50 protein-coding genes and 2 tRNA genes (1 of these 52 running past the window's edge) are annotated in these 57671 nt (G+C 54.4%); 13 read left to right on the top strand and 39 right to left on the bottom strand.

Annotated features, from left to right (window positions below; translation table 11 throughout):
- Nucleotides 1–1646: the 3' portion of a formate C-acetyltransferase gene (gene pflB, locus B7994_RS00260; RefSeq protein ID WP_088636499.1), read on the top strand. Its footprint begins 613 nt before the window's first position; only the last 1646 of its 2259 coding nucleotides appear in the window; the start codon falls outside the window, past its left edge; it ends in the stop codon at nt 1644–1646.
- A gap of 69 nt (nt 1647–1715) precedes the next feature.
- On the opposite strand, the gene B7994_RS00255 is transcribed toward pflB, so the two are convergent.
- From B7994_RS00255 to B7994_RS00215, 9 genes are all read right to left on the bottom strand, one after another.
- Entirely contained in the window at nt 1716–2639 is a 924-nt protein-coding gene (locus tag B7994_RS00255) for a hypothetical protein (RefSeq protein ID WP_144063683.1), read from the bottom strand.
- A 25-nt stretch (nt 2640–2664) separates the two neighbouring features.
- A complete protein-coding gene (locus tag B7994_RS00250; protein ID WP_144063682.1) occupies nt 2665–3564 on the bottom strand; it encodes a DUF6345 domain-containing protein in 900 nt (299 codons plus the stop codon).
- A gap of 253 nt (nt 3565–3817) precedes the next feature.
- Nucleotides 3818–4276, bottom strand: coding sequence for a hypothetical protein (locus tag B7994_RS00245; protein ID WP_088636496.1), 459 nt, complete (start codon nt 4274–4276; stop codon nt 3818–3820).
- Nucleotides 4277–4310: 34 nt separating this feature from the next.
- Entirely contained in the window at nt 4311–5462 is a 1152-nt protein-coding gene (locus B7994_RS00240) for a glycosyltransferase family 2 protein (RefSeq protein WP_088636495.1), read from the bottom strand.
- Complete coding sequence (locus B7994_RS00235; protein WP_088636494.1) at nt 5459–5950, bottom strand: thioredoxin family protein; 492 nt, start codon at nt 5948–5950, stop codon at nt 5459–5461. The genes B7994_RS00240 and B7994_RS00235 overlap by 4 nt, the downstream gene beginning before the upstream one ends.
- Nucleotides 5947–6321: a hypothetical protein gene (locus tag B7994_RS00230; protein ID WP_144063681.1), complete on the bottom strand. Its 375-nt coding sequence runs from the start codon at nt 6319–6321 to the stop codon at nt 5947–5949. The genes B7994_RS00235 and B7994_RS00230 overlap by 4 nt, the downstream gene beginning before the upstream one ends.
- Before the next feature lie 31 nt (nt 6322–6352).
- Nucleotides 6353–7276 carry a signal recognition particle-docking protein FtsY gene (gene ftsY / locus B7994_RS00225; RefSeq protein ID WP_088636492.1) on the bottom strand — a complete coding sequence of 308 codons (924 nt, stop codon included), beginning with the start codon at nt 7274–7276 and terminating at the stop codon, nt 6353–6355.
- A gap of 15 nt (nt 7277–7291) precedes the next feature.
- Nucleotides 7292–7873, bottom strand: a complete 582-nt coding sequence (locus B7994_RS00220; protein ID WP_088636491.1) for an ATP-dependent Clp protease proteolytic subunit — start codon at nt 7871–7873, stop codon at nt 7292–7294.
- Between the two features lie 461 nt (nt 7874–8334).
- Nucleotides 8335–10284 carry a carbohydrate-binding domain-containing protein gene (locus B7994_RS00215; RefSeq protein WP_088636490.1) on the bottom strand — a complete coding sequence of 650 codons (1950 nt, stop codon included), beginning with the start codon at nt 10282–10284 and terminating at the stop codon, nt 8335–8337.
- A gap of 138 nt (nt 10285–10422) precedes the next feature.
- Here B7994_RS00215 and B7994_RS00210 point away from each other — a divergent pair, with 138 nt between their 5' ends.
- The 10 genes from B7994_RS00210 (at nt 10423) to B7994_RS00165 (ending at nt 20498) form a co-directional block, all read left to right on the top strand.
- Nucleotides 10423–11187 (top strand): type I 3-dehydroquinate dehydratase, encoded by a 765-nt coding sequence (locus B7994_RS00210; RefSeq protein WP_088636489.1) that lies wholly within the window; start codon nt 10423–10425, stop codon nt 11185–11187.
- 118 nt (nt 11188–11305) lie between these two features.
- Nucleotides 11306–11770, top strand: coding sequence for a PTS sugar transporter subunit IIA (locus tag B7994_RS00205; RefSeq protein WP_088636488.1), 465 nt, complete (start codon nt 11306–11308; stop codon nt 11768–11770).
- 48 nt (nt 11771–11818) lie between these two features.
- Nucleotides 11819–11893: transfer RNA gene (locus B7994_RS00200), tRNA-Val, on the top strand.
- Between the two features lie 92 nt (nt 11894–11985).
- Nucleotides 11986–13278: a TolC family protein gene (locus B7994_RS00195; RefSeq protein WP_088636487.1), complete on the top strand. Its 1293-nt coding sequence runs from the start codon at nt 11986–11988 to the stop codon at nt 13276–13278.
- Nucleotides 13279–13428: 150 nt separating this feature from the next.
- Nucleotides 13429–14970 carry a carboxypeptidase regulatory-like domain-containing protein gene (locus tag B7994_RS00190; RefSeq protein ID WP_088636486.1) on the top strand — a complete coding sequence of 514 codons (1542 nt, stop codon included), beginning with the start codon at nt 13429–13431 and terminating at the stop codon, nt 14968–14970.
- A gap of 199 nt (nt 14971–15169) precedes the next feature.
- Nucleotides 15170–16660, top strand: coding sequence for a T9SS type A sorting domain-containing protein (locus B7994_RS00185; RefSeq protein ID WP_088636485.1), 1491 nt, complete (start codon nt 15170–15172; stop codon nt 16658–16660).
- Nucleotides 16661–16964: 304 nt separating this feature from the next.
- Nucleotides 16965–17345, top strand: a complete 381-nt coding sequence (locus tag B7994_RS00180) for an Hsp20/alpha crystallin family protein (RefSeq protein ID WP_088636484.1) — start codon at nt 16965–16967, stop codon at nt 17343–17345.
- Nucleotides 17346–17491: 146 nt separating this feature from the next.
- On the top strand, nt 17492–18382 hold the full coding sequence (locus B7994_RS00175; protein WP_088636483.1) for a DUF58 domain-containing protein: 891 nt from the start codon (nt 17492–17494) through the stop codon (nt 18380–18382).
- Nucleotides 18383–18402: 20 nt separating this feature from the next.
- On the top strand, nt 18403–19125 hold the full coding sequence (locus B7994_RS00170; protein WP_088636482.1) for a hypothetical protein: 723 nt from the start codon (nt 18403–18405) through the stop codon (nt 19123–19125).
- A complete protein-coding gene (locus tag B7994_RS00165) occupies nt 19122–20498 on the top strand; it encodes a hypothetical protein (RefSeq protein ID WP_088636481.1) in 1377 nt (458 codons plus the stop codon). The genes B7994_RS00170 and B7994_RS00165 overlap by 4 nt, the downstream gene beginning before the upstream one ends.
- A gap of 2 nt (nt 20499–20500) precedes the next feature.
- Here B7994_RS00165 and B7994_RS00160 read toward each other — a convergent pair whose 3' ends face one another.
- From B7994_RS00160 to B7994_RS00140, 5 genes are read right to left on the bottom strand one after another with little or no spacing between them, the layout of a single operon-like run.
- Entirely contained in the window at nt 20501–21334 is an 834-nt protein-coding gene (locus B7994_RS00160) for an FISUMP domain-containing protein (protein WP_088636480.1), read from the bottom strand.
- Nucleotides 21331–22638 carry a CCA tRNA nucleotidyltransferase gene (locus B7994_RS00155; protein WP_088636479.1) on the bottom strand — a complete coding sequence of 436 codons (1308 nt, stop codon included), beginning with the start codon at nt 22636–22638 and terminating at the stop codon, nt 21331–21333. The genes B7994_RS00160 and B7994_RS00155 overlap by 4 nt, the downstream gene beginning before the upstream one ends.
- 14 nt (nt 22639–22652) lie before the next feature.
- The gene (locus B7994_RS00150) at nt 22653–23126 is read right to left on the bottom strand and encodes a hypothetical protein (protein WP_198957807.1); all 474 of its coding nucleotides are present in this window, start codon (nt 23124–23126) and stop codon (nt 22653–22655) included.
- Nucleotides 23127–23137: 11 nt separating this feature from the next.
- The gene (locus B7994_RS00145; RefSeq protein ID WP_144063680.1) at nt 23138–25258 is read right to left on the bottom strand and encodes a hypothetical protein; all 2121 of its coding nucleotides are present in this window, start codon (nt 25256–25258) and stop codon (nt 23138–23140) included.
- 49 nt (nt 25259–25307) lie between these two features.
- On the bottom strand, nt 25308–25871 hold the full coding sequence (locus tag B7994_RS00140; RefSeq protein ID WP_088636477.1) for an RNA polymerase sigma factor: 564 nt from the start codon (nt 25869–25871) through the stop codon (nt 25308–25310).
- 107 nt (nt 25872–25978) lie between these two features.
- Here B7994_RS00140 and B7994_RS00135 point away from each other — a divergent pair, with 107 nt between their 5' ends.
- On the top strand, nt 25979–27763 hold the full coding sequence (locus B7994_RS00135; protein ID WP_233142894.1) for a thioredoxin family protein: 1785 nt from the start codon (nt 25979–25981) through the stop codon (nt 27761–27763).
- Nucleotides 27764–27766: 3 nt separating this feature from the next.
- Here B7994_RS00135 and B7994_RS00130 read toward each other — a convergent pair whose 3' ends face one another.
- The 12 genes from B7994_RS00130 to B7994_RS00075 all read right to left on the bottom strand — a co-directional run bounded on the left by B7994_RS00130 (nt 27767) and on the right by B7994_RS00075 (nt 43038).
- Nucleotides 27767–29482 (bottom strand): DUF4832 domain-containing protein, encoded by a 1716-nt coding sequence (locus B7994_RS00130; RefSeq protein WP_088637180.1) that lies wholly within the window; start codon nt 29480–29482, stop codon nt 27767–27769.
- A 96-nt stretch (nt 29483–29578) separates the two neighbouring features.
- Nucleotides 29579–30439 carry a hypothetical protein gene (locus B7994_RS00125; RefSeq protein WP_088636476.1) on the bottom strand — a complete coding sequence of 287 codons (861 nt, stop codon included), beginning with the start codon at nt 30437–30439 and terminating at the stop codon, nt 29579–29581.
- 21 nt (nt 30440–30460) lie between these two features.
- The gene (locus B7994_RS00120; protein ID WP_088636475.1) at nt 30461–31210 is read right to left on the bottom strand and encodes a hypothetical protein; all 750 of its coding nucleotides are present in this window, start codon (nt 31208–31210) and stop codon (nt 30461–30463) included.
- Entirely contained in the window at nt 31197–32033 is an 837-nt protein-coding gene (locus tag B7994_RS00115) for a TIGR02147 family protein (protein WP_088636474.1), read from the bottom strand. The genes B7994_RS00120 and B7994_RS00115 overlap by 14 nt, the downstream gene beginning before the upstream one ends.
- Nucleotides 32034–32226: 193 nt before the next feature.
- Nucleotides 32227–33987, bottom strand: coding sequence for a glycoside hydrolase family 9 protein (locus B7994_RS00110; RefSeq protein WP_088636473.1), 1761 nt, complete (start codon nt 33985–33987; stop codon nt 32227–32229).
- A gap of 157 nt (nt 33988–34144) precedes the next feature.
- A complete protein-coding gene (locus B7994_RS00105) occupies nt 34145–34954 on the bottom strand; it encodes an ABC transporter ATP-binding protein (protein WP_088636472.1) in 810 nt (269 codons plus the stop codon).
- Complete coding sequence (locus B7994_RS00100) at nt 34944–35945, bottom strand: ABC transporter ATP-binding protein (RefSeq protein ID WP_088636471.1); 1002 nt, start codon at nt 35943–35945, stop codon at nt 34944–34946. The genes B7994_RS00105 and B7994_RS00100 overlap by 11 nt, the downstream gene beginning before the upstream one ends.
- 11 nt (nt 35946–35956) lie before the next feature.
- The gene (locus B7994_RS00095; protein ID WP_088636470.1) at nt 35957–36802 is read right to left on the bottom strand and encodes an ABC transporter permease; all 846 of its coding nucleotides are present in this window, start codon (nt 36800–36802) and stop codon (nt 35957–35959) included.
- Nucleotides 36803–36804: 2 nt separating this feature from the next.
- Nucleotides 36805–38187 carry an ABC transporter permease gene (locus tag B7994_RS00090; protein ID WP_088636469.1) on the bottom strand — a complete coding sequence of 461 codons (1383 nt, stop codon included), beginning with the start codon at nt 38185–38187 and terminating at the stop codon, nt 36805–36807.
- Nucleotides 38188–38211: 24 nt separating this feature from the next.
- Nucleotides 38212–40038 carry an ABC transporter substrate-binding protein gene (locus B7994_RS00085; RefSeq protein ID WP_088636468.1) on the bottom strand — a complete coding sequence of 609 codons (1827 nt, stop codon included), beginning with the start codon at nt 40036–40038 and terminating at the stop codon, nt 38212–38214.
- A 381-nt stretch (nt 40039–40419) separates the two neighbouring features.
- Complete coding sequence (gene eno, locus B7994_RS00080; RefSeq protein WP_088636467.1) at nt 40420–41829, bottom strand: phosphopyruvate hydratase; 1410 nt, start codon at nt 41827–41829, stop codon at nt 40420–40422.
- A 117-nt stretch (nt 41830–41946) separates the two neighbouring features.
- The gene (locus B7994_RS00075) at nt 41947–43038 is read right to left on the bottom strand and encodes a hypothetical protein (protein WP_088636466.1); all 1092 of its coding nucleotides are present in this window, start codon (nt 43036–43038) and stop codon (nt 41947–41949) included.
- A 238-nt stretch (nt 43039–43276) separates the two neighbouring features.
- Between B7994_RS00075 and B7994_RS00070 the strand changes: the two genes are divergently transcribed.
- On the top strand, nt 43277–44485 hold the full coding sequence (locus tag B7994_RS00070) for a glycoside hydrolase family 26 protein (RefSeq protein WP_088636465.1): 1209 nt from the start codon (nt 43277–43279) through the stop codon (nt 44483–44485).
- Between the two features lie 116 nt (nt 44486–44601).
- Here B7994_RS00070 and rpsG read toward each other — a convergent pair whose 3' ends face one another.
- The 13 genes from rpsG to B7994_RS00005 form a co-directional block, all read right to left on the bottom strand.
- The gene (rpsG, locus tag B7994_RS00065) at nt 44602–45078 is read right to left on the bottom strand and encodes a 30S ribosomal protein S7 (RefSeq protein ID WP_088636464.1); all 477 of its coding nucleotides are present in this window, start codon (nt 45076–45078) and stop codon (nt 44602–44604) included.
- An 11-nt stretch (nt 45079–45089) separates the two neighbouring features.
- Nucleotides 45090–45479 (bottom strand): 30S ribosomal protein S12, encoded by a 390-nt coding sequence (gene rpsL, locus B7994_RS00060; RefSeq protein ID WP_072809591.1) that lies wholly within the window; start codon nt 45477–45479, stop codon nt 45090–45092.
- Between the two features lie 69 nt (nt 45480–45548).
- Nucleotides 45549–49991, bottom strand: coding sequence for a DNA-directed RNA polymerase subunit beta' (gene rpoC / locus B7994_RS00055; protein ID WP_088636463.1), 4443 nt, complete (start codon nt 49989–49991; stop codon nt 45549–45551).
- 1 nt (nt 49992) lies between these two features.
- Nucleotides 49993–54282, bottom strand: coding sequence for a DNA-directed RNA polymerase subunit beta (gene rpoB / locus B7994_RS00050; RefSeq protein WP_088636462.1), 4290 nt, complete (start codon nt 54280–54282; stop codon nt 49993–49995).
- Nucleotides 54283–54385: 103 nt separating this feature from the next.
- Complete coding sequence (gene rplL / locus B7994_RS00045; protein ID WP_088636461.1) at nt 54386–54763, bottom strand: 50S ribosomal protein L7/L12; 378 nt, start codon at nt 54761–54763, stop codon at nt 54386–54388.
- 51 nt (nt 54764–54814) lie between these two features.
- Nucleotides 54815–55369 (bottom strand): 50S ribosomal protein L10, encoded by a 555-nt coding sequence (rplJ, locus tag B7994_RS00040; protein WP_088636460.1) that lies wholly within the window; start codon nt 55367–55369, stop codon nt 54815–54817.
- Between the two features lie 8 nt (nt 55370–55377).
- Nucleotides 55378–56064, bottom strand: coding sequence for a 50S ribosomal protein L1 (gene rplA, locus B7994_RS00035; protein WP_088636459.1), 687 nt, complete (start codon nt 56062–56064; stop codon nt 55378–55380).
- 40 nt (nt 56065–56104) lie between these two features.
- A complete protein-coding gene (gene rplK / locus B7994_RS00030) occupies nt 56105–56530 on the bottom strand; it encodes a 50S ribosomal protein L11 (RefSeq protein ID WP_088636458.1) in 426 nt (141 codons plus the stop codon).
- Nucleotides 56531–56559: 29 nt separating this feature from the next.
- Nucleotides 56560–57102, bottom strand: a complete 543-nt coding sequence (nusG, locus tag B7994_RS00025; protein ID WP_088636457.1) for a transcription termination/antitermination protein NusG — start codon at nt 57100–57102, stop codon at nt 56560–56562.
- 5 nt (nt 57103–57107) lie between these two features.
- Nucleotides 57108–57293 carry a preprotein translocase subunit SecE gene (secE, locus tag B7994_RS00020; protein ID WP_088636456.1) on the bottom strand — a complete coding sequence of 62 codons (186 nt, stop codon included), beginning with the start codon at nt 57291–57293 and terminating at the stop codon, nt 57108–57110.
- Nucleotides 57294–57314: 21 nt separating this feature from the next.
- Nucleotides 57315–57387 (bottom strand) — tRNA-Trp (locus B7994_RS00015).
- 12 nt (nt 57388–57399) lie between these two features.
- Nucleotides 57400–57552, bottom strand: a complete 153-nt coding sequence (rpmG, locus tag B7994_RS00010; RefSeq protein WP_014545993.1) for a 50S ribosomal protein L33 — start codon at nt 57550–57552, stop codon at nt 57400–57402.
- Nucleotides 57553–57564: 12 nt separating this feature from the next.
- On the bottom strand, nt 57565–57671 hold a 107-nt coding region (locus B7994_RS00005; RefSeq protein WP_144063679.1), incomplete at its 5' end, for a hypothetical protein.

The following is a 57671-nucleotide window of genomic DNA, read 5'->3' as shown; positions in this document are numbered from 1 at the left end:
TGACCGACGACGTCATCCGCCTGCGCGAAGAAGTCGCCGAACAGATCAAGGCCCTCAAGGCCATGAAGGTGATGGCCGCAAGCTACGGCTTCGACATCTCGAAGCCCGCCACGAACGCCCGCGAAGCCTTCCAGTGGCTCTATTTCGGCTACCTTTCCGCCATCAAGACGCAGAACGGCGCCGCAATGAGCGTTGGCCGCATTTCGACCTTCCTCGACATCTATATCGAACGCGACCTCAAAAACGGCACGCTCACCGAAAGCGACGCGCAGGAACTCGTGGACCACATGGTCATGAAGTTCCGCATGGTCAAGTTCGCCCGCATCGAAAGCTACAACCAGCTCTTCAGCGGCGACCCGGTGTGGGCCACCCTCGAAGTGGCCGGCATGGGCCAGGATGGCCGCTCTATGGTCACCAAGAACGACTTCCGCTTCCTGCACACGCTCGAGAACATGGGCCCCTCTCCGGAGCCGAACCTCACCGTGCTCTACACCAAGCGCCTGCCCGAGAACTTCAAGGAATACGCCGCCTTCATTTCTGTGACGACCAGTTCCATCCAGTACGAAAACGACGACGTGATGCGCCCGGTCTGGGGTGACGACTACAGCATCTGCTGCTGCGTTTCTGCAACGCAGACCGGCAAGGAAATGCAATTCTTCGGCGCCCGCGCGAACCTCGCCAAGGCGCTCCTCTACGCCATCAACGGCGGTAAGGATGAAGAAGGCGGCCTGGTGCCCGGCATGCAGATCGGCCCGGAACTCGCTCCGATTACCGGCGACTACCTGAACTACGACGAAGTGATGCACAAGTACGACATCATGCTCGAATGGCTCGCAGGTATCTACGTGAATACGCTGAACCTCATCCACTACATGCACGACAAGTACTACTACGAAGCTGCGGAACTCGCCCTTATCGATACCGATGTGCGCCGCACGTTCGCGACGGGTATCGCAGGCTTCAGCCACGTGGTCGACAGTCTCTGCGCCATCAAGTATGCAAAGGTGAAGGTCATCCGCGGCGAAAACGGTCTCGCGAAGGACTTCGAGGTCGAAGGCGACTTCCCGAAGTACGGAAACGACGACGACCGCGCCGACGAAGTCGCAGTCTGGCTGCTCAAGGAATTTATCGGCAAGGTCAAGAAGCACCACACCTACCGCGGTGCCGAGCCCACGACCTCCATCCTCACGATTACCAGCAACGTCGTCTACGGCAAGGCTACTGGCAGCCTCCCCGACGGCCGCCCGGCACACGCCCCGTTCGCTCCCGGTGCAAACCCGAGCTACGGCGCCGAAAAGAACGGTTTGCTCGCCTCGCTCAACTCTGTCGCCAAGCTCCCGTACGAATACGCGCTCGATGGCATCAGCAACACGCAGACGATTAGTCCGAATGCTCTCGGCCACAGCGATGACGAACGCGCACAGAAACTCGTGACTGTGATGGACGGCTATTTCGCCCAGGGCGCACACCACCTGAACGTGAACGTGTTCGGCGTGGAAAAGCTGCTCGACGCTCAGGCTCACCCGGAAAAGCCCGAATACGCGAACTTCACCATCCGCGTTTCCGGCTACGCTGTCAAGTTCCTCTCGCTCACGAAGGAACAGCAGGACGACGTGATCAGCCGTACCTGCCACGGCGTGCTGTAATCATCGCCATTATCAAGAAATCAAAAAAGCCCCCTTTCGGGGGCTTTTTCGACAAACACAATAAACAAACTATCGATTGAAGCGGTGGAACTTGAGAGGTTTCTTGCCCTGACGGTTGTGGCGCCAGGACCCGCGGGAATGCGGCACGTCGATAATGCGAGAAACTGCGTTGCCGTCTTCAAGGCTCACCTTCGTGGCATAGGACAGGCAGGGGAACAGCTTCTTGTCGGAACCGTCTTCCACTTCGCAGTATGCCTCGGCGACGCTACCGACATTGATGCTCTTCATCTTTGTCTTCTTGAAACCTCCATTATCAATAATAATGTCAAGTTCTTCCGATTCCGTATTGATCAGAGAATCAAGAGTAGCCTCGTTTTCTTCAGCATCTCCATCCGTCACAACCGTTTCCGTTGTCAAGGCGAGATCCTGCAAGGCAACATCGGCGCCCTTGAACTGGCCGTCCTTGCCGATATCGATAGACAGGAAGTTATCCCCATTACGAACTACACGGCCATTAAAGACTCGTTTGAAGTTAAAGGTATAGGTAGTCACTTCGGCCGATTCCGTCTCGGAGAAGCCCCATTCCTCGTCAATCGAGACAAGCTTGAACTGGTTAGCATACTTGACAGGCACAATCTTGTTCAGAATCCTCTGGGCGCACTTTTCTCGGTTGGTCTTCACATCGGAAATATCCACCCGAAGCCCTTCGTTCTTGAAGTAGGCGACATTCTTCTCGGTCTTGTACATGCCGACTTTGTACCAGCCCTTCAGATAATCCTTGAAGTCCGACATGGTCTTTTTAGAACCCTCGTCAACCTTGACCACGTAGGAGGATGCTTCCTGAGTAGCTTCGGCACCCTGCTGCTTGTGCACAAGGTGATGACGGTTCTTCAGGAACTTCTTTGCATTTCCGCCCATGACGACATTCGGCTTCGCAAAGCCAAAGGAACTCATCAAGGCCACCGTTAGGATTGCAACAAATACTTTTTTCATTATAATTCCTCTGCTTTTTCGTTAATTAATACTCCGGCGTGCCGTATTTTTGGGTGTAGAACTTTACATCGTAGTTTCTGCCACTCTGGTGCGGGTTCATCGCGACCTCGTACGTACTCGAAATCTTTTCGGTACTGCCATCGTGCTGACGGCCATACTGGTCCGTCCCCTTGATATAGGCGATTGCAGGCTCGTATCCAGCCAAGTATTCCTTAGCTCCATCATAATATGTCTTATGAGCTTTCTTGTAAGCTTCCCAGATTCCCATATCATTTTCAATGAAGTACTGTGCGAAATACTTGTATTTCGTTTTTGAACTGTACGTTTCACTACTTGAACGGAGTCTTATTCCAATCGAATAATACCCCAAAATTGCATGAGTACCGATAAAGGCATTCTTCAACTTTGTAAACTTGTCCGGATCTCTGTACGAGTTTCCGGGACCCATATTCAATTTATCACTCTTATTGACATTCAGGACTAAGCAAGCATCGAGAAAGACCCACTTGATGTCACCACCAAACGCCTTGTAATCCACATCAGCAATCCTATCATAGAAAGCAAGAGCCTGTTGGTTGCCATGACCGGCAAAGAAAACAATATTCGAATGATAAAGTTGAGCGCTCTTGAAACTATCGGCTTTGGCAGTATAATTTGTAAAGACATACGGCTGTATGACCTGATAACTAGGATAGCGCCTATTATAGGACTGAGTCATATAAGTGACAAATGCATCACGAGCCTCAATGGATGTCGTGAGATTCGTAGCACCCGGCAAATGCGAGTAATCATCAATCGCCGCTGACGATATCTTGAGCATCGTAATCGGATACCAATCCGCTCGACGCCATGAAGGTTCATATTCCAAGGCAAACAAGTTTGCCGCCATTAATAAAACAATTGAGGTAAGTAGTATTTTTTTCATAGTGCTTCAAAATATATTTAAGAACAAATTAACGGTCAAGAAATTGCATCGGGTTTTAGAATACTTTTTACTTATAAATTAATACATACAAATTATCAAAAGTAGTACATTGTACAACAATTTCTTCGCATAAATAACAAAGTGCAATACAGTATATTTACTTTGTAGCCACAACAGCAATACAACAAAAAACAGACACAGATTATTATCTGCGACCATTCAATATGCTTCTAGAAAAAAAGAAACAGCGATTCTAGATTTCTACGAGGATACCGGCATGGAGATAAACATACCCATGCCCGACGTGGTTGAGGAACTGATATCCGGCCATTACCAGGATAGAAGAAAGGTCTCCGTTCTTGATATCCAGACCACCGCCTGCACGCCAAAACATCTGATGGCGGCTGCCTATCATGTAGCCGAAATCGCCCGTAGCAACGGGGAGCACCTGCCGCCCGATGGGGAGGCGCACCCACAGGCTTCCAGAAAGCGGTACGTACCCGACATTGTCCAGTTCCTGATAGCCGCCGCCGACGCCCACAAAGAGCATCTGGTCGATAGGATACCACCAATGTCCATAGAAGCTCATGTTGAAACTTGAAAGTTCGCTCACGTGGTTCGCGATACCGCCCTGAAAATCCATAGTAAAGGCATTCGCCGGGACAAAGGCGCATGCGATTGCGAACAGGACGGCTGTCAGGACTCTTTTCATACTGCGAACACTCGAACTAAATATAACCTCACACTTACTCGTCGGTTCTCGCTTCGCGCGCCCAACCGCCGCTCTTTTCGCGACAGAACGAGAGGAAGAACCCCTTTAACAAGGCGAGATTCATCGTCATGAAGTAGTAACCGCTGGGCACAACCTTCGTCACGCAAAGGAGCGCGATCAGGAGCATAAGAGCGAAACTCACGCAATATACCATACCACAGGGGAGCAACAAGGCGTTCAGAATGAACATGAGGATAATAATATGCGGGGAAAACCAGCGCAAGAACTTGTGCGAGAAGAACAGGTAGGCAAGCAGCGGGCGGAACGGATTCAGTAAAGGCAGGTAAGACCACAAGTAGTTGAAATTCGCACGGCCAATGCGCACCTTGCGGCGGAATTCGCCGATACTTTCCTTAGACGTCTGTTCCGTACCGATGGCGCTCGAGACAAACGTACAGAAACTGCCCTTCTGCAAAATTTTCGTGGTGATGAAGAAGTCGTCCATGACGCTCTTCTTGACCGGAAGTTCCGTATAAAGTTCACGCCTAATCGCATAGAGGGCGCCGTTTCCACCGATAAGCCTATCGAGAATTCCCTCGAACTTCTTGATTTCGGATTCCAGATCCCAGTAGGAACTTTCACCCTGCCCGAGCACGCTGCCACTCTTGTCCGAAAGAATCAGGTGACCGCAAGTACACCCGATTTTCCTGTCCTCGAAGGGCGCCACGAGTTTACGCACCACATTGGGGAAGAACATCGTATTCGCATCGCAGAACACGAGGATGTCGCCCTTCGCAATTTTCTGCAGGCGGTTGAGCATGGCTGCCTTGCCCGCATTCTTCGGAGCCTTCACCAGAGTGATGCCCTGGTCGGCATAGCGCGCGATTATTTCTGCAGTGCGGTCGGCAGAACCGTCATCACCAATCAGTACCTCGAGTTTTTCCTTGGGATAGTCAATCTCGAGGATATTGTGGATTTTACGTTCGATGACTCCTTCCTCGTTGTACGCAGAAATCAAGAGCGAAACGGTCGGCAGTCCAAAATTCTTGTCGATGTCGCGGCGACGGCGCTTGAACAGTTCGCTCACAAACGGGAGCGTTACCGGGAAGATTCCGTAACAGAGCGCAAGCAAGAAAACGAGCGCCCAGAACGCCACCTGCAAATAGAAATAGATATCTCCGCTCATCTCTTTATCCACTCCTCTTCTTTAATAAGAAACTGCAAAAGAAGAGACTTCATTTCTTGCGGACTCATGGAATCCGATACCGTCAATATAGTAAGACCTTTTGGCGCCACGAGCACGAACGCCGGCAAAACGCTCAATTCCCACACGTCGAAGTAGCAGCGCTTCACGGTTTTCTTCTGTCCGTCGCACACGATGGAGTCCTGCGATTCGGCGTCGAGCTTGACCGCATAGAACCTGTTGTTCAAAAGCGCAGCGACACTCGGGTCCGAATAGACGGTCGCATCCATCGCACGACACGGAATGCACCAGTCCGCGTAGAGGTCTACAAAGATGAGTTTCGGGTTTTTCTTCGCCTTCTCAAGCGCGGCCGAGTAGTCCATCCAGTGAACAAGTGCCTGGCCCTTCATGGCGGCAGAGGATATTCCGGCCATCAGCAAAAGGAAAACGGCCAGAACGCGGGCAACACGTACGCAACGCATGCGAATCATTTCTTGGCCTCTTTCTTTTTCGGGTCCTTCACAACCGGTTTCGGAATACCAAGCAGCGAATCAATCCGCTCGACAACCGCCTTCTGGAAGGGTATCCACTGGGCATCGTCTTCGAGAACCTTGTCACAGGCGGCTGCAAATGTCTCGCGGGTATAGCCGTGCCTTTCCAGTACTCCCTTGCGGGCAAGGCGGCCCGCCGGAGAATCGGGCCCATAGGTCTGTTCCACCATGCGGATTTCCACGAACGTGCTCACGAGCCTCTCGTCGACATCGGGGGCATCGCCGCTGCAGCCCGCAAGCAGCAGGGCGGCGAGCAGGGCAAAAGCAAAACGAAACGCGTTTGACCGCGTTCCATTCACCCTATTTTGCAACAATCCCGCCATCGAGAGGTCTAGCCCCGCATCAAGGTTCCTGTTCTTCGAGAGCGTTCTCGAAAAGGCCTTCCACGTATTCGGCCTTGCTGAAAGGCACCAGCTGGTCAATGCGTTCGCCCATGCCAATCCAGCGGATGGGAATCTGGAGCGAACTTGCTATGCTGAGGACAGCACCGCCACGTGCAGTCCCGTCGAGCTTTGTGACTATGAGCCCCGTCAGCGGGAAGCTCTGGTTGAAAATCTTCGTCTGGTTGATGGTGTTCTGCCCGGTATTGCCGTCAATCACGAGCCACATGTCCTGCGGGAAGTCCGGGTTCACCTTCTTGATGACGCGGACAATCTTCTTGAGCTCTTCCATCAGGTAGTCTTTATTGTGAAGTCGGCCGGCGGTATCGACAAGGACCACATCGCAGCCTCGCGCAACGGCGGCCTGGCAGGCGTCGAACGCCACGGCCGCCGGGTCGGAGCCTTCCTGGTGCTTCACGAATTCCGCACCACTGCGCTCAGCCCACGTTTCCAGCTGCTCGATGGCGGCGGCGCGGAACGTATCGCACGCGGCGATCATCACCTTCTTGCCTTCACCAATAAAACGGGCGGCAAGTTTGCCAATGGTAGTCGTCTTGCCGGCGCCGTTCACGCCTATCACAAGAATCACGTGCGGCTTGCCCTTAAGTTCGAACGACGGCGGATCTTTCAGCAATCGCTCCGCCTCGCCCCGCATAATATCAAGCACCTGCTCGGTAGTGAGCGACTTGCCCAGCGCCTGCTCGCGGAGCGCATCCGTCAACAAGAACGCGGCTTCCACGCCAACGTCTGCCTTGATCAGATGTTCCTCGAGTTCCTCGAGCGTGTCGTCGGTAATCTTGCCCGCACCGACAATGCCCTTGAGTTCGCCCATAAGGGCGTCGCGGGTCTTGGCAAGCCCGCTCTTGATAGCGGAAAACAGTCCCATTACAAAACTTCCGTATTAAACCAGGCTTTCGACCTTGTCGACCAGGCCGTATGCCTTGGCCTCTTCGGCGCTCATGAAGTTGTCGCGTTCGGTGTCGCGGTCGATTTCCTCGATCGTGTGGCCCGAAGTCTCGGCAAGGATCTTGCCCGTGATGCCACGGATGCGCAGCATCTCTTCGGCCTGGATCTGGATATCGCTTGCAGGCGCCACAATTTCGCCGTGGATGAGCGGCTGGTGAATCATGATGCGGGCGTTCGGCCATGCAATGCGCTTGCCCTTCGCACCGGCAGTGAGGAGCACGGCGCCCATGGAAGCCGCCTGGCCGCAGCAAACCGTCACGACATCGCTTTCAATGGCGTTCATGCAGTCGTAGATGGCAAGGCCGCTGGAAATCACGCCGCCCGGGCTGTTGATGAAGAACACGATGTCTTCGTGGTTCAGCGAATCGAGGTACAGAAGCTGCTTCACAATGCGTTCGGCGCTCTCATCATCGACACCGCCCCACAAAAAAATGCGGCGCTTGGAGGCGAGGAATTCTTCCGCCTTCTTCATCATCTCGGGAACTTGGTTCTCTTTCTTCTCGTTACAATCGGCCATAATAAATCCTTTTTGTTCAGGTACAATTTAGAAATTTATTCCTCGGTCTTTACGCTACAGGCTGGGTTCGCGACGTTCGCGTGCCGCCTATTACGCCCGCGACACCAATATTATCACAGAATTTTTGCCGGCGTTACCTACTTTTTGCAGGGGGGTGTCGATTTAGTCCGTAATTTTGCGACAGCCAGAGGGGTGCCCGCGGGTTGCTTTACGGACTAAATACAGCGGGGTCGCGTATTAGTCCGTAAAATTCCGTCCGATTGCAAAATATTTCACTTATAACAAAGTAATAAATCAGAATTTTTACAGACTAAACACCCCCAAAGGCTATTTTAGTCCGTAAAGGTTAACTTCTGAGCTAAAAATGAGCATCGATTTTACGGACTAAATGACTACGGAAGTCACTTTAGTCCGTAATTTAGAACAGCTCATACGATTTTTAGAAAGTTTCGTACAGATTGCTATTTGTACATGTAGCTCACGCCGTTGGGGAACTTGAATTCCTTCATGCCGGTGGTATTTACCTGCGACACCGACTGCACAGACCCGCCGTACAGAATGTAGTTGCCCTGGTGAGTCGGCTTGACCGCCGCACTGCTAGAACCGTAGTAGTTGCTGTTGTTGTAGGTCAGGGCCGTACATCCGGGAACATCCATCGTGTAGTTGCCGAACGCGAGGAGGGTGCCGCCAGTAATTGAAAATCCGTCGTCGGTATCGATAAGCCCCCCGGCAAAGTTGTAGGCCCCGCAGTTGTTTCCGCCGCCTTGCTGGCCGCCCATGCCCGGCATGCTCCAGCCACCGCCGAAGTTGAAACCGCCGCCCTGGCTCTCGTAGCTTTCGCCGGTGATTTCGACAATCACCACGCCGCCGGTCATTTTTCCGGTACCGTTGGCATCTAGCCCGTCAACCATGTTGCCCTTCACGCTGATGTAGTGGTAGCCGCCGCTGATGGTGATATAGCCGCTGCTCTCGCTGAACATGGCCATGGAACTATTCTGGTTCTTGGGGCCGCCACCGCCGTTCCAGCCGTCGTTTGTCGCAAACACGGAGGTGACTCCGCCCTCGGCAAAAATCTGGTAGGCCTCTATGGCCTCGAGAGAGGTAACGACGTTGACCGTGGAGCCCTTCAGGTAAATGGCGGAATCCGCATGAATGCCCTTCTTCTTTGTCGAGATGGTCACGTCGCCGGCGTTCATGTAGACACGCCAGTTGGTACGGATTGCGGAGGAATCCGACTTCACGTCGATGGTGCCGCCGTTGACATAGATGAACTTTTCGGCAGAGATCCCCTTGTTGGGAGATTCAATCTTGATGGTCGAAGGTTCGGTGGAGTCGCTCACATCAATGTAATTGGTCGCCTTGATGCCGCTCTTGCGCCCCTTGATGGTAATGTCGCCACCTGTAATTTTCACGAAGCCCTTGTTCGCCACAGTGTCCTTGAAACTGCCATCGGGATTTTCCTCGCATTCGTCGCTTTTAAGGCCGTTGCCATTGTTGGCCGTGATGTTCAGCGTTCCACCCGAAATCTGGAGGCTGCCCTTGCCTCTGATACCATCGTCGGTTGCAACCACGGTAATGTCGCCGTTCTTGATCTTGAGATCGTTGCTCGACTGGATGCCGTTCTTGAACTTGCCATTCACTGTCAACTTACCCGCACCCTTGATGTTCAGGTCGTCCCTAGAATAAATCGCGGCCTTTGATGTATCCTGCGCGCCGTTAACCTTGGTAAACACGTGATTGCCGTTGCCGTCTTCCACAACGTTCGTGGTTCCCTTCACCAAGTGGAGCACCGCCTTGTCGGCGTTCTTCACGAGGATGGGCGAATTGCTGCTCTTCAATGTCGCATTATAGAGGTAAATGCCGGTATTGCCCTCGTTATCGGTCGCCGGAGTGTTCACCACGACCTGGAAATCGGATGATTCGCCGGTAACGTAATAGGCGCCCGGACACGTGATAGTCGCTACTTTATCTGCAATCTCGACACAGCCGTTGTTGTTTTCCACGGTAGCCGTCGTCCCCGCAAGCTTCAAAAGAATCTGCGTGCCGTTCAGCGTTCTCGCATCTTCGTTGTCGTTCTCGTCGTCGCCCGCGTTACTGGGAATCACGACGCTTGAACTGGAAAAAACAGGGCCCGGGCCCACGATGCTCGAACTGGAGGCACCAAAACCGGGAATGACGCTGCTAGAACTGTAAACTTCTGCGCCCGGAACGAAAATGCTCGAGCTGGAAAAACCGTCAACGGGAACTTCCGTTCCAGAAATTCCGCCATCAAAGCCTACGCTGCTAGAAAAAGGGTACTCCGCACCCATCCCTCCATCGTCGGGTCCAGCAACCGGTCCATTGCCCTCAGAACACGCTAGAAGGCTTAAAATAGCGGGAATCGCCATCATTGGCAGTTTAATCGATTTCATAGAGCGCTCCATTTTTTTTCAATATAAACTCTATTCAAAAAAGCAAGGTATTTTTTTACGTAAAAACTGTTGAACGCAAAAACAACAAACCCAAACAAAAAGAAACATTCTCTTTCTGCGAATAACTATATTTATCGCATGCCCGCGAGCAACGAAAAATATCTGGTCGGTCTGGTCGACCCCGAAGTCCTCTCCGCAATCGAAGCTGACAGCATGCACCCCGTGTTCCTTGACATCGGGGCGTGCAACGCACTCGAGATTCGCTACGACCTCTTTAGCGAGAAAGACTGGACCGGACTTTCTGCCCGCGTAAGGAAGATTGCCCCACACGCCATGCAGATCGGCACCATCAGGCTTGCGCGCGACGGTGGCAAGTTCCCCGACAAGGACGCGTACTCTCGCATCCCGCTCTGGTCGAAGATTCTCGGCGAAAGCGAAGTGCCCGAATGGCTCGACCTGGAACAGGACTGCCTGTACGATTTCAAGAACCTGAAAAGCCTCGCCGACATGCGCAAGACAAGGATTCTCGTGTCACAGCACAACTTCTTGCGCGTACCGAACCAGCAGGAACTCGACGACTTCGCCCGCGACTGCCTGCGCCTTAAGGCGGACGGCCTGAAGATTGCCGCCATGAGCAACAGCGAAACCGACTGCGATCGCCTGTACAAGTTCACCCGCATCCATTCGCACGAGTTCAGTCTGTTCGCCGCCTTCGGGATGGGCGAAACCGGAAAGGCAAGCCGTATCTGGTCACTGAAAGAAGGCGCGAATCTCACCTACGCCTCCATCGGGCAGGCACAGGCCCCCGGCCAGATAGACGTAGCCTCCACGGAAAAGGCGCTCAGGGAACTCGAGAACCTGAACACCCCCCAAAATGTGCTCGATTTGTTCAAAAAACTGTAGTTTTTCTCGCTATTTCGCACAATTTTCGCTCAAAATATTATTTAATCGCTACAATTCCCCAAAAAAAGCGTTTATTTTTCTAAAATATTACACGGAATAGAAAACAAGGAATAGGAACATGCGTCTTTCTGAAAGATTCGTCGACAACTGTATCTTGATCAATTCCACGAGCGAAACCAAGGAAGCCATCCTGAACGAACTCGTGGATACCTTGTGCAATGCCTACAAGCTCGAGCACAGGGACGAGATATTTGAAGCCGTCTGGAACCGCGAACAGAGCCGTTCCACAGGCATCGGATGCGGACTCGCCGTACCCCACACAAAGATTGACTACGTCGACCGTATGTGCATGGTCGCCGCCACAGTCGAGAAGGGTCTCGATTTCCAGTCCTTCGACGGCGAACCCGTGTACCTGCTTATCCTTATCGTGAGCCCGGGCAACACCGTGGGCCCGCACCTCAAGGCCCTCTCCTCCGTCAGTCGCCTCCTAGCCGACGGCAACGTGCGCAAGGACCTCATCGCCTCGAAGACCCCGGCCGAGTTCCTCTCCATCCTCCGCGCCGCCGAGGACAAGTATCTCTAGCCACCCCTTGACAAGGGGCTAGCGCTTTTATATATTTGCGCCTACCTCGGACGGTTAGCTCAGTTGGTTTAGAGCGCTGCTTTCACACGGCAGAGGTCACTGGTTCAAATCCAGTACCGTCCACTCGAAAAGGCCCGCCTGAACGGGTCTTTTTCGTTTTTATTATCTTATACGTCCCGAAGCAACGGATTTTACCCCTCGGGCATCTAAATGGCATGAAGAATACAAAGGCAATCATTCTCGGGATTATCGCGACGGCAGTACTGGTACACGCAGATACCTGGACGCTCGAAGCCTGCCTCAAGCAGGCTCGCGAAAAGAGCCTCTCGCTTGAATCCGCGAAACTCCGCGAACAGCAGTCCGAGATCAACATCAAGCAGGCGAATGTCGGCCGCTACCCGACCGTCTCCGCCAGCATCCAGAACACCCTGTACGACCATCCCTTTGTCGACAACGAGGACCACTACCGCCTGAACCTGGGCATAACGGGCTCGTACACGCTTTGGGACGGTGGGTCGCGCAGCCTGAGCGTAGAGGCGAGCAAACTTAGCCGCGAGGCCGCCAAGTTCGAGACGAAGCAGACCGAGAGGAACATCCAGGAAAGCGTGCTGAACGCCTACATGAACCTGTTGGCCGCACAGGAGAACCTACGCACCGCGCACGCCTCCGTCGAGCTCTCTACCGCCGAGTTCGAGCATTACGGCAAACTATTCGAAGCCGGTTCCATCACCAAGAAAGATTTGACCCAGAGCCAGTCCAACGTGCTGCAGAAGCAGGTCGCCGAACTTTCGGCACAGCTCTCCGTGAACACCGCGAAGACAACGCTCCGCCAGCTCCTTGAACTGCCGGAAAGCGAGGAGTTCGATGTCACGGCTCCCGAGATGGCGATTTCAAGCCCCGATTCCATCGACGCCATCCCTTCGCTTGCCGAACTGCAGGGGGCAGTCAAGAGTTCGCACCCGGGACTCAAGTCCGACAGCATTTCCATCCGCGCCGCAAAGAAGAACACCGAAGTCGCAGGAACCGGATCTTCCATCACGGTCACGCTCGGGGCCAGTTCCAGCACGGGCCTGCAGGCATGGAAGTCCGATGCCTATGGCGACCAGCTCAAGTACGGCTGGCAGAACTCCCTCACGCTGGGCATAAACATCCCTATCATCGATAACGGCAGCACGAACAACAAGGTGCTCCTGGCGCAGGTGAACGAGACACAGACGCAACTCGCCCTACAGGAAACGGCCAAGAACCTCGAGAACAGCATCGAGAAACTCTACCTCAACGCGGTGAGCGCCGACCTGCAGTGGAAGGCCGCCATGCTCCAGGTGGAGGCAGAAACCGAAGCCCTCCAGGTCGCCGAGGAACAGCGAAACGCAGGTGCCCTCACCTACACAGACTACCTCACCCAGAAGAACAACCTCGAGAAGGCGCAGGTGACGCTCACGAACGCGAAATACACGAGCCTGCTCGCCCGTAAGTTGCTCGACCTCTACCAGGGCAAATTGGACTAGAAACGCACTAACGGTTCATTTGTAAATTAAACGTTTACATCGCATGGATAAATTGTCCATGCGATTTTCGTTCAAAAACGCCGTTTTTAGGGTTTTTGTGATTATTTTCACTATCGTGTTATGGGTTAAAATTAAAAGGAGAGTGTGAAGATGAAACGTCTTCCGTTATTTATTTCTGCGCTTGCAGTAACTTTGGGTAGTTCTGCATTTGCATATACTGTCAGCGGCACTGTATCCGACGCAGATGGCCAAGCCATCAAGGACGCATCCGTAACGCTCGTCAAGGAAAACAAGACTACAAAGACTGACGAAGCCGGCAAGTTCACCATCCACGAAGACGAACAACCGCCTATCGGGATCAACCAGGCTGCGGTCAATCCCGGCTACATCAGCATCAATTCTGGCATTCTTTCTTACAGCCAGAGCGGGAGCGCTCCTGTGCAGGTCAGGATTTTTGACGCCGTCGGCCACCAGGTGCTGAACCAGACGCTCTACGGCTCTGGCGAAGTCGACCTCCGCACGGGCACTACCGCCATGGGTTCCTACTACGCGCAGGTCACCATGGGCAGCGCAAAGCAGAACTTCCGCTTCACCGCAGATGGCAACTACGCCACCTCTTTCGACTCGAAGGGACACGCTCTGCTCAAGGAAATCCAGCAGGGTGAAAAGCTCCAGTTCGTGGCCGAAGGTTTCGACACGCTTTTCGTACCTCTCGGCACGCTTGATACGACCGTCGCCGTGAAGCTCACGAAGACCGCACCCGCCGAAGAACAGTTCGCATTCGGTTACGCATTGAAGAACAATCCGCGTCCGAGTAAGGGTTGCGGCAAGAATTCTACCTTGAATTCGGTCCAGACTGTTGAAAACGGCAAGAAGTACAATTTGAATGTCGGCGGCAAGAACCGCACCTTCTTCATTACCTTGCCGAAGAACTACGACAACACCAAGCCGCACAAGCTCCTCATCGCAAACCACTGCATGGGTTCCAAGGCCGAAGATTTCGTGCACCACAACCCGGACTACGACCATCCGACCCCGTACTACGGCCAGCAAGTGCTCGACAAGAACGGCGACTACATCTTCGTAGCCCCGCAGGGTAACGACAACGGTACCTGGAACGGCAAGGAAGACCACCAGTTCGTTGACGAAATGATTACCGCGATGTTCGACAACTACTGCGTTGACACCACCCGCGTGTTCGCCACAGGATTTAGCTTCGGCGCCATGTTCACAAACTCTCTCGCTCAGGACATGCAAGAAAGACTCCGCGCTGTAGCCGTCTACGCAACTGCAGACTACAACATTTGGCTCCCGGCTGCAGGAACAGGTCGCTATGATGCCAAGAACTTGCCGATTGCATGGATGGCCGTTCATGGCAAAAACGACGGCATGTGCGATTACAACCGCGCCAAGAACAGCGCCCTCCCGAGAATCCTCAAGAGGAACGGTAAGGCCGATGCCAACGGCAACTTCACTGACGCCAGCGCCGAAAAGCCGCAAGAATTCAACGGCAATGCAGGCCACCTCTGCTACGACTTTAAGACCGTCGACGAACGCTTCCCGGTCAAGTTCTGCAGCTGGAACGGCGAACACCAGTGGACCGCACATGACGGCCCCAACACAAAGACCGGACAGGGCTGGGAAAACACCTGGGTTCCTGAAGAAGTCCACAAGTTCTTCGAACAATTCTAGTTAGTACTCTCCATAACCAAACCCAGAGCGGCTCCCGGCAACGGGAGCCGTTCACTTTTTGTTTTTCTGCAAATTTTTACGGTTAAAGTTGTTTCTGCCGTCGTCTGTTTACGAAAATTTTTCGTTACCGTGAACTTTCTTCCCGATTTTTGATTACATTTAGGTTATCACCAAACAGCGTATGGGAAAGGAGTAAAACATGAGGAGAACGTTCTCCACCTTTTTCCCTATTGTGCTGGCAACAGCATTTTCCACGGCCTCTGCAGACTACGTACTCTCCGGCTACGTAAAAGACGAAAGCAACGTGCCTGTCGCTCAAGCAACCGTAAAGTTGCTCAAGAACGATACTACAGTCACGACCGGCAACAAGGGCGAATTCCAGATAATCGGAAACGATGAACCTAGTTCATCGTCGTCGGGACTGCAGTCCTCGTCGTCGGGGATTACCGCCATCGTAGGCGCCAGCGGAAACCCCGGCTATATCGATATCGTCGATGGCGTACTGCATTTCTCGCAGAGCCCGAATTCTCCCGTACACGTGGCCATATATGACATGACCGGCCACCAGGTACTGAGCCAGACGTTGCACGGTAAAGGCCAGGTTGATTTGCGCCAAGGAGTGGACGCACAGGGAATCTACCTTGCCCGTGTCCGCGTCGGAAGCGCACAGCAGACCATCAAGTTCAGGGCCGACGGTACATACCACGCCTCGTTCCCGGCACATCCGGGTAAGGCCCTCCTGAAGGTCGACTTCGGCTCTTCGGACACCTTGATGGTTACCGCCGAAGGGTATGACACGCTCAAGGCATACCTGCCCAAGCTCGACACCTCGGTTTCCCTCACCCTGAAAAAAAGCCTCGACGGGCAGACTTATGCTTTCGGCTATGCCATCGGCAACGACCCCACCCCGAGTAAGGGCTGCGGCAAGGACAACACGCTCAAGAACTACTTCAAGTTCACCGGCGGCGGCATCGAGCATGAAGTCTACCTCGACCTCCCCGAGAACTACGACAAGAACAAGCCCTACCGCCTGGTGTTCGGCATGCACTGCATGGGCGGTTCCGCCCAGAACGTCGCGAAGAACGAGCATTACTACGGCTACCGCGACCAGAAGGGCGCCAAGGAGAGCACCATCTTCGTGGCTCCGCATGGTTACACCGACCAAATGCCCTGGCGCTGCGGCGACAACAAGGACCACCTGTTCTTCGACGAAATCCTCACCTACCTGAACGATAACCTCTGCGTGGACACCTCGCGCGTGTTCTCCTCGGGCTTCAGTTTTGGCGCCATGTACTCGAACTCTCTCGCCCAGACATTCCAGCACAGGCTCCGCGGTGTCGTGGTATTCGCGACCGCCGACCAGGTCATCTACCTCCCGAAGAACGCAGGCAAGCCGATTGCCTGGATGGGAACCGTGGGCCTGAGCGACGGCACCTGCCCGCCAAGCATGGGACGTAGCGCCCGCGACAGAATCCTGAAGAACAACGGCCCCGAAGGCCACACCGACTGCACCGGCGAAAAGGCGACCGAATACACTGGCGGCAACCACGTTTGCTACGACTACAAGACGGTCGACCCGCGCTTCCCTGTAAAGTGGTGCACCTTCAGCGGCGGCCACCAGTGGGATATGCGCGAGAACGGCAAGCTGTGGGCATCCGACATCGGCTGGGAATTCATCACGCAGTTCTAGTAATTCTCTCTACAACAAACTCAAGGGGTCCCTGTCCTAGACAGGGACCTTTTGTTTTGCTTTTCATCTTGAACAAGGCAGTGTTTCGCAGGCGAAACCCCTCGTGTCCCTTTTTGAAATGCGCTCTTACCGTTTTGGCATGTTTTTGCCGCCAAACTGGCTTTTTTCGCATAAAAACGGCAGTTTTGTGTTACAAGATGCACCAACCACCCGTTTTGGCACGGAGTTCGCTTATAGTAGTGCGAAGACAAAAAAACAATGGGCCAGGCCAAAAACCGGGTCCGCAACCAAAAGAGGTAAAATTATGATTAACGCACAGATTCTCCCGACCGCATTCTATGGCATCCAGAACTTCCTTGACAACTTCAACGCCGAAGCCGCCAAGGGCGAATGCACCTACACACCGAAGGCCGACTACTACGAGACCGAAAACGGCTTCGCATTGGAAGTCGAACTTCCGGGCGTGAAGAAAGAAGACATGGACATCCAGGTCGAAAAGAACATCATCACCGTCAAGGCGACGCGCGTGCGCAGCAAGGACGAGAAGTTCACCTTCGAGCGCAGCTTCAGATTGGCTGACGACATCGACACCGAGAACATCAAGGTCTCGCTTGAAAACGGTATCCTGAAATTCGACTTGTCGAAGAAGGCCCAGGCCGCAGCACGTAAGTTGACCATCGGCTAATCAAGAATAAATGTACTCCAATCATCGTTCTCCTTAGAGAACTCCTGGCATGCGCTGGGAGTTCTTTTTTGCGTTGCAAACGGGTGCCTTAGATTGGTTTGTCTGAGCCGTTTTTTTGTATATTCTTCGGTGAAAGAGAAACCAAGATGCTAGATAAAGAAGTTCTAAAGACCGTCAGCCGCATCGAACTCAGCGTTCGCGGCACGCTCGACACCGTGATGACCGGCGCTTACCACAGTTCGTTCAAGGGGAACGGCATGGAGTTCAGCGAGGTCCGCGAGTACATGCCGGGCGATGACGTGCGCACCATCGACTGGAACGTGACGGCACGCACCGGCACGCCATACGTGAAGAAGTTTATCGAAGAGCGCGAGATGACCATGCTCCTGATGGTCGACGCCTCCAGCAGTTCGGAATTCGGTTCCGGCACGCAGATGAAGGGTGAGGTCATGGCGACCCTCACCGCGCTCCTCGCCTTTGCCGCCATCAAGAACAACGACAAGGTAGGGCTTTTAATTTATACGGACCAGGTCGAACTGTTTATCCCGCCGGAGAAGGGCCGCAAGCACGTGCTGCGGCTTATCCGTGAAATCCTCTACTTCAAGCCGCAGCACCACGGCACGAACACGCAGGTGGCGCTGGAGTATGCCGGCAAGATTCTGAACCGCCGTGCCGTGGTCGTGGTGATGAGCGACTTCCTGGACGAAGGTTTCGAGAACGCATTCAAGATCCTGCGCAAGCGCCACGACGTGCTTGCGGTCTCCGTGGTGGACCCGCGTGAAATGGAACTGCCTCCCGCAGGCCTTGTAGAGCTTGAAGATCCCGAAACCGGCGAGACGCTTCTAATTGATACCGGCGATGCGGCATTCCGCGAGGCGTTCGCTCGCGAGGCAAAGCGCCAGGGCAAGGCGACCAAGGAACTGTTCCAGCGCATGTCCATCGACTTCGTGCGCATCGAGACGCACGACGACTTCAAGGAAACCGTGGCCCCGCTTATCGAGCACTTCCGCCGTCGCGCGAAAGCCGCGAGAATGTAGTTCGTTCCAAAGCCAAGAACATGAAGCGCCTTTTCTGCATAGTTTTTGTTTCGCTGTGCGCCGCCATTTTCTGGTCGTGCACAACGGAATACGATTACTATACGCAGAGCCTCAACCGTTTCACCATAAAGGAAGTGAACCTCCCCGCCCTGGATTCCATAATCCTCTACCAGGATTCCCTGCAGGTACCGCACCCCTGGGAAAGCGGCGTAGTCTACAGCGAGCAGCTTTCACACGAGCACCGGTTCAAGGACTACACGCCCAAGGACAAGCTGCTTGCATCCAAGTCCGATAGCGCCGCTGCAAGCATGGTCATGTTTTCCCTAGGGATAGCCAAATTCCCGAACCCGATTACATTGAAAGCCCACTTCGAGATAAAGGTGACAAATTCCAACTACTGGGAGACCACTCAACCCTACTGGTCAACGGCGCGGGTTATCGACTTCTACCTCGACATCTTCGGCTGCGAGGATTTCAGTTGCGAGACCGCCGAGAAAATCGTCTTGCGCTCGGGCGACTACTCCCAGGTACTCGTGATAGAACCGGAAGATTTCACCTTTACCGAAATCAAGTTCGTCCAGTTCTATAACGGCGACTGTTCCGAATACACCAAGAATCACGCTTTCAACCTGAAAATCAAGAACAAGCACATCACGCTGAATACCGACATCCAGCTCGGGCACATCGACTGCAGAGAAGTCGTTCCCAACGCCATGTTCGCCGCCATAGAGGAGGAACCATGAAAAAGATCCTCCTTGCCCTTGCTGTGTTAATCCTTGCCGCCTGCGGAACAGACAACAGTCTCGATACCAAGACCGAAACGGCGAAAGAATCGAAATACAGTACCAGCAACAGGCAGATAAACGCGGCTGCCATGATTGACCCCGACCTGGAAATCGAGGAGTTCTACTTTGTCTGCCTAAACGACAAACTCAAGCCCAAGGGCGATACCATCTACGGGACTCCCGACCCGCAGAAAAAACACACTTACCATTTCCCGAGAACGGACCTCAAGACCGACATAGCCCTGTTCGAAGTCGTTGCCAAGGGAAAGTCCGGAAAGGCATCCGTCACGTTCAACACCATCACCGATCTGGGATGGAGAAACGAAGTCGGAGTCACCTTCCTCAGTACGATGCTTGTCCCGAGAATCAAGGAACTCTACCTGAAGCACGACTACCCTCTCGAGACCGCAAAGTACACGAGCCTGCGCGAGTTCGAGAAGGAGATGCAACTGAATACCAACATCTTCGACTACGAGGATTTCAGCCCCCTCGTTTTCATGTACTATTCAGGAGAGGCCTTCAACTACGTCCCTATCCTCTGGTATCCATGGTATATTATCCGAGGCAACAAATCCCCCGATGAATACCAGCAGATAAAAACCAGCCTTGCAGAAAGCTTCAAGGAAGACGGCACCTTTAACGATGCGGACGCCCTTGTCGCCGTAAGCGACTTTGCAAATTCCAGTGAGGCCAAGTCACTAGCCCTTCTCGATTCCATGATAAATACCTATAAGAAGGAAGACTACTGGGGATATCTGGAATTGAAAATCCTGACCGCCGGATACTGCGGCATCGCCACCATCCACTACGATTGTTCCCTTACCAGCGTAAACTCGTGGCTAAGCATTATTCCCTCACTGCTCTACGGCTTCGGCAAATGCAGTAGCGACATCGCCTTCCAGCCGATAACGAACATCAACGAGAACAGCAAGTACAAGGACGAAATCTTTTATTGCGATATCAAGCAGGTGAGCGGCAACTGCGACACCACGTTTGTATGGCGTACGGCTACGGCACTCGAAAAGGAGATTGGCCTTTGCTACGGAGATACCGCGGCAAATATGGATTACGCAACGGTTGATTCCGTAAGATACAAGTGCGCCCCCGACTGGAACTGGTATCCGGTCATCACGAGCGAGGACTTCCTCAAACTGGAAAAGGCAAAGTCCACCACGGCCAAAAACATCTATTTTGTCGAGGATCGCGACATCTTCATGTCAACAGCATATTCGTACAAACGCAGCGCCTACCAGATCATCGGTTTTGCAGCGAGCCGTTGCAAGAAAACCGAACGTAGGAATCACTTTGACGAGACTGATAAATACTGGTAGTACTACTCTCCGTCTTCTTCGGAGTCTTCACCTTCGGTAATAATCCGCCCTTCGCCATATTCGTCATCCTTGATGCAGCGGATAGATAATCCTTCACTAAAAACGCACCTTCCAAATTCGACACCGACCAGTTCGTCGGTAATGACAAAGACATCTATGTTGGCGCTTCCACGAGAACCATCCATCGGATCCTTGCGGTACCCGACAGAGTTCGTCATGAATACGCCCTTGTTGTTGATTTCCAGGATATCGCCATCGTGATGGCGGTAACCGGCACCAAGCGCCGAGAAGCCCGAGACATTCGATCCGCCCAGTTTTCTCCAACCAACAGCATCAGACTTCAGCGCTTCTCCGGCAAAAGCCATCCCGCCAAAGTTCTTCGCCAAGGTCATATAATCTTCCATGCTGGGCATGCGCCAGCCTTCGGGGCACAATTCGGCACCAGCAGCCCAAGCGTAGAGCCTTCCATATATGCCGCAATCGTTTTTGAGGGAATCGCCACCACCGCACCAGGTATTTCCCTTCAGGCTCGGCGTGCTTACGGAATCCCCGTAATTGAGGTTCTCCGCCATCCAGATCTGGTCACCAATCAGCACCGTCCTGTAGGACTTGCCGTCACGCCTATCTACCAGTTCGCCATACGGTATAGAATCGTTGAACTGCCTGAAGGAACTGCTCGAGGGCGCCGCACTCGAGGAACTCCTGAGATTTTTCGTCGGGATATCTTCTATCCGCACGGCAGGCGCTTCATTGAGGCCGGTAGAAGAATAGTCGTCACTGCAGGAGACGGCATATCCACAAACGAGCGCAAGAACTATTCCCCAATAGAACTTCATGCCTTCTGCTCCTTTACCCAGGCAATGGCCGCCTCGGCGTCGGCAATCTTCCCGTCGAGCTGGAGTTCAAAACTCTGCTTGATGATTTCACCCATCTGCTTGCCGGGTTTGAAACCGAGATCCATGAGCATCTTGCCCGTAAGGTAGGGCTGCGGGGCGGCTTCGAGCAGGCCGTAATCGCCGGCAGATTTCCACAAGTCCTTCGCAAGGCTGGGCGATTTGTAATAACGGTCCGGAACGCTCTGCACCAGCAGGCAGAGCAACTGCAAGCCGTTCAGCTTCACCGCCAAGCGGCGCAATGCCGGAATGTCGTTCACGATATTTTCGTCGAGGTTCTGCAAAGCATCTAGCACGAGCGGCACAACCTTCAGCAGGTGCGTCTCGTTCGTGATGCGTTCCAGGAACTTGAGCGAGGTGCCCGCGCTGCCACACAGGAGCGCAGCAAAGGCGAATTCCATCTTCTGTGCATCGGTAAGCGGCGCAGCGCATTCCTTGCCTGCAGTTTCACTCGAGTCGCGCAACTGCGACATGTTGTCGAGAATCTTGCCGAGTTCATCCCACGAGCCCTTGAACGGGCTTATCTCCGGGAAGTATCCATCCAGCTTTATGTCCAGGAAGGCGCGGAGCCCGAGCGAAGGCTTGCCCGGCTTCAAGAGCCACTTCTTGAATTCCTCAAAGAGGCGTTCCACGCTCAGGTCGTCAAGCGAAAGCGTGCGGCAGAGTTCCACGGTCGCGGGCGCAAGCGTGCATTCAAAACGGCTCGCAAACTGCACACCGCGCAATATGCGCAGGGAATCTTCCGCAAACGCGGGGCCCACATGCCGGAGCGTATGCGTCTTGAGGTCGTCAATGCCGCCATACGGATCGCACAGCGTGAGTTCGGGCAGTTCCATGCCCATCGCGTTGATGGTAAAGTCGCGCCGGAGCGCCGCTTCCTTAAAGCTGAGCTTTTCGTCGGTATGCACCACGAAACCGCGGTGGCCATAGCCCACCTTGCTTTCGGTGCGCGGGAACGAGAAATCGAGCGATAGCCCCTTCATGGCGAGGTGGATCACGCCGAACGCCTTACCGACCAGGTTCGTGCGGCCATATTTCGAAAGGAGCGGCACGAGGGAATCTTGCGCCATGTCGTAGACTTCGATATCGTAGTCCCTGCAGCTCTTACCCAGAAGCGCATCGCGGACCCAGCCGCCTACCAAAAAGGCGCGGCCGCCCGCATCGCGGATATCGCCCGCGATTTTCAACAAACGGCTCGGCAGTTCCGGCTCGAACCATTCACCTGCAAGAGTCTGGATTTTCGCCATAAAGAAGGGACCGCCTACTGGAATGCGCCCGCATCAACGGAAGCCGTATCGTTCTCGCCTGCAGCCGGCGCGACGGCACCTGCGGCAGCATCGGTACCCGCGGCGCCTGCAGAAGAAGAACTTTCCACCGACTTGTAGCGGTCATAAATGCTCATCGTCGCCTCGCCCGAGGAATCCCCGATCGCTTCGGAAACCGACTTCGTAGAATCTACGCCGGCCGAATCCTGAGTCGCTGCGTAACGTTCGTATATACCCTGCCTCGCAGCGGCATCTTCACCGCGCTTTTTAGCCTCTTCTTCGCGGCAGACACGTAATTCCTCTTCGATATAGGCGCGCTGGTCGGGCGAATAGGTCTGCGTGTCGAGCCTGTACTGGATCTCGGAACACACGAGCCCCTGGCGTTCGCCTGCACACGCCTCGAGCGATAGCGATGCCGCAATGGCAGCCAGTAGAGCAACCAGGTAAACAAGGACTTTCTTCTCGAACATACTCACCCCAATCAGTGGATAACGATAAACTTGCCTTTCTTTATCTTGGACGGCGTGCGCACCACATAGTAGTACACGCCAGGAGCCACAAGGCGGCCTTCCTTGGTAAGGGCATCCCATTCCACCCTACCGCCGGCAACGTCGCTGCCCGAAAAAGAACGCATCAAGGCGCCACCCCGGTTGTATATGTCGACCCTGGAGGCGCTAGAAATGTTATCGATGACCAAATGCGGAAATTCATGCGGCCTAAACGGAACCGGATACACCTGGACTTCGGTATCGGCGGAATCGGTCATGAAGGTTCTCGTTTCGCGCAGGTCGTTACGGTCTAGACTCGAGACCCCGTTTTCGTGTGCCATCCAGATTACACCATACTTCTTGTCTATAGACAGGTCGAGGACCGCATTGTTCAGAAGTCCGTCCATCATCGTATAGTGCGTCGCCGTCAAGGTATCGAGCGACCCTTTACGCCTATCTAGGCGGTATACGCCCTGAGTAGTCGTTCCTACCCATATGTTCCCTAGCGGATCCACGTCGATCGATGTATATTCCGCACCAAGCAATCCGTTCATCGAGACAGGCTTCCGGATAGAGTCCCTGTCGAATTCCATGTACCCGATATCCGTAGACGAAATAACCCACATGACCTCGTTCTTCTCGTCTATCGCCATGTCGATAAGCGTACTGCCATCAAGGCCGTCAATGGACTTGAGTTCAGGATTCATCAGTCGCCCACCATTCCTTGATGGTGGCGGGAAACGCAGTATGTCCAGACCGCCCTCGGCAAAGGCGCCAAGGCTATTGCGGTTCGAGACATACACTATCCAGTCCGAATTACTGGGATCGACACGGGCAGCCAGGGGGCCTGCAAACGAAGAGCTGCCCACGCCAGTCGCACAGCTAAGTTCTCCATCGGGCGTGATGAAGTCCACGCTATACTTCCCGTTGGCAGATGTCGCCGCCAGGAATCCGCTTCCGTCGGGAGCGACCGTCGTCCCGACAGCCACCGTAAACGATTCCACAAGTTCATCCAGGCAGTTGTCGTTAAAGGGAGAAATGTTATACAGGTGTTCCATTGACCAGTAAAGCTGGAACCCCATTCCCCAGACATGGTAAATCATCTTGCCTTCCGGCAATATGGACATCGTCTTCATTCGGTAGGCATAGGCTTCGTTGTGGTTACCGAACCCGAGGAACGCGACCATCGGCTCATGCCAGAATCCACCCATGTTCGTCGCGAGGAATCCATCTTCCGACGCAACAATCACGCCGCCCTCGGGAATTGCCTGCAGTTCATACAGGCCACTGAGCTGGAACAGTTTATACTTGGTCAAGTCTTCCAGCTTGCCGTTCCCGTAACGGGCAATCAGTTCGTGCCCAATCAGATAGGTTTGGTCCTTCACGTCGAACTGCCAAAGGACCTTGCTCTTTCCATCGCTATAAAGGACAGAATCCTTGAGAGTCTTGCCATGGACAACGACATGCAGCGAATCCCGGCTCCCAAGCTCACTCGGATTCACTCGGGTCCACGTTTCCGGATCCACGAGGTGCATGTCGTCCTTAAGATGGTCCCAGTCCATGCGGCGGACAAATGACCCGCGCGAAGTGGACACGAACAGCGAATCGCCGCGAATCTCCATCTTTTCGGGGCCGTATACGCCAAGGGCAATATCGCCGACGCGCTCAATAGAGAGGATTGACGTGACCGTCTTCAGGTCGACAAAGGCAATCTTGCTTTCGAAGGCGATTACCAGGTTATCGCCCGAAAATTCAACCAGACCGGGAACGACACGGACGTTGCCCGCGGGGAAAGACCTGTTCAGCACAGTCCATCTCGTAAAGTCATCACTCATTCGGGCAATAAGGCCATATTCAGAAACGGCAAACACACCGCGCGCGGTATTCACTATGCCATAGAATGTCGAAGCCTCCAGACCGTTCGCCGGCGTATAGACGACATCGTCGGTACTGCTCTTGTACCTCACGCCGCCATCGGTCGCAAGCCAGACGCCGTCTTCAGTCGCAGCAACATCCCTTATGGAGAAGGGTACAGAAAAGTTCTGCCATTTTTCAGCGGCAACGGCAGACTGCAGGCACACGAAAAGCACCAAGATATTCAGCAATAACTTCACAATGTAAAATTACGAATTTATCGTGCCGGAGAAAAGCGATTCTAGAATTTTATTGTGCCATTTTCGGCATGGACAACCATTCACCCATCATGTCATGCATTTTGCGAAGCGCCATGTAGCGCCGCTTGCGTATCGCGTTTTCGGAGAGGCCAAAGATATTGCTCAGTTCCCGGACCGAGAACCCTCCGTAGAACTTCATTTCGACAAGCATCCGCTCGAGGGGCGTCACCTGCTCAAGGGACCTCTCGAGGGCATACCGCATCTCGGCAACCGGCCTGTATTCATGGTACAACGCCTGGTCTTCGCAAAACGAGGCATATTCCGAACAACGGTCAGGAACTCCGGACATGCACAGCGTGCGCTTCTTTTCGAGAACTGAATCCATATAGGTATGCCGCATGACAGAAATCAACCACGGCAGCACGTCTTCCCTTTCCAGGATACGGTCGGCATTTTCGCAAAATTTCAGGGCAATAGTCTGGAATAAATCGCGAGCCTCTTCCGTGGAATTGCACCGCATGGCGCATAATTTGTAGATTATTTCCGAATAACGCAGCCACGTTTCCTCGATAGTCCTGCGATATTCTATTTTTTCTTCCGATTGATTAACCATTGTCCAAACCAGGTTTTAAGCGCAAATTTATGAATCTCAGTGCATTTTTCAAGACACAAAAAAATTTTGCAACTGCAAGTTGCTTTTTCGCAATTTTTCTTTGCATTTTGTCAACAGGTGTTACCAGGGTACAGGCGCAAGAATTCAACATGAACGCCATGGAGCCTCCGGAAGCATCGATGCACTACTCCACCGGAGCGCTTTCCGAAAAGTCCAGCGTCATTATCGACATCGTCATTCCCGACAACTGGCACGTGAACGCGAACATCGCTGCCGACGAATTCCTGAAACCATCCTCCGTGGAGATTGCCGCACGCGGAATCGAGTTCGGCGAGCCCCAGTGGCCCGAGCCCATCAAGGAATACAACGAGGTTCTTGAATTCGAGAATCTCGTGTTCAAGGGACACTTCCAGATAAAGATTCCCGTGAAGGCCGTAGCGGACGGCTACGACAGCCTTACTACGAACGCCACATTCCACTACCAGGCATGTGATAACTCCATCTGCCTCGCGCCCGCGAGCGTGAATATCCGTATCGGCAACAAGGCCGGCATCGGAAATCCCTTAAAAAAAAACGATGAAGGAAACGGGCCGCAGGCATTAAACGGCGCTGCAGGCAATGACGGCCTTGCGGGCAAGGAAGGTGCCGCTGCCGTAGCACTCCTGCTGTTCTTCGCGTTCCTCGGCGGAATCATCCTGAACCTCATGCCGTGCGTGCTGCCGGTGCTCTCGCTCAAGCTGTTCAGTCTCATCAAGCAGGCAGGCGAGTCCCGAAGCAAGCTCGTCTCCCTCGGACTTTCGACGACCGCAGGCATCCTCGTCAGTTTCTGGGTACTCGCCGGAATCGTAGCTGCCATCAAGGCCGGCGGCGGCGCAGCAGGCTGGGGAATGCAGTTCCAGAGCCCGGGATTTATTGCCTTCATGGTTGTCATCCTCACCGCATTCGCGATGAGTTTCTTCGGCGTGTTCGAAATCTGGCTCCCGGGATCGGCCACAACGCGCATGGATGCCGCGGGCCACAAGGCGGGTATTGCCGGAGCGTTCTTCACCGGAGCGCTTCTCGTGCTCCTGAGCACTCCCTGCTCCGCGCCCTTCCTCGGGACGGCGATGGGATTCGCGTTTACCGCATCGACACCCGTACTCTTCCTGTTCTTTACTGCCGCAGGGCTCGGGCTTGCGCTCCCCTACCTGCTGGTGTGCGCCTTCCCCGCCGTGCTGAAGGTTTTCCCGAAACCGGGCAAGTGGATGGTTATACTCCAGAAGGTGATGGGAGTTCTGCTGCTCGCCACCGTCGCATGGCTCCTGTGGATCGTGAACGAGCAGGCCGGCGGAATGGGCGTCGCGCTCTTTGCGGGATTCATCCTCGCTACTGCCTTCTTCAGTTTTTGTATCGGCAAGTTTGCACCTCCGGGATCTTCGTTCGCCTACGAAGTGCGATTACTCGTCATAGGAGCCATTGCGTTTGCCTTCACCTGGTTCACCTGGTCCGCGCCGCAATACGAAAAAATTCTGGACGAGCGTTTCAACGCCCGCATGGCCCAGCAAGTGCTCGAAGGCGGGTGGTACCGCTACTCTCCGGAACTCGTCGCCGAATTCGCGAAGGCCGGCAAGACCATCTTCATCGACGCGACCGCCGACTGGTGCCTGACCTGCAAGGCGAACGAAGCCGCCGTCCTGAGCGACAAGGATCTTTTGCAGAAGCTGGATAGCGCAGGCGTCATCCGCATGAAGGCGGACTGGACCCGCGAAACACCCGAAGTGAACGAACTGCTCTACAGCATGGGAAAATCCGGCGTGCCCGCCTACGCGATTTACCCGAAGGGCGACAAGGGCAAACAAGTCGTACTGCCGGAACTCTTGACAAGCAACCTGATTCTCGAAGCGATTCCGTAGCGGCTACTTCATTTTCGCACCGTTCAAGCGGTACGACTTTTCGCCGTCACGAATAATTACGCTGTTGCGCTCCCTCTGAACGAAGGGGGCGCTTTGCTTTTGATTGCCGGGTTGCAGGGGCCGCGGATTTATAGAAACAACACTCTCATCGAAAACAACTTTTCCGATGAAAACACCGTTGCTTATGCGGTTTCTCGATTCGTCGTTCGCAAAGTGGATGCATTCTTTGACCGGGTCGTCATTACAGACCTTCAAGTACACTTCCAACGGGATGCCCGTCCAATCTTCGGGAGATTGGTTTTTCAAGGAGCCCAATTTCGCTTCGATCAAAACTTCATTGTTGCCATCAAATGTCATCACGGTATCGGCACCCTTGATTTCAATTTTGCGGCTATGCACTTTCATAAAATCAATAGAATCAGGGAGAGGAACTTCATAGTAAATGTAAGCCAAAGTATCTAGCATACCCACTTGTTGTATCCCATTAACAACTAGTGAAGCCTTCATCTTTCGCGTCAAGTTGCCAAAGCCCACGTTCTGTATGCGCAGCTTCGCCTTGAAAACACCATCGGCACCCACCGTATCGCTTAGCCACGATTCGCGCAGCGCGAAGCGGTAGCCCAGGTGGTCGTTGACGTACTTGAAACCTGTCAACGAATCTATTTTCGAACCATCATATTCAAAATCTTTCCCTTCAAACTGCGATTTTTTCCAGCTGTCAATCAGGTTGTTGTTCCACTGGACATTCAAATAGCTTGTATGCGTGCGGAAGCCCTCGTAAGAGAGAAACTCCGGCGTATTGATGACCTCGTAACCGCCTGCCGTCGTGAGCGCCTCGCCACCGTAGGGCGTGTTGATGCCGTACTTCTCGAGCCAGGCCACGCCTTCTTCGCGGCAGATGGATGTAGCACAGTCCGCACCCCACGTGCCGTAATCGTATTGCGTTCCCAGATAGCCGTCGTTGAACATTCCCACACGGTACATCGTGTCGCCCTTCGCCTTCGCAATCTCCGCAAACTTCTCGCCGTCAATGTGGAAGTCTACACCCCAGTTGTCAAAGCCCAGCACCTTCGCTGAATAGTTTCCCGTACGCGTGAGAATCTTGAGTTCGGGCGGCGTACTGCGCAGCATCAAGTTCGTCGCCTCGGCAATGCGGTCGTAGGTGATGTTCGTGTCGCTGTGCATCTCGCCGTAGGCACCGTGCATTCCCATCTCAAGCGCCACGATAACGTCGGTATTCTTCGAGAGCACGGGAGCGAGCTGTTCCACATGACGCATTACCCACTTGTGTTCGGGAGTCACATTACTGCGTCCGTTGTACCACGGATCGTAACAGATGCGCACAATCGCAAAGCCATTGTTCGCACGGATATTGTCAAACGTCGTCTGCAACACGTTTAACGCGTCTTCGGTCAAGTCCTGGCTCACGCCGCGCACCGTATCGCGCTTCCCGCCGGTAGTATCAATCGAAAGCCATGCGTTGCTGCTGAATTCCGAAATTTCGGCACGCAGGTGGAGGAGTTTCGCCCATGGTTTTTCAATCGGCTTGCTGCCCGAAGGTTTCAAATGCAGCACCTGCGGCGTATAGAACCCGCGGTCGAAATTGTCAAGCGTCGCCATCGCATCGGTCGTGTCAATATCCTGTTTCACGAGACCGGCCGCAAAAAGCGGGGCCTGCAGGAACGCCGCAGCAAAAGCAATCAGCACAAGCCTTTTCATAGCATCCTCCTTCCAGCAAAAACGGATATGGATTCTACCCATATCCGTAATATACACTCATATCGCGAACATGGCGATTTTTTTTCTCCAATCACGTTACATTGTCGGAGGGGGAACGAATTCGTACTTGCCATCTCGACATTGAAAGTCACAACCGTCCTTGCTGATCCATGAAGATTCGGGATCTCTTTCGTTGCAGGTCGTGCCGATGATATCGCTCTGCCAGCAATCCTGGAAACCACCCGAACCGCAACCCTTGCCTCCGGAACAGTAGAGGCTCATGCGGTCCACCCACTTGCCGTCTACACACAGGTAGTCGATGGAGCTATAACTCGTAGAATCTGTACTATCGTATTTCCTATAACTGCGGGAGTCTCCGTCTTCGCACGGTTCATTCAGCCAGTCATCGCTGCAGTAGTCCCTGAGGTGGTAATCCATGCAGAGCTTGTAATCGTCGAAACCGCACTTTTCCTGGGTGGTGTCGCAGCCTGTCGCATTGAGCCAGATTCCACCCGCGCACATCAGGTAGTAGTTCTTGGCGCAGTCCATGGCAACTTCGAACTCGGTGTCACAGGGGTGCGGCTTCATCGGGTCACCGACATCGGTAATATGGCGGCAGGTCTCGGTAATATCCGACGAACTCGAAAACTCTGTCGACGAAGATTCCGGATTCACCGTCGACGAAGAACTCGCGACAATATCGCTACTCGATGCCGGGTTGCTATCGCTCGATGTCGGCTGTTCATTACCGGATGATGTCGGTTGCGAGCTTTCAGAACTCGTTACTTGCGAATCGGAAGAGGGAACCGTCTCCGACGAGGTAAGCGTAGCCTCCGAACTCGTGATTCCATCGGGAACAACGGGGCTGCTGGAACTGTCGTCACCGCAAGCAGCAAGCCCGAACGCAGCAAGTACTGCCGCGGCACTAAGCACCTTGATAATTTTTTTCTGATTCATTGTATTTCTCCTTTTCTAAAATTATTCGTCCTTCAGCCATTCGGCAGCGGTTCTCTGGACCGGGCACTTGTCGGCAGAAATATTGGCAGCAACCGTCGTGTGTACGATTTCTGGACGCGAGTCTATTTCTCCGCAGTAGCGGAACAGGAACCGGTACACTTTGTTTTCAGTCGTTTCCTTGCAGTTGCTGTTGGCGATGTCGATGATGGAAACGGTATCCCTCGAGACATTGGCGAGAACAAAGCCGATAGTCTTGGAATCACCCCAGACACTCTGCACATAGAGCTTGCAACTGTCGCTCGCAATGCCTTCTCTGATGGAATCAACCAGATTCGCAAATTGCTCGTTCGCCTTGGGGAACAGGTCATTCAAGGCTTCGACGTTCTGCTTGACGATTGCGTGTGGCCACGGGGTATCGAATTCCGTCGCCATGGCGGGCTGATTGCCGGGATCCACCGAACTCTGGGGAGGCGGTTTCATGTCGTAATCCGCCATAGCAGCAAGGACTCCGCCGTTGAACTGGAGACTGTCTATCCCAAACTGCTCAATGTAGAATTCCAGCGATGCTGAGTCTCTCTGCACAATTCCGGGGCCAATGTCCGAAGAGGAACTTTGTTGCGGCTCGGAACTGCTCGAGGATTCGTTCTGGGCCAGTTCATTTGGCTCTTCGGCCGTACCCGCGACACTCGGGTTGTCGGAACAGCCTGCGCAAAGGAGTGCGAAAAGCAAAATTCCACACGCGAGCAGTACGTATAAACTAGACTTCTTCATTCTTGCGCTCCTTCACTTTCTTGCTCAGCGGGAAAAGTTGCAGGTTCAGTCGGTAAACCTGGTCGACATCCTTGTCTTCGGCAGCAATGGCGATAATCTTACGGCGGCATTCGTCGAGTACGTTCTCTATCTTGCGGTAGCTTTCGTTCGAGAGGCCCATAGTGACACCGCTAAAATGGCGCTCGTCCACAGGGAGGTCTACCGCAGGGGTAGCGAGTTCAGACATCTGACGGTGCATTCCGCGGAGCGCAAGGCGTGTAGCGTCCGGCGTGCCCCTGATCGACGTCTCCGCAAGCACAAAGGCATCCTGGCCGGCCTTTTTCAGGAGGCCCGCCCTAGTAAGAAAGTTGAGGCTTTTCTGGACATCGGCCGCAGAAACTTCGGAGCAGCACATCTTCGCTATATCGCCTGGAGTAGCACCCGGCATCAGCGGGGCGAGTTCGCGCACCACGGGGTTGTGCCATGAATCGTAGAACTCGAACAGTTCGCCTTCCATCACGCGGACCTTGTGCGTCCTGGCAACGGAAAGCATTTTCTCGTAGGCAGCCTTCTTCTTCGCCTCCACCTCGGCCTGGCCGTACTCGACCATGGCACGGAAATATTCCATCTCGAATCCGACAAGGCCCATCGCGGCCCCCGTACGCTCGACGCCGACACGGGAGAGCTTACTCTTGCCATCGCAGACAACCTTCATGTACGACGACGAGGTAAATCCCGCCACCTTCGAGAACTCACGCCACGAGAACACCGAGCAGCGCTTGCGCTCCTCATAGTAGTCCCGCATGTACTGGCGGAAATCGGAATATTCGACAATCGGTTTCATCACTCCTAATTATACCTCTTTTTTCACAAAAGTCAATTGTTTTATGCAACAAAACCGCTTATTTTTAATCAAAATCACAGTTTTTAACACGTTTTATAATTTTTAATTCTTTTATGCAACACTCCGTTGCATAAACGGAAAGCCCTGTTGCATGAACAACAGGGCATAAAGAGTCGCGAAGGTCGGCAACAATCTATTTCGAGTAGATGGCCTCGAGGGCAGCGGCGAGGTACGCAAGCGGGGCGTTCCAGTTGATGGCCACCTCGTTAGTCGCATAGCTGCAACGGTTGTCGATGTAGGCGAGAGCCGGCTTGTCGGCAGCGGCATAGTTCGGGCACTTCCAGTGTTCCTTGCCGTCCAGGTTAATGTCCTGCTTGCCCAAGTGCGGGCCACCCACGAGCATGCCCGGCACCGGATCGTCCACCAGGTCAGATTCGCTCGGGCGATGGTGCGGATTGCGCGGGCTCCTGTAGCCGAATCCTGTCACATAGGTAATGTCCATCGGGTTCTTGCCCAGCAGGTAGTCAAGGCACTGCTGCGCGCCATCCAGGTAGCTCTTGTCACCGGTAAGCAGGTAGGCATGCACCAGCACCATGCCGTTGTTCGCCATCGCGCTGTTGCTACCCCAATTCCAGCTCCACGGGAAAGCGGGCAAGCGGTAGGCGCTCGTGTCGCCCACGGCACGCAGGTTGTTCGCCTCGTTCATCACCGTCTTCTTCGCAGCGGCAACCAAGTCCTTGTCAAAGTCGGCGGAATCGAGCGCCACGCGGAATGCGGCAAGCATGTTCACGTCGCCCCACCAGGCGCCATTTGCCGTGAACGGATTGCCCTTCAAGTCCTTCAGGTAACCGGCGGCAGCCTTGTCGGTCTTAACGCCGGCAACAGCCTTCGCGCGGTAGAGTTCGGCAGCAGCCCAGCGGAACTCGTCCTTGCCGTTTTCGTCACCGGGAACGTAGCCACCAGTCTGCACGTCGTCAGGCTGCTTGTAGATAGCCTTCGGGTTCTTCTTCGCCCAGGCATATGCGCTTTCTGCCGCCTTGAGCATCTTGTCGGCATAGGCCTTGTCGATGTTCCTGTACACGACGCTCGCCTGCGCCATCACGGCTGCAAAGTCAAGCGAAGCGGGCATGTTCTTGATAATCGCATAGCGCGGAGCCACGTCATCTTCGGGCAGCACGCTCCCGCCAAACTTCAAGGTCGTCACCTTGTGGTAAACACCGCCGTCCTTGTCCTGTAGGGTAAGCATCCAGTCCAGGTTGTAGCGGATTTCCTCGAGCAGTTCCGGATACTTCGGGAACTCGCGCGGAATGTTCCAGGTCAGCGAATCCATGTACTTCGGGAAGTGCTCGTAAATCTCGAGCAAGGTAAAAACGGTAATGCCGGAATTCACGATGTACTTGCCGTAGTCGCCCGCATCGTACCAGCCGCGAGCGGAATTGATGACCTTACCGGCGCCCTTGCCACCGGTCACCTTGTCGGAACCGTATATGATAACCTTATCATCCATGTGGCCCGCAGCGCGCGCCCACTTGCCCGCATACTGCGGCAAAAGCGGCATGCTTGCGCGCTGGTAGTAGAACCACTTGAGGCTCGCCTTCACCAGGTCCTCGTAGACATTGTTCCCGACCGTAATGGGGTTGCCCACGTAGGCGCCACCGCGGAACAGGCGGTAGGTTCCTGGTGTCTTGACGGCGGAGATATCGAAGGTCTGCACCTCCTCGCCGCTGTAGTCCCAGTCGTACACGTCGGGAGCATCGAGCTTTAGCACAGTCTTTCCGTTCAGGTCACGCACCTCGAGGCCGTTCGCGTCGTTGCCCGGGTACACGACCGACTTTTCGGCTTCAGGGTAATAGCCCAACTGGTTCACGAGAGGGCCAGCAAAAGCCACGGAAGTAAACAGAGATGCCGCAGCCAGGGCCGCGCCCGCATAAAAAACATTCTTGTATACACTCATACCCAGAATATACCTAAAAATGCAGACGCCGGAACCTTTTCAGGAGCATTTCCCGTTTTCAAATGAAAACATCTCCCCAAACAGAAAGAAACCCGGCTCAAACGAGTCGGGTTTTCTTTTGCAAGATCCTCGCTTTCGCGAGGATGACACTATCGCATTACTTCTTGCTACGATGGCTGTTCTTGATCCATTCGGTCTTGTGGACTTCCGGGATATCGTCGAGCAGGCGGAGCGTATGCGGTTCGTTCGTGTTGTCGAGCACCTCGGCAGGGGTACCCTGGTTCACGATCTTGCCGTCATGCATAATGAAGATACGGTCCGAAACGTAGTTTGCAAGGCCGATGTCGTGAGTCACGAACACCACGGTCATCTTCAGTTCGTCTTTCAACTTGCGGAGGTAATCGAGGATGTTTGCACGCACGCAGGCGTCCACCATGGAGGTAGCTTCGTCAGCAATCAGAACCTTCGGGCGGAGCGCGAAGATACGGGCCAAGAGCATACGCTGCATCTGACCACCGGAAAGTTCGAACGGGTACTTGCCTTCGATATCGGCAGGCGTCACGTTCACGGCCATCAGGCCTTCGTCCACGCGGCGGCGGATTTCGTCCTTGGAGGGCTTGTTCTTCAAGATGTTCAGAGCGTCTTCCAGCTGGCTACGGATAGTAAAGAACTGGTTGAAGCATCCGAACGGGTCCTGGAAAACGGACTGGACTTCGTTCCAGTGGTCCTTCAGGTTCTTGATGGGCTTGTCGCGGTAAAGGAACTGGCCACGCGTCGGCTTGTAGAGGCCGAGCATGATCTTGGCGAGCACGGACTTGCCGCAGCCCGAGCCACCCACGATAGAGATGAATTCCTCGTCATAGATATCAAAGGAAACATCCTTCACGGCGGTCTTCAGGGTCTTGCCCGCACCAAAGTCCTTGCTGATGCGCTTGGCAGAAAATACAACGGGCTTATCACTTAGCATAATCGCACCTCACGTCACGATCGCCGACAACGCGGAGATTCTGAGTGTTCTTCTTGCAATCGGGGCATGCCTTGCTGCAGCGGGCAGCGAAACGGCAACCGATGATTTCTTTCTTGAGGCTCGGAGGAGCGCCTTCGATAGCCACCGGATGGCGGCCACGCTGGCTCGCTTCGGTACTGAGCATGGCGCCCATGAGTGCCTGCGTGTACGGGTGACGCGGGTCCTTGACGACCTGTTCCGCCGTACCCTTTTCCACAAATTCGCCGGCGTACATGATGGCGATGTTATCGGCCACGTGGTACAGGAGCGGAAGTTCGTGGGTAATGAAGATCATCGTGCTGAAGATGCCCTTGTCAAGAAGATCGAAAATCATCTTGATCACTTCCTTCTGGGTCGAAACGTCCAGAGCGGAAGTCGGTTCGTCAGCAATCACCATCTGCGGGTTGAGCAGGGTGGAGATACCGATCACGGAACGCTGGCGTTCACCAGCGGTCAGCTGAATCGGGTAAGAATCAAGCACGCGCTTCGTGTCCATTCCGAACAGGTCGAAACGTTCACAGAGGCGGTCGTAAATTTCCTTGTGGTCGAGCTTCTTGCCGGGCTGCTGGTGAGCGGCAATCACGTCGGCGGCGATGTCCTTGATCTTGCGGACCGGGTTCAGGGCGTTGAACGCACCCTGCGGAATCATCGAGACCTTCTGGGCGAGAACGTTCGCACGGACGTCCTCGATCTTGCGGTTCATGAGGGATTCCATCTTGGTGCCGTTCCACACGCGCACGTCGCTCTTGCCTTCGGGATAAAGCGGCGGAATGCACATACCCATGAGGCCAGACACGAGAGTCGACTTACCGCATCCGGATTCGCCCGCGATGCCGAGGATTTCGCCCTGCTTCATGGAGAAGCTAACGTTCGTCACGGCATGGGTCTTGTCGCCGAAGCGGCCCAGGTAAAACAGGCTGAGGTTTTCTACTTCAAAAACATTTTCTGACATTTCGTTACCTCTTACTTGCGGAGCCTGGGGTTAAACACGCCTTCCATCGAGGTATTGATGAGGTAGAGCGCGAAAACCGTGAGAGTAATGATGATGGTCGCCGGGAGGAACGCAATCCAGATACCGCCGGAAAGCGCACCGTTGTCCTTCGCCTGGTTCAAAATGATACCGAGGGAAGTGGAATCCAGAGGACCGAGGCCGATCATGGAGATGGAGGCTTCGGAAAGGATACCCGAGGACACCTGCATGATGAACACCATGAACACGTACGAAAGCAGGTACGGGAGCACATGCTTCAGCACGATGGTGAGCGTCGAGGCACCGTTGATGCGGGCAAGCGCGATGTGGTCGCGGCTACGCAGGGAGGATGCCTGGGCACGCACGGCACGGGCAGACCAGCTCCACGCGGTAAGGCCGATGATAAGGCCAATCAGCGTAAGGGAGCGGCCATCCTTCACGGCAGAGCTGATGAGCACGAGAATCACGAACTGCGGAATCACGATAAAGATATTCGTGAGCATGTTCAGGACTTCGTCAATCCAGCCACCGCGGAAACCGCCGAACAAACCAACAAGCACACCAATCGTAGTAGCGATGACACCGGCAACCAGGCCCACATAGAGCGAGGAGCGGAGGCCAGCAATCAGGAGCGACACGTAGTCACGGCCGAGGTGGTCGGTACCGAGCAGGTGGTCTGCGCTAGAACCGGCATAGGGGCCTGCCATCATGTCGCGGGCATTGATGTCAACGTGATAGAAGAGAGGTCCAAAGAGCGCAATCAAAAGAGACAGCACAAAGATGGACACGCCAATCACGAACATCGGGGACTTGAGAAGGTTTTTAAGAAGTTTACCCATGATTACTTACCTCCCATCTGGAGACCGGCCTTGACGCGCGGGTCAAAGATTGCAATCAAAACGTCGACCGCGAAGTTAGCGACAAGCACGCAGGTAGAGATCATGAGCGTGCAGCCCTGAATCGTAGCGTAGTCGTTCTGCTGGATGGCGGTAAGCATCGCCATACCGAGGCCGGGGTAAGAGAAAATCATTTCGGTAATGAGGGCGCCGCCCACCATCGCACCGAGGCTCTGGGCAAGGCCAGTGAGCTGCGGGAGCATGGCGTTACGGAACACGTAGCTGATAATCTTGCCTTCACGGAGACCCAGCCACTTCGCGTACTTCATGTAGTCGGTACCGAGTTCGTAGATGGACATGGAACGCATACCGGTTGCCTGACCCGAAAGGAGGATCGGGAACACCGAGAAGAACGGAAGCACATAGTAGTACCCGACGCTCTTGATGTTGTTCCAGGTGAAGGTAAGTTCCGGAATATCCGGGCTGTAGGCGCCCATGGCCGGGAACCAGCCGAGCGTAATGGAGAAGAGCGCCACCAGGAGCATACCGAACACGAAGAACGGCACACCGTTGAGGAACATGGCGCAGGGGAAGAACACCTTGTCGAAGATGCCGCGCTTGTATGCAGCGAAGGCACCGAGAAGGTTACCGACAATCCAGCCGAGGATAATGGTCGGGGCCTGGATAGCAAGGGTCCACGGGAGGGATTCCTTGATAATCTCGGTAACCGGCTTCGGGTACTGGCTGTAAGAAAGGCCGAGGTCACCCTTGAAGACGTTCTTGATGTAGACAAAGAACTGGGAAATGCCGGACGCAAGCCTGGGGTCAGTCTTGCGCAAGACAGTATCTATCATGACCGTATCCTGGCGTTCAACCTGGAACTGTTCCATGACAGCAACCTGTTCGACCTTAGCAACCTTCTTCTTGGTCTTCGGGTCCTTTTCCATCACGGGCTTGCCCTTCTCGTCGAGAACCGGCTTCTCTTCGAACACGGGATTACCTTGTTCGTCAAGTTTCTGACGTTCTTCCATGACCGGATTGCCTTCGGCATCCGTCACCTTGACCGTCTTGAGAACTACCGCGCCGTTTTCCTTCTTCGGGACCTTAACCATCTTCACCTGGCCGTTCTCATCGACTTCGGGGTCGTAGATTACGTTGCCCTGGTCGTCAAGTTCGGCCATACCGAAGGCCTTGAGCAAGGTTTCCTTCTTGAGTTTGGCTTGTTCCGGAGAAAGGCCCTGGGCGGCCTTACCCATAATGATATCTACCGGGTTGTTTTCACCCATACGCGGTAGAGTGAAGTTAATTGCGACAGCTACGACGAATGTCAGAAGATACCAGAACGCCTTCTGCAAGACGTAGCGCAGCATGGGATACTGTTTAAGCATTTATATTCCCTTCGTTCCTTTGTATTACTTGAGCTTCAGGTTCCAGAGAACCTTCGTGCCGGAAGCGATCCACGGCAGCTGGGCCGGGGCATAGGCATTGTCGGCAGACGGCCAGTTGGTCCAAACCTTGTCGCTGAACTCGTAGTACTGTTCCGGGAGGTAAGCGAGCGGAATCGCCGGCTGGTCTTCCATGAAGATCTTGTTGAGTTCGCGGTAGGCTTCAGCCTTCTTGGCTTCGTCGGTCATGAGCGGGATTTCAGCAAGGAGCTTGTCCACTTCGGGGCGGAATTCCTTGGTGCCCGGCTGGTTGTAACGGCCGATGTTGGTGCCGGCCCAGTCACCGAGCTTCTGCCAGTCACGGCTAGACATAACTTCGTTGAAGCGGCTCCACGGGAGAGACGGAGACACGTCGGCAGTCGGCTTGTGCATGATGAGGTCGAAGTTGCCGGTGCCCATGGCAGGCCAGTACTGACCGCCATCCACGAAACCTTCACGAACGTCGATACCGGCCTTGCGCATGCCTTCGACAGCGATGTTCACGATGGATTCCCAGTCGGTCCAGCCGGCCGGAGACGTGATGAAGAGGGTCGGGATCTTTTCGCCCTTGGCATTTTCCATGTGGTCGAGAGAACCGTCATCCTTGAACACGGACTTGTAGCCGGCTTCGGAGAGCATGGCCTTCACGGTGTTGAGGCGTTCGGCTTCGTCAACAATGTCGAGCTTCACGCCGACCTTCTGGTCTTCGGCGTTGATGTACTTGCCTTCGAGGTTCGTCGGCATGATGAGGCCCGGCTGCAACTGAGAGGTGTAACCGGAGAGAGCAAACTGACGGATAGCGTTGTAGTCGATGGCCGTAGCGAGAGCACGACGGAAGCGCTTGTCGTTGAGGGGTTCCTTCATGGTGTTGATCATGAGCATCGGCATAGCGCCCGGAGTGAAGAACGGAGCATCGTTCAACCAGGTGTGCACGCCAGCGCTCTTGAGGTCGCCAATACGAGGAATGAAGGACATGGAAGCATCGAGTTCGCCCTTGCGGAGAGCGATGGTGTTGTGTTCGTTGCTCTTGTAGATCGGGTGAACGATGAACTTCGGAGCCGGGAGCTTGCCTTCGTGGAGGGCAGCGTTGCCCCAGTAGTCATCACGACGTTCGAGGATAATCTTGTTCGCAGAGTAGTCCTTGATGGTGTACGGGCCAGAAACGACCGGGTTCTTGTCCATCATGAGCTTCTTGACTTCGTCGAGACCCTTTTCGGCAACGAGCGGTTCAAACACGTGAGCCGGCACGATGCGGATAGCCTGGAGGAGGTCCATCACAGAAAGCGGGTTGTTGCGCTTGTCCTTAGCCACAATGAAGGAAATGCGTTCGGTAACGGGAGCATCCGCCGCTGCCGGTTCGGCCTTGAGGGTATCCACGTGGATTGCGGAAATCTGTTCGGTCGTGTTGATGGAACCGTTCGTGAAGATGAACTTCACGTCGTTGGAGTTCACCTGCTTGCCGTCGCTCCACTTGGCGGCGGGGTTCAGGTCGACCACGATGCTGTCGTTGTTGGAAAGTTCCGGAACGAGCGTACCAAGAAGGGCTTCCACCTGACCATTCAGGGTGTTATAGGTGACGAGCGGTTCGTACACCAGGTTGAAGCGGCCACCCACCGGCCATGCGGCCATCCAGCTTTCGGCGAGCGGGTTGAACGTAGCAGGGGCACCCCACTGCTGACCAGACAAGTAAAGCGTTTGCTGGCGGGGCAGTGCGCCTTCGGCGGCCTGCTGCTCGCTGCTGCTATCACACCCAAAAAGGGCACCCGCGGCCGTAATCACGGCAGCAGTCTTGGCAATAGTTTTCATTCCAATCATGTGTATCCTCTTATTGTAAGCCTATTTACGACTTTTGATGAAATTCGGATTCTAATATAGATTTAAACGTATTGTTTGTTACTCCCCGTTCTAAAAAAATACGTTTACAAGGCGACACAGACGCGGGTCCAGGGCGCCATCCAAGCCGCGGCACAGGCTATTCACAGTTCATTCACAGCCTAATTGTTTACGAGAGTTTACAAAGTAGAAATAATGCCTTTTTCGTGCCTCAAAAACGTCCGGCAGGCACCAGGTTTCCCACAGGTCCAGACCAGTAAATTACAGATAAAGTAAACACATCGCCAGCCAGCAAAAAATGATTACAAACAAAAGAAGCGTCCCTGATAGGGACGCCTCTTTCAGTAATTCTAATGGTTTAGATTACTTCTTGCAGCACTTCTTGCAAGCGGCCTTCTTAGCAGGGGCCTTGCAAGCCTTGCGCGGGTCACCGGCGTACACGGCAGCCTTGCCGAGTTCTTCTTCGATGCGGAGGAGGCGGTTGTACTTGCAAACGCGGTCCGTGCGGGAGAGAGAACCAGTCTTGATCTGGCCAGCGGCAGTACCGACGGCGAGGTCAGCAATGAAGGTGTCTTCGGTTTCGCCAGAGCGGTGAGAAACGATCGGAGCATAGCCTTCGTTCTGAGCGCGCTTGATGGCGGCGAGAGTTTCGGACACAGAACCGACCTGGTTCACCTTGATAAGGATGGCGTTAGCGATACCGGCCTTGATGCCTTCGTCGAAGATGGTCGGGTTGGTCACAAACAGGTCGTCGCCCACGAGGTTGATCTTGCCACCGAGCTTGTCGGTCATGACCTTCCAGCCAGCCCAGTCAGCTTCGTCGAGACCGTCTTCAATGGAGAAGATGGAGTACTTGTCGATGAGCTTTTCGTAGAGCTTCACCATGTCGGCAGACTTGACAGTCTTCTTGGTGCTCTTCTTGAAGGTGTAGGTTTCCGGCTTGCCAGCCTTGGTGTTCTTGTCGCAGAATTCAGAGGAAGCAACGTCAAGAGCGATCTTGATGTCAGTGCCGAACTTGTAACCGGCATTGGTGGTTGCAGCCTTGAGGGCGTCGAGAGCCTTTTCGAGGGTCATCACGCCAGTAATTTCGTAACCGAACTTGTTCTTAGCCGGCTTGATAGAAACGCCAGGAGCGAAGCCACCTTCGTCACCAACGGTGGTGTCGAAGCCGGCCTTCTTCAGCACAGCCTTGAGGGCGTGGAAGATTTCGGTAACCATCTGGAGGCCCTTGGAGAACGTCTTGGCGCCAACCGGGGCGATCATGAATTCCTGGAAGTCGATCGGGGCGGAGGAGTGAGCACCGCCGTTGATCACGTTGCACATCGGGCACGGGAGCGTGAGCTTCTTGGTGCCATGGAGCTTGGCGATGTACTGGTAGAGAGGCATCTTGGCGTCGTTAGCAGCGGCGCAGCAGACAGCCATGGAAACGCCGAGGATAGCGTTTGCACCGAGCTTGTTCTTGAGCATGCGGTTGCCGTCGAGAGCGATCATGGCGTCGTCGACTTCGGTCTGCTTGGCCGGGTCCATGCCGATGATCTTCTTGGCAATCTTGGTGTTCACGTTCTTCACAGCAGTGAGCGTGCCCTTGCCGCAGTAGGTCTTCTTGTCGCCGTCGCGGAGTTCGCAAGCTTCGCGTTCGCCGGTAGAAGCACCGCTCGGGACAGCAGCGTGACCCTTCACGCCGTTTTCGAGGGTAACATCAACTTCGAGAGAGGGATTGCCGCGAGAGTCGAGGATCTGGCGGGCAACAACGGATTTGATTTTAGAAGCCATTTTTTAGCCTTTTGGTTTAGTGTGAAATTTTTGTGCTGTAAATATAGGAAAATTGTTGGCAGGCGCTAGAACAGCAAGCCGAGAAAAAGTGGGCAAAAAAGAGGCGGGTTTTCGCACCTACGCCACCCAGCCGTCTTTATGCATTATCAATTCCCATTTCCCGTTCTTCTTTGCCAAATAGTAGTAACTCCCGCTATTGAAAGACTCCTCTACACTCAATATCACCATATCATGGTTTTTGTTGAATAAGGCTCCTCCCATGGCCGGGAACGATTCAAAATGGAAATCATCGCCCGAATGATGCGGCACAACAGAAATCATCGGATACCAGAAAGGATATTTTACCGGCAAGATCGTGTACCTCTCACTGCGAGACTCATGAACATTCGCTCTCATAAAATTGTTCAACAGAGATTCATATTCCTTGTTCAGAATAAGAACCTTTTGGCCCATCGATGTTCTACCCAAGCAAGCTGATTTCATTTCTTTCCAGGTATTTCGCTTTATCCTGTGCCGATCGATTTTATCCAGTTCCTTCATATCGGCGACAGCAGTATCGACATACAGCACCTCCAGCGTCTGGACAAAATACGCGTAATTATAAATGCTGCTAGAATCCTCTTCCAAACGATTCAAGGCTTCATCAAGCGGAATCGCACGGATTTTCACAGCATAGATGCTATCGGCTCTTTCTCTCTCTGCCCTCTCCTTTTCTTCAACAACCCGCATGGAATCCGGGTTTTCAACCAAAGCTTTAAAATAGGCATCCATCATCTTCGACACTTTTTCTCTACGTGCGCTATCATTCCATAAATCATCTTCCCGTTTTTCGCGTTCTTCTTCATCAAGAACGTAACGATACTTGCGTTTAGCATCGAACTCCAATACAACATTATAGATTTCGCGTAATTCCATCGCCAAAGAATCATCCGGCGCAACCGTCCCACAAAGAGAATCCGAAGTCAATTCCCATCTCGCAAAAAAGTGGCCCCTGTAATCGTCCATGGAATCGCGCAGCAGCGTATCACCCGTCGCCTGGAACTGCTCGTAGAATTTATACGCACGCGTAAGGACCGTGTCCAATGGCAGTCCTTTTAACTCTTCAAAGCGTTTCGCCTTTCGCACTTCATCTTCATTGGACTGCGAGCACCCGCAAAGGAACATCGCCATCAATAGAACCGGCAGCCAACACAATTTCAAAAGTTTCATACAGCAGTCCCTGATTACCAAACAAACTAGAAAAAAAATAAAGAGGGTGTTCCTATTTGGAGAATCTTATTCGGATAATGTGAATTTACGGCAGTATCGAGGAACTCCAGGACGTTATAAAACACTAGATACACTTTGGTACAAATATCCGTTTTAGAAATCAGCCCGCGCTGGCTGCACAATCTATTTTTAGGGTGTATGGGAACATTTTGCGGACGGAAGCCCGCCGGAGGCATTTATGAACAAGAAGTTCCTATTCTCGATGGTTCTCGCACCCGTGACGGCAATGGCCTTCCAGGTCGGCGCATGGGTCGGTGGGCCCGGGCAGTACCCGCAACCCACGCAGCAGAACGTGCAAGCATTCCAGGATTTGCAGGGCACGCACCTCGACCTCATCAGTTATTTTGCGCTCTTTGACATCAACGACTGGAACGCGACTGCGCAGTACGCGAACGTCGCGAAGAACAACGGTTCCACGCTGGTGGTGACCTGGATGGCGAACGGCTACAACGCGCAGGAACTGGTGAACGGCAAGGCCGACAACTACATCCGTGAATATGCAAAGGGCGTCAAGGGCTTCGGCGACGAAATCTGGCTCAGACCGCTCCATGAAGCAAATGGAGACTGGTATGACTGGGGGGTAGGAAAATCGGGCGCCGGCAATACCGACGCGAACGTCGCCGAAGCTTTCCGCCACATCGTGAAAATCTTCAAGGAAGAAGGCGTCACGAACGTCAAGTGGGTATGGACCACCAACGCCTCGAACCAGGGCAGCGGCACCACGCTCACGGGCAACTATCCCGGCGACGAGTACGTGGACTACATCTCCATCGACGGCTACAACTGGGGCACGTGCCAGAGCTGGTCCAGCTGGCAGACGTTCTCGCAGGTTTTCAAGAAGGCGTACAACGCGCTCGCGAACATCGACAAGCCGCTCTTTATCGCCGAAATCTCAAGCTCCGAGAGGGGCGGCAACAAGGCCGAATGGATTACCGACATGTTCGAGCATTTTGCCACGGACTTCTCGCGCGTTTTCGCGGTGATGTGGTTCAGCCAGAGCAAAGAAGCGAACGAGGGCGACTGGGCACTCAACACCTCGCAGGCCGCCGTTGACGCCTGGAAGGCGGGCATCGCGAAGATGAAGGCAAGTGAGCCCAAATCTTCGAGCAGCGAAGCAGTTCACGAATCGTCAAGTTCCGTCAGTTCGTCCAGCAGCACTACCGCCATACGCACCGGCGGGATTACAGACAAGTTTTCGTTCCGGCAGCAGGGCGGCAAGTTGCTCTTGCAGGTCGACCGCGCCATGACCGCGAGCGTCGTGCAGTTCGACCATCAGGGCCGCATCCTGTGGCAGAGCGCTGTGCAAAAGTTCACCCCGGGCGAGCACGCGCTGGACGTTCCCGAGACGAGCACGCGCAGCATCTACAGGCTCGTGCCACAGCGGTAGGCGCCACTAGAAATCTGAACATAAAAACTCGGCTTGGTCCAAGGGCCAGGAGGAAACAGAAAAGGCTCCGCAAAAGCGGAGCCCTTCCTCTAGGATAATTCGTGCTAATGCAAGAATTAGAAACGGAAGTGAGCGAAAGCCTTGTTGGCTTCGGCCATCTTGTGCGTGTCGTTCTTCTTGCGGACAGCGTTGCCTTCACCGTTCTTGGCAGCAACGAGTTCGGCGGCAAGGCGGTCGGCCATGTTCGGTTCGTTGCGGTTACGGGCGGCATCGAGGAGCCAGCGGAGGGCGAGAGCCTTGGCGCGGTCCGGAGCAACTTCCATAGGAACCTGGTAGTTGGCACCACCGACGCGGCGGGACTTGACTTCGACGCGGGGCTTGATGTTCTCGAGGCAGAGTTCGAACTTCTCGAGCGGGGTTTCCTTGCCTTCGACCTTCTTGTCGAGGAGGTCAAGGGCGGTGTAGACAATCTGTTCGGCGATGGTCTTCTTACCCTGCTTGAGCACGACACCGACGAGTTCGGTGACGAGGACAGACTTGAAACGCGGATCCGGGAGGATGGAGCGATGGAGAGCCTTTCTTCTTCTAGACATATACTACTTCCTTACTTCTTGGCCGGAGCGGCACCTTTCTTCTTAACACCGTACTTGGAGCGGCCGTTCTGACGACCGTTGACAGCCTGGGTATCGAGGGCACCACGGATGATGTGGTAACGAACACCCGGAACGTCCTTCACACGACCACCGCGGATGAGCACGATGGAGTGTTCCTGGAGGTTGTGGCCTTCACCGGGGATGTAAGCGGTAACTTCCATCTTGTTGGAAAGGCGCACACGGGCAATCTTACGAAGAGCAGAGTTCGGCTTCTTCGGGGTGCTGGTGTACACGCGGGTGCAAACACCGCGCTTCTGCGGGCAGGACTTCAAGGCCACGGAAGCGGTCTTGTTGCTGATCTGTTCACGTCCGTTGCGGACGAGCTGTTGAATAGTAGGCACTATTAATCTCCTAGATTTTGGAGTGCAAATATAGTTCTTTTTCCAAATTTTTCAAGTACATAACCGAAATTAGTCTACATCCTCGTCATCAGATGCACCCATATCGGTGTCAATCATCTGAATTCCGGAGTCAGCGTTACCGTATTCGGCATGCACATTCTGCAAACGCAGGCGTTCTTCCGCCTCGGCATCGGCATCGGTCACCTGGACGTTCCTCAGGTGGCGGGCACCAGTACCGCACGGAATGAGGCGGCCCATAATCACGTTTTCCTTGAGGCCCATGAGCGGGTCAACCTGCCCTTCGATAGAAGCGCGGGTAAGGATCTTCGTGGTTTCCTGGAACGAGCAGGCAGAGATGAAGCTGTCTGTCGCCAAGGAGGCCTTAGTGATACCAAGGAGCATCGGCGTGAAGGTCGCCGGAGTCTTGCCCTGAGCGACCAGGCGGTCGTTCTCAGCGCGCAGACGTGCCTTGGATATCTCTTCGCCCGGAAGCAGTTCGGAATCGCCGGATTCCTTGACCTTCACCTTGCGCATCATCTGGCGGACGATACATTCGATGTGCTTATCTGCGATAGCCACACCCTGCAGGCGGTACACCGCCTGGATTTCGTTCACCAAGTGACGCTGGACCTCTTCAGGTCCGAGGATAGTCAGGATATCGTGCGGGTCTGCACTGCCTTCGCTGATCTTCTGACCAGCGCGGACACGGTCACCTTCGTTGACCGCCAAGTGGACACCACGCGGAACCAGCACTTTCTCTTCGCGATCGTCCATCTTGATGATAACTTCCTGGTTGTTGCGCACTTCCTTGCCCATCGTGACGAGACCGTCAATCGGGGCGAGCACGGCGGTATTCTTCGGCTTGCGGGCTTCGAAGAGCTCGGCAACGCGCGGAAGACCACCGGTAATGTCGCGGGTCTTACCTGCGGCACGCGGGAGTTTTGCAACGGTAGAACCGACGGTCACCTTGTCGCCATCGTGAACGGTCAAGATAGCGCCGTCCGGCAACATGAAGTGGCCAACCTTGGCACCGGTTTCGTCGATAATGCTGATGGCCGGACGCAGCTGCTTTGCGCTGCCGCCATGCTTCTCGCTAATAACGATCCAGGTTTCGACTTCGGTGTTTTCGTCCTTTTCTACACGGAATGTCTTGTTTTCAACGAGGTCGACGAGCTTGACCTTGCCGGCCACGTTGGTGATAATCGGGCTGTTATACGGATCCCATTCAAACATCACCTGGTCCTTCTTGACCTGGGCGTTGTTCTCGACGTGCATAATGGCGCCGTACGGAATCTGGTAACGACCCTTGTTAATGCCTGTATTGTCGAAGATGACGAGTTCGGCCATGCGGCTCGTAACAATCTTCTGGCCCTCGTGGTCCACGGTAACGACCTGTTCGAGTTCGACGCGGCCATCGACGACGGCCTTCTTGTTGTTCTCGACAGTCAAGCGGGAAGACGCACCACCGATGTGGAACGTACGGAGGGTAAGCTGCGTACCCGGTTCACCGATGGACTGTGCAGCGAGCACACCCACGGCTTCGCCGAGGTCGACCGGACGACCAGACGCAAGCATACGGCCGTAGCACTTGGAGCACACGCCAGTGCGGGATTCGCAAGTGAGCACGGAACGCATCTTGATGTGTTCGAGACCGGTAGCGGAAATCTTCGGGAGGTCACGTTCGGTAACGAGTTCGCCAGCCTTGACAATCACTTCGCCCGTAACCGGGTGCTTGATGTCTTCGACCGGGGCGCGACCGAGCAAACGTTCTTCCAACGGGATAACGGTATCGTCGCCGTCCTTGAAGGCGGAAACTTCAATGCCGTTGGTGGTACCACAGTCAGCTTCAGTAACGACGAGGTCCTGGCCCACGTCCACGAGACGGCGGGTAAGGTAACCAGCGTCAGCCGTCTTAAGGGCGGTATCGGCAAGACCCTTACGGGCACCGTGAGACGAGATGAAGTATTCCATCACGTTCAAGCCTTCGCGGAAGCAGGACTTAATCGGGTTTTCGATAACTTCCTGACCGCCGAGCTGCTTGATAGGCTTCTGCATCAGACCGCGCATACCGGACAGCTGCATAATCTGCTGGCGGCTACCACGAGCGCCAGAGTCAGCCATCATGTACACCGGGTTGAAGCCGTCACGGTCGTGAGAGAGCAAGTCCCACTGCTTGGCAGCGACATCGCTCGTGGTCTTGGACCACACGTCGATGATCTGGTTGTAACGTTCACCGTCGGTAATCACGCCGTCTTCGTAAAGGCTGCGGATTTCGTTGACCTTTTCGGTAGCGGCATCGAGCAAGGCCTGCTTCTCTTCCGGGATCACCATTTCGGCGATAGCCACGGAGGAACCGGCGCGGGTTGCCCACTTGTAACCGTTGGCCTTGAGGTTGTCGAGGTATTCGACAGTCACGCGGTTGCCGGTACGGCGGTACAGGTCGTCGATGGACTTGGCGATAACCTTCTTGCCGAAGGTCTCGTTAGCATAACCGAGTTCGTTGGGAACAAATTCGTTGAAGATGATTCGGCCGACAGTCGTCTTGATGACGTTGTCTTCCTTGAGGGTAAGGAACTTGACCTTTTCGCCAGCCTTCACGTTCTCTTCGAGGTTGCCGTTGTCGTCGGCGATTTCACGCACGCAAACGCAATCCTTCTCGAGGGCGCCCGTGTAGATCTTGCGACCGGCGGGGAGCTTGAGGTAGACGGTAGCGTTCAGGTCGACAACTTCGTTCTCGTAAGCGCGGATGGCTTCGGCAGAATCGTAGAAGTGCATGCCTTCGCCCTTGCGACCCGGACGCGGCTTGGTCAGGTAGTACAGACCGAGCACGATGTCCTGGCCCGGCACGGCAATCGGCTGACCGGAAGCAGGGTGCAGGATGTTGTTCGAAGACAGCATGAGCACGCGGCATTCAAGCTGGGTTTCGAACGAAAGCGGGAGGTGCACAGCCATCTGGTCACCGTCGAAGTCCGCGTTGAATGCGGTACAGACAAGCGGGTGGAGGCGGATGGCGTTACCTTCGATAAGCTTCGGATAGAAGGCCTGGATACCCAAGCGGTGAAGCGTCGGGGCGCGGTTCAGCATGACCGGGTGGTCCTCGATGATTTCTTCGAGGATGTCCCACACTTCGGGGCGTTCGGCGTCAACGTACTTCTTGGCGGACTTGAGCGTGTAAACGATGCCGTCTTCTTCCAGGCGCTGGATAATGAACGGCTTGTAAAGTTCGAGAGCCATGCGCTTCGGCAGACCGCACTGGTGCATCTGGAGTTCCGGGCCCACCACAATGACGGAACGGCCGGAGTAGTCCACACGCTTACCGAGGAGGTTCATACGGAAGCGACCCTGCTTACCCTTGAGGAGTTCTGCGAGGCTCTTGAGCGGGCGCGCGCTGCCAGTACGTGCGGTACGGCGGCCACTGTCGAACAGCTGGTCGACGGCTTCCTGGAGCATGCGCTTTTCGTTGCAGAGAATCACGTTAGGGGCACGGATGTCGATGAGCTTCTTCAAGCGGTTGTTGCGGTTGATGACGCGACGGTAGAGTTCGTTCAGGTCGGAGGTCGCAAAGCGGCCGCCTTCGAGCGGAACGAGCGGGCGCAGGTCAGGCGGAATCACCGGAAGTACATCGAGAATCATCCAAGACGGCTGGTTCGCGAGGAGGCGAACTTCGTTCGGGTACTTGCGGCGGAATTCTTCGTAGGCGTCGACGAGCACGAAGTCGCTGTGGTTGGCTTCGTAGTCGGCCTTGAATTCGGCAACAGCTTCGGCGAGGCCCTTGAGCCATGCCTTGCCGTTGTCGCGGGAAGAATCCGGATTGTTGTAGTAGCTACGGAAGCTTTCCATCTGGGACTTGCGGAAGGCGTCCACAACCTTGAGGCGCTTGATGGCATCGTCCACCTTCGTCTTGGAGCTGGAACGGGCCTGGTCACGCAGCTTGGCGGAAAGGGCCGTGAGGTCGAGCTTGTCGAGCAAGAGCTTGATGGCGGAAGCACCCATGCGGGCGTCGAAGGTACGGCCTTCGGCGACGAGGTCCTGGTAGGCGTTCTCGTCGATGAGAGTGTTCTCTTCGAGTTCGGCATCGCCCTTGTCGATAACGACGTAGCGTTCGTAGTAGATAACCTGTTCGAGGTCCTTGGTGTTGAGGCCAAGGAGAGCACCGATCACGCACGGCTGGTTACGGACGAACCAGGTGTGTGCGAGAGGAATGGCGAGTTCGATATGGCCCATGCGTTCGCGACGGACGCGGGAGTGAGTCACTTCCACACCGCAGCGGTCGCAGATAACGCCCTTGTAGCGAGCGCGCTTGAACTTACCGCAGTTGCATTCCCAGTTCTTGACAGGTCCGAAAATCTTTTCGCAGAAAAGACCATCGCGTTCCGGCTTGAATGTACGGTAGTTGATAGTCTCGGGCTTGGTGACTTCACCGTAAGACCAGTAACGGATCAGGTCCGGAGCGGCGAGATGAATTGAAATATCGCCGGAATTTTCTTGATTTTCCATCATTTCTTCGGACATATTACTTATCTCCAATGGTCTCGATATCAAGACCCAAAGAATGAACTTCGCGAATCATAACGTTGAAGGACTCGGGGATGCCCGGCTTCGGCGTGTTCTTGCCGTGGACGATGGCATCGTACACCATGGAACGACCCGTAACATCGTCAGACTTGACGGTGAGGAGTTCCTGCAGGGTGTATGCGGCACCGTAAGCTTCCATGGCCCACACTTCCATTTCACCGAAGCGCTGACCACCGAACTGGCTCTTACCGCCGAGCGGCTGCTGCGTCACGAGGGCGTAGCTACCGATAGAACGGGCGTGGATCTTGTCGTCCACCAAGTGGCCGAGCTTGAGGTAGTACATGTAACCGATGGTGACCGGGTTCAGGAAGGCTTCACCGGTGCGGCCGTCATAGAGCTTGGCCTTACCGATAATCTTGTCGTGTTCCGGATCCATTTCGTAGTTCACGATCGGGTTCTTCTGGTAGGCCTTTTCGAGTTCCTTGCAGATGTCCTCGAACTTGGCACCGTCAAACACCGGCGTAGAAACCTTGAAGCCGAGCGTCTTGGCAGCCCAGCCCAGGTGAACTTCAAGCACCTGACCGATGTTCATACGGGAAGGCACGCCCATCGGGTTCAGGAGGATCTGGAGCGGGCGACCGTCTTCGGTGAACGGCATGTCTTCGACCGGAACAATCTTGGACACGACGCCCTTGTTACCGTGGCGACCGGCCATCTTGTCACCGATAGAGAGGCAGCGCTTCTTGGCGATGTAGACCTTGACGCTCTTCAGAACGCCCGGCTTGAGTTCGTCGCCCTTGGTGACCTTATCGATTTCCTTTTCCATCGTGCGGGTCAGGGTGTCGAGGTTGTCGCGTGCGACAATCACGAGCGAAAGCACCTGTTCCTGGAGTTCGTCATCACCCACCACAAAGGTAGAAGCCGGCGACACCTTGGTCACGTCGATAGCGGTGAGGTTCTGAGCCGTGTAGGTCTGGCCTTCGCGGATCAGGAGTTCATGAGTTTCGTTGTCCATCACCTTGCCGGCAGCCTTGCCGCCGAGAAGTTCGAGCAGGTGTTCACGGCAAGATTCCTTGATCTTGTCGATCTGGGTCTGGAAGTTGGAGCGGATGCTCTCGATGGTTTCCTGATCCTTTTCCTTGCTCTTCTTGTCGGACTTTTCCTTCTTGCAGAAGATGCGGGTTTCGAGAACCACGCCCTTCATGCCCGGAGGAGCCTTGAGGGAGGAGTCGCGCACGTCGCCGGCCTTTTCGCCGAAGATGGCACGGAGCAAACGTTCTTCCGGAGAGAGTTCGGTTTCGCCCTTCGGGGTAACCTTACCCACGAGGATGTCATCCGGACCGACTTCGGCACCCACGCGGATAACGCCGTTCTCGTCGAGGTTGCGCAGGGCATCTTCACCGACGTTCGGGATTTCGCGAGTGAGTTCTTCCGGGCCGCGCTTGGTTTCGCGGACATCGAGTTCGTATTCTTCGATGTGGATGGAAGTAAAGGTATCCTTGATGGCGAGTTCTTCCGAGATGATAACGGCGTCTTCGTAGTTGTAACCGTTCCACGGGAGGAAGCCGATGAGGATGTTCTTACCGAGGGCCAGTTCGCCGTGGTCGGTAGACACGCCGTCAGCCAGCACGTCGCCAGCCTTGACGAAGTCGCCCACGTTCACGATAGGCTTCTGGTTCACGCAGGAATCCTGGTTACTGCGCTCGAACTTGCGAAGCGTGTAGTTATCGATAGGATCCTTGCCGAGGAATTCGTAGTTTTCGCCGAGACCGGTGAGCGGTTCGAAGTTGCCGTTCACCATGTTGCCGCGCTGCACCGTGATGTTGCGGGCGTCAACGAAGGTCACGCGGCCGTCGTGCTTGGCGCGGACAACCGTACCCGAGTCGAGGGCGGCGCGGCGTTCGAGGCCGGTACCCACCACGGGGGCTTCCGCACGGAGCAGAGGCACAGCCTGGCGCTGCATGTTAGAACCCATCAAAGCACGGTTAGCGTCATCGTGTTCAAGGAACGGGATGAGGCCAGCGGCCACGGACACGATCTGCATCGGGGCCACGTCCATGAGGTCGATGCGTTCGACATCCATGTCGTCGATTTCGATGCTGTCCTGGCGGAGCACGTGCGGGTATTCGCTCTTGTCGCGGACGATGACGTATTCTTCCTTGAAGCGGTTGTCGTCGGTGAGCTCGGTAGAAGCCGGAGCCACCTTGAAGGCATCTTCTTCGTCGGCGGTGAGGTAAGTGATAAAGTCAGAAACGACCTGGTCGATGGAGCTGCTGGCCTGCACGTAGTCGGCCTTGCCGTTAAAGCCATCGAGTTCGAAGCCGTTCTTGAAGTAACGGACTTCGCCTTCGGCATCGCTGAACTGGAACACCTTGCCGGCGAACGAGTCGAACAGGTCGCGCTGGCGGTTGTCGAGGTTCATGCGGATGGAGTCCATTTCCTTGCGGGTGAGTTCCTGCTGGGAAAGGAAGTAGTGCGGGTCATGCACGAAGGCCTTGAAGATACCGAAGTGCCACTTGGCTTCCGGGAACTTCACGATATTGCCCTGGGCGTCCTTGAAGTCGACGAGACCGACAATGCGGTACGGAGTCTCAATGAAGCCATAGTGGTTCACGATGGCGTAAGACGCGAGGGAGTTGATAAGACCGATGTTCGGGCCTTCCGGAGTCTCGATCGGGCAGAGGCGGCCATAGTGCGTGTAGTGCACGTCACGGACTTCGAAGCCCGCACGTTCACGGGAAAGGCCACCGGGACCGAGAGCGGAGAGACGACGCTTGTGGGTAAGTTCCGAAAGCGGGTTCATCTGGTCCATGAACTGCGAGAGCTGGCTGGAACCGAAGAACGCCTGGACAACAGAGGAAACCGTGCGGGTATTCACGAGGTCGCGCGGAGTGGTCTGTTCGTCGTCGTTGTGGAGGGAGAGGTTCTCGCGGATGACGCGAGACATGCGGGAAAGGCCCACAGAAATCTGGTTAGCGAGGAGTTCGCCCACAGAACGGGTGCGGCGGTTGCCCAAGTGGTCGATATCGTCCTTGGCATAACCGTCTTCGCCGTCGTAGAGGCCGACCATGTATTCGATGACGGCCAGGAAGTCGGCCTTGCTCATCGTCGTGCGGGTCGGTTCGGGGAGAGCGAGTTCCTTGTCCATGTTGTACTGCTTGAACTGCTCGCCCACTTCCTTGAGGATGTTGAGGATCTTCGGAGTGTAGACCTTAGCGTTCAAACGGTAACGACCGACTTCGCCCAAGTCGTACTTGCGCGGGTCGTTCAGGAACATGGAATCGAAATAGTTTTCGGCAGCCTGCAGGTTCGGAGCTTCGTCCTGCTGCTGGTGCGTGACAGAGTAAATCGTGCGGAGGGCTTCTTCGCGGGACTTGGTCTTGTCGTTGGCAAGCGTGTTGTGGATGAGGAGGTTTTCTTCGTCCTTGGAGAGGAGAACGATCTTTTCCACGTTGCTTTCGCGCAGGCGTTCGAGCTTGCGTTCGTCGATGACGGAGTTCGCCTCGACAATGATTTCACCGGTAGATTCGTCGACGACATCGTTGAAGATGATACGGTCGATGAGTTCGCACACGCCGTCTTCGTTGAACTTTTCAGCTTCTTCGGCAACGACGACTTCTTCGGTCTTCTTGTAGAAGAGGTTCAGGATGTCCTGAGTGGTCTCGAAGCCGATGCTGCGGAGCATGGCGGTGGCCGCAATCTTCTTCTTGCGGTCGATGGAGAGGTAGAGCACGTCGCTTTCGACGTTGAATTCGACCCACGCACCACGATGAGGAATGATGCGGCTCTTGTAGTCGGAACGGCCGTTCGGCTGGAGCTCTTCGTCGAAGCTCACACCCGGGGAACGGTGCAACTGAGAAACGACAACGCGTTCAGCACCGTTGATGATGAACGTGCCGTTCTCGGTCATGATAGGAAGTTCGCAAATCAAGACATCGTTCTTGACTTCTTCCTTAAGCTTGGTGTCTTCGCCGTCCTTTTCGAACACGCGAAGGGCGAGCGTGGCATAGAGTTCCATGTTGTAGGAAAGTCCACGTTCGCGGCATTCAGGGATGCTGTATTTCGGTATACCGAAGTAATACTTTTCGTATTCCAGGGAGAATAGCCCGTTAGGGTCAGTAATCGGGAAAATGTCCTGGAAAACACGTTGCAGGCCAGCGGGCAAGCGCTTTTCCTGCGGGATGTCGGCCTGTAAAAATTGCTCGTAGGAAGCCTTCTGGACTTCGATCAAGTACGGCAGTTCCAGTTGGAACTTGTTGGAGGAATAACTCTTTCGCTCCGTGGTCATTTGAAATACCTCATCCGGTGAAGTGCCTAATTAGACAAAAAACACCAAAAGCCCGCACTCGCGTGCAGGCGATTGGTAAGAGCAGTTCAAAGAACTGTGAGCATTACTTGAGGGTAACCTTTGCTCCGAGTTCTTCGAGTTTCTTCTTGAGCGCTTCAGCGTCAGCCTTCGGGGCGGCTTCCTTGATGACGCTATTGGCAGTCTCAACGACCTTCTTAGCTTCACCGAGGCCGAGACCCGTGATAGCGCGGACTTCCTTGAGGACAGCCATCTTCTTGGCCGGATCGACTTCGGCGAGGATAACGTCGAATTCGGTCTTTTCTTCGGCAGCGGCGCCAGCGCCAGCAGCCGGGGCAGCCATTACGACGCCACCAGCGGCTTCAATGCCGTGAGTTTCCTTAAGGTAGTCAGCCAAAGCCTTGGCTTCGAGAAGGGTAAGACCAACGATTTGATCGCCCAGTGCCTTGATATCAGTTGCCATGATGTGTTTCTCCGATTATTCCGTTTAAAAATTTTGGTTTGTGGTTTGTTGTTAAGCTTCCGGTGCAGCGGCAGCTTCAGGTGCTGCTTCAGGGGCTGCTTCGGAACCCGATTCTTTTTCCAGCTTTTCCTGGAGTGCCTTGATCTGGCCGGCGATCTTGCCACCAGGTCCGAGAGCGATGGCGACGATCTGAGCGATCATGCCCTTGCGATCCGGGATCTTAGCAAGGTTGACGACTTCGGAGCCAGGCATCGGCTTTCCATCAAGGAAGACGCTCTTGGCGACCAAGAAATCAGGGTTAGCTTTGTGGAACGCTTCAATTTCGCGGGCAGGCAGAAGCGGATCATCTGCGAAGCCGACCATCACGGATGTTGCTCCGGTCAGCATATCGTCGAGACCTTCCACCTTGAGCGCGGCGAGCACACGCTTGAGAAGAGTATTCTTCACTGCGTGGTACTTGACACCCTTGGAAGCGAGAGCCTTACGGAGGGCGTTGTCCTTTTCGACAGTGATGCCCTGGTAATTGAGCAGGTAGACGGCGGTAGCATCCTTGAAGGATTCAACGAGGGCGTCCACGGTCTGTTGTTTTTTAACTACAGCTTTCATGGTTTCTCCTATCGTGTCAGTGCCATATCAAGTTTGATGCCCGGGGCCATCGTAGCCGTCAGAGTGAGGCTCTTGATGTAAGTGCCCTTAGAAGATTGAGGCTTGTTCTTCACAACAGAGTCGATAACAGACTTGGTGTTTTCAACCAGCTGGTCGACCGTGAAGGAGAGCTTGCCAACAGGGGCATGGACGTTAGCGCCCTTGTCAACGCGGTAAGAAATCTTACCAGCCTTGAGCTCCTTAACCGTCTGGGCCACGTTAACCGTAACCGTACCGGCCTTCGGAGAAGGCATCATACCGCGAGGACCGAGGACACGGGCCACCTTACTAATCACCGGCATCATGTCGGGAGTAGCAACGACGGCGTCGAAATCCAGCCAGCCTTCCTGAATCTTCTGAACCAAGTCAGCACCACCCGCGTAGTCTGCGCCAGCGTTCTTTGCAATTTCAAGGTTGTTGTCCTTGCAGAAAACGAGAACGCGGACCGAACGACCGGTACCATGCGGAAGCACGACAGTGCCACGAACCACTTGGTCGGAATGTTTTGGGTCCACACCGAGATTGAAGTGGATTTCGACCGTCTGGTCGAACTTCACCTCGGACTTTTTGAGTATTTCGATTGCAGACTTCAAATCGTAAGCTTGGTTACGATCAAAAGCTTCAGCAACCTTTTTGTATTTTTTTCCTCTGAACATGAAATTTTCCTGTCAGATACGTAACGGTGAATTACCTGCCTCAGTCAACCACATCAATACCCATGGAACGGGCAGTACCCGCAACCATGCGCATGGCGGCTTCGAGGTCGATTGTATTTAGGTCAGGCATCTTCTTTTGGGCGATTTCCTGAACCTGGGCCTTGGTGATCTTGCCAACCTTCTTACGGTTGGGTTCACCAGAACCACTCTCAATGCCGACGGCCTTCTTGATGAGGGCCGGAACCGGCGACACCTTCGTGATGAAGGTAAAGCTCTTGTCCGCGTAAACCGTGATAACGACCGGGACAATCATGCCCTTGTCGTTCTGGGTCTTGGCGTTAAATTGCTTGCAGAACTCCATGATATTCACGCCCTTCTGACCAAGGGCCGGACCTACCGGAGGAGCCGGGTTGGCAGCGCCTGCGGGAATCTGGAGCTTAATGTAACCTGTGATTTTCTTTGCCACTTTTTATCTCCGTTGCAAAAACCGTAACACTATGCGGTGGCGGACTCGACCTGGTTAAAGGCAAGTTCGACAGGCGTAGAACGACCGAAGACGGTGACCATGACCTTGATCTTGGTCTTGTCTTCCATGATTTCGTCTACGACGCCCACAAAGTCCTTGAAGGGACCTTCCTTGATGCGGACATTTTCGCCAATGGTGTACGGGATTTGGATCTCGCCTTCCATGGAAGCTTCAGGATTAACTCCACGGAGACGATCGACCTCGCTCTGTTGAAGCGGAATAGGAACACGAGAAGCGCGTGTCATTCCGGCGAAATGGGTGACACCATTAATGGTGGACACCAGGTGCTGGGTGAGCTCGTCCAGCTCCATTTCTATAATGATGTATGCAGGGAACAAGTTCTGCGTAGAAACGCGACGACGCCCGCGGACGTTGCTCACGACTTCGCGGGTGGGTACGATGATTTCGCCGAACTTTTCTTGAACGCCTTCGCGTTCAATCATCTGCTCGATATGTTTCTTGATGTTGTTTTCTTGACCGGAGAAAGTATGGATGGCGTACCACTTTTTCATAGTGCTTACCTACCCATAATCTGGTTCACAACCAAGGAGAAAACAAAATCAAGACCGGCAATATAGCAACCCATGATGACGCTGAAGAGCATCACGACAAGAGTAGATCCCTTGAGTTCTTCCCAAGTCGGCCAAGTGACCTTTTTCAGTTCCTGGATGGATTCTTTGACATATTGCTGAATCTTTCGCATGATGACTCCGGAGGAAACTCCCAGGTCGAGAGGGACTCGAACCCCCAACCAACGGTTTTGGAGACCGTGACTCTACCAATTGAGCTATCGACCTAAGCGGATTTCCTTACTTGGATTCCTTGTGAACAGTATGCTTGCGGCAGAAGCGGCAGTACTTCTTGTATTCCACGCGGGAAGGGTGAAGACGCTTGTTCTTGTCGCAATCATAGTTGCGCTGATTGCATTCTGTGCATTCGAGCACGATGAGTTCTCTAGGCATTTTTAATCCTGATTACTTGATGATTTCGGTTACGGAACCGGCACCGACCGTGCGGCCACCTTCACGGATAGCGAAGCGGAGCTGCTTTTCCATGGCGATCGGGGCGATGAGGTTCACGT

The sequence above is a fragment of the Fibrobacter sp. UWR2 genome, assembly GCF_002210285.1.
Classification (GTDB): domain Bacteria; phylum Fibrobacterota; class Fibrobacteria; order Fibrobacterales; family Fibrobacteraceae; genus Fibrobacter.
Note: the sequence above shows the minus strand (reverse complement) of the source record. Positions and strands in the feature narration are given on the sequence as shown.

Excerpts from the sequence above, each read along its gene's own strand:
- B7994_RS00110 (WP_088636473.1), bottom strand. The coding sequence starts at position 33,987 with ATGAGTGTATACAAGAATGTTTTTTATGCGGGCGCGGCCCTGGCTGCG.
- eno (WP_088636467.1), bottom strand. The coding sequence starts at position 41,829 with ATGGCTTCTAAAATCAAATCCGTTGTTGCCCGCCAGATCCTCGACTCT.
- B7994_RS00085 (WP_088636468.1), bottom strand. The coding sequence starts at position 40,038 with ATGATTGGAATGAAAACTATTGCCAAGACTGCTGCCGTGATTACGGCC.
- B7994_RS00165 (WP_088636481.1), top strand. The coding sequence starts at position 19,122 with ATGAAAAAGATCCTCCTTGCCCTTGCTGTGTTAATCCTTGCCGCCTGC.
- B7994_RS00255 (WP_144063683.1), bottom strand. The coding sequence starts at position 2,639 with ATGAAAAAAGTATTTGTTGCAATCCTAACGGTGGCCTTGATGAGTTCC.
- rplJ (WP_088636460.1), bottom strand. The coding sequence starts at position 55,369 with ATGAAAGCTGTAGTTAAAAAACAACAGACCGTGGACGCCCTCGTTGAA.
- B7994_RS00090 (WP_088636469.1), bottom strand. The coding sequence starts at position 38,187 with ATGCTTAAACAGTATCCCATGCTGCGCTACGTCTTGCAGAAGGCGTTC.
- rplA (WP_088636459.1), bottom strand. The coding sequence starts at position 56,064 with ATGTTCAGAGGAAAAAAATACAAAAAGGTTGCTGAAGCTTTTGATCGT.
- B7994_RS00190 (WP_088636486.1), top strand. The coding sequence starts at position 13,429 with ATGAAACGTCTTCCGTTATTTATTTCTGCGCTTGCAGTAACTTTGGGT.
- B7994_RS00150 (WP_198957807.1), bottom strand. The coding sequence starts at position 23,126 with ATGTTCGAGAAGAAAGTCCTTGTTTACCTGGTTGCTCTACTGGCTGCC.
- B7994_RS00245 (WP_088636496.1), bottom strand. The coding sequence starts at position 4,276 with ATGAAAAGAGTCCTGACAGCCGTCCTGTTCGCAATCGCATGCGCCTTT.
- B7994_RS00235 (WP_088636494.1), bottom strand. The coding sequence starts at position 5,950 with ATGATTCGCATGCGTTGCGTACGTGTTGCCCGCGTTCTGGCCGTTTTC.
- B7994_RS00120 (WP_088636475.1), bottom strand. The coding sequence starts at position 31,210 with ATGAAGAAGTCTAGTTTATACGTACTGCTCGCGTGTGGAATTTTGCTT.
- B7994_RS00115 (WP_088636474.1), bottom strand. The coding sequence starts at position 32,033 with ATGAAACCGATTGTCGAATATTCCGATTTCCGCCAGTACATGCGGGAC.
- B7994_RS00185 (WP_088636485.1), top strand. The coding sequence starts at position 15,170 with ATGAGGAGAACGTTCTCCACCTTTTTCCCTATTGTGCTGGCAACAGCA.
- B7994_RS00240 (WP_088636495.1), bottom strand. The coding sequence starts at position 5,462 with ATGAGCGGAGATATCTATTTCTATTTGCAGGTGGCGTTCTGGGCGCTC.
- ftsY (WP_088636492.1), bottom strand. The coding sequence starts at position 7,276 with ATGGGACTGTTTTCCGCTATCAAGAGCGGGCTTGCCAAGACCCGCGAC.
- B7994_RS00140 (WP_088636477.1), bottom strand. The coding sequence starts at position 25,871 with ATGGTTAATCAATCGGAAGAAAAAATAGAATATCGCAGGACTATCGAG.
- B7994_RS00100 (WP_088636471.1), bottom strand. The coding sequence starts at position 35,945 with ATGTCAGAAAATGTTTTTGAAGTAGAAAACCTCAGCCTGTTTTACCTG.
- secE (WP_088636456.1), bottom strand. The coding sequence starts at position 57,293 with ATGCGAAAGATTCAGCAATATGTCAAAGAATCCATCCAGGAACTGAAA.
- B7994_RS00210 (WP_088636489.1), top strand. The coding sequence starts at position 10,423 with ATGCCCGCGAGCAACGAAAAATATCTGGTCGGTCTGGTCGACCCCGAA.
- B7994_RS00220 (WP_088636491.1), bottom strand. The coding sequence starts at position 7,873 with ATGGCCGATTGTAACGAGAAGAAAGAGAACCAAGTTCCCGAGATGATG.
- B7994_RS00155 (WP_088636479.1), bottom strand. The coding sequence starts at position 22,638 with ATGGCGAAAATCCAGACTCTTGCAGGTGAATGGTTCGAGCCGGAACTG.
- B7994_RS00095 (WP_088636470.1), bottom strand. The coding sequence starts at position 36,802 with ATGGGTAAACTTCTTAAAAACCTTCTCAAGTCCCCGATGTTCGTGATT.
- B7994_RS00160 (WP_088636480.1), bottom strand. The coding sequence starts at position 21,334 with ATGAAGTTCTATTGGGGAATAGTTCTTGCGCTCGTTTGTGGATATGCC.
- B7994_RS00180 (WP_088636484.1), top strand. The coding sequence starts at position 16,965 with ATGATTAACGCACAGATTCTCCCGACCGCATTCTATGGCATCCAGAAC.
- nusG (WP_088636457.1), bottom strand. The coding sequence starts at position 57,102 with ATGAAAAAGTGGTACGCCATCCATACTTTCTCCGGTCAAGAAAACAAC.
- rplL (WP_088636461.1), bottom strand. The coding sequence starts at position 54,763 with ATGGCAACTGATATCAAGGCACTGGGCGATCAAATCGTTGGTCTTACC.
- B7994_RS00070 (WP_088636465.1), top strand. The coding sequence starts at position 43,277 with ATGAACAAGAAGTTCCTATTCTCGATGGTTCTCGCACCCGTGACGGCA.
- rpoB (WP_088636462.1), bottom strand. The coding sequence starts at position 54,282 with ATGACCACGGAGCGAAAGAGTTATTCCTCCAACAAGTTCCAACTGGAA.
- B7994_RS00195 (WP_088636487.1), top strand. The coding sequence starts at position 11,986 with ATGAAGAATACAAAGGCAATCATTCTCGGGATTATCGCGACGGCAGTA.
- B7994_RS00125 (WP_088636476.1), bottom strand. The coding sequence starts at position 30,439 with ATGAATCAGAAAAAAATTATCAAGGTGCTTAGTGCCGCGGCAGTACTT.
- B7994_RS00130 (WP_088637180.1), bottom strand. The coding sequence starts at position 29,482 with ATGAAAAGGCTTGTGCTGATTGCTTTTGCTGCGGCGTTCCTGCAGGCC.
- B7994_RS00175 (WP_088636483.1), top strand. The coding sequence starts at position 17,492 with ATGCTAGATAAAGAAGTTCTAAAGACCGTCAGCCGCATCGAACTCAGC.
- B7994_RS00105 (WP_088636472.1), bottom strand. The coding sequence starts at position 34,954 with ATGCTAAGTGATAAGCCCGTTGTATTTTCTGCCAAGCGCATCAGCAAG.
- B7994_RS00075 (WP_088636466.1), bottom strand. The coding sequence starts at position 43,038 with ATGAAACTTTTGAAATTGTGTTGGCTGCCGGTTCTATTGATGGCGATG.
- B7994_RS00205 (WP_088636488.1), top strand. The coding sequence starts at position 11,306 with ATGCGTCTTTCTGAAAGATTCGTCGACAACTGTATCTTGATCAATTCC.
- rpsG (WP_088636464.1), bottom strand. The coding sequence starts at position 45,078 with ATGTCTAGAAGAAGAAAGGCTCTCCATCGCTCCATCCTCCCGGATCCG.
- B7994_RS00170 (WP_088636482.1), top strand. The coding sequence starts at position 18,403 with ATGAAGCGCCTTTTCTGCATAGTTTTTGTTTCGCTGTGCGCCGCCATT.
- B7994_RS00215 (WP_088636490.1), bottom strand. The coding sequence starts at position 10,284 with ATGAAATCGATTAAACTGCCAATGATGGCGATTCCCGCTATTTTAAGC.
- rpmG (WP_014545993.1), bottom strand. The coding sequence starts at position 57,552 with ATGCCTAGAGAACTCATCGTGCTCGAATGCACAGAATGCAATCAGCGC.
- B7994_RS00250 (WP_144063682.1), bottom strand. The coding sequence starts at position 3,564 with ATGAAAAAAATACTACTTACCTCAATTGTTTTATTAATGGCGGCAAAC.
- rpoC (WP_088636463.1), bottom strand. The coding sequence starts at position 49,991 with ATGTCCGAAGAAATGATGGAAAATCAAGAAAATTCCGGCGATATTTCA.